The 48627-nt window shown below is 74.6% G+C and carries 41 protein-coding genes and 6 pseudogenes; 25 read left to right on the forward strand and 22 right to left on the reverse strand.

Annotated features, from left to right (window positions below):
* Positions 1–263: 263 nt before the first annotated feature.
* The 5 genes from KPL57_RS18490 to KPL57_RS18510 form a co-directional block, all read right to left on the reverse strand.
* Complete coding sequence (locus KPL57_RS18490) at positions 264–788, reverse strand: arabinosyltransferase C-terminal domain-containing protein (protein WP_226352547.1); 525 nt, start codon at positions 786–788, stop codon at positions 264–266.
* A 97-nt stretch (positions 789–885) separates the two neighbouring features.
* Entirely contained in the window at positions 886–1143 is a 258-nt protein-coding gene (locus KPL57_RS18495) for a hypothetical protein (protein WP_226352548.1), read from the reverse strand.
* 58 nt (positions 1144–1201) lie between these two features.
* Complete coding sequence (locus KPL57_RS18500) at positions 1202–2638, reverse strand: arabinosyltransferase domain-containing protein (RefSeq protein ID WP_308252928.1); 1437 nt, start codon at positions 2636–2638, stop codon at positions 1202–1204.
* Between the two features lie 2 nt (positions 2639–2640).
* Positions 2641–3141 (reverse strand): hypothetical protein, encoded by a 501-nt coding sequence (locus KPL57_RS18505; RefSeq protein WP_226352579.1) that lies wholly within the window; start codon positions 3139–3141, stop codon positions 2641–2643.
* Positions 3142–3187: 46 nt separating this feature from the next.
* Complete coding sequence (locus KPL57_RS18510) at positions 3188–5191, reverse strand: glycosyltransferase (RefSeq protein ID WP_226352549.1); 2004 nt, start codon at positions 5189–5191, stop codon at positions 3188–3190.
* A 186-nt stretch (positions 5192–5377) separates the two neighbouring features.
* On the opposite strand from KPL57_RS18510, the gene KPL57_RS18515 reads away from it, so the two are divergent.
* Positions 5378–5521 carry a hypothetical protein gene (locus KPL57_RS18515; RefSeq protein WP_020623732.1) on the forward strand — a complete coding sequence of 48 codons (144 nt, stop codon included), beginning with the start codon at positions 5378–5380 and terminating at the stop codon, positions 5519–5521.
* Position 5522: 1 nt separating this feature from the next.
* On the opposite strand, the pseudogene KPL57_RS18520 reads toward KPL57_RS18515, so the two are convergent.
* Positions 5523–6432: pseudogene (locus tag KPL57_RS18520) on the reverse strand (IS5 family transposase); the annotation flags it as partial.
* Between the two features lie 18 nt (positions 6433–6450).
* Positions 6451–7554, reverse strand: coding sequence for an iron-containing alcohol dehydrogenase family protein (locus KPL57_RS18525; protein WP_226352550.1), 1104 nt, complete (start codon positions 7552–7554; stop codon positions 6451–6453).
* A gap of 169 nt (positions 7555–7723) precedes the next feature.
* Here KPL57_RS18525 and KPL57_RS18530 point away from each other — a divergent pair, with 169 nt between their 5' ends.
* Positions 7724–8515, forward strand: a complete 792-nt coding sequence (locus tag KPL57_RS18530) for an IclR family transcriptional regulator (protein ID WP_226352551.1) — start codon at positions 7724–7726, stop codon at positions 8513–8515.
* A 4-nt stretch (positions 8516–8519) separates the two neighbouring features.
* Here the strand turns inward: KPL57_RS18530 and KPL57_RS18535 are convergent, their stop codons facing one another.
* Positions 8520–9581, reverse strand: coding sequence for a LacI family DNA-binding transcriptional regulator (locus tag KPL57_RS18535; RefSeq protein ID WP_226352552.1), 1062 nt, complete (start codon positions 9579–9581; stop codon positions 8520–8522).
* A gap of 129 nt (positions 9582–9710) precedes the next feature.
* On the opposite strand from KPL57_RS18535, the gene KPL57_RS18540 reads away from it, so the two are divergent.
* The gene (locus tag KPL57_RS18540; RefSeq protein WP_226352553.1) at positions 9711–9986 is read left to right on the forward strand and encodes a hypothetical protein; all 276 of its coding nucleotides are present in this window, start codon (positions 9711–9713) and stop codon (positions 9984–9986) included.
* 25 nt (positions 9987–10011) lie between these two features.
* Here KPL57_RS18540 and glf read toward each other — a convergent pair whose 3' ends face one another.
* Positions 10012–11241 (reverse strand): UDP-galactopyranose mutase, encoded by a 1230-nt coding sequence (gene glf / locus KPL57_RS18545; protein ID WP_226352554.1) that lies wholly within the window; start codon positions 11239–11241, stop codon positions 10012–10014.
* Positions 11242–11350: 109 nt separating this feature from the next.
* Here glf and KPL57_RS18550 point away from each other — a divergent pair, with 109 nt between their 5' ends.
* The 5 genes from KPL57_RS18550 to KPL57_RS18570 all read left to right on the forward strand — a co-directional run bounded on the left by KPL57_RS18550 (position 11351) and on the right by KPL57_RS18570 (position 20145).
* Positions 11351–13435 carry a DUF6541 family protein gene (locus KPL57_RS18550; protein WP_226352555.1) on the forward strand — a complete coding sequence of 695 codons (2085 nt, stop codon included), beginning with the start codon at positions 11351–11353 and terminating at the stop codon, positions 13433–13435.
* Between the two features lie 134 nt (positions 13436–13569).
* Positions 13570–15786 carry a DUF6541 family protein gene (locus KPL57_RS18555; protein ID WP_226352556.1) on the forward strand — a complete coding sequence of 739 codons (2217 nt, stop codon included), beginning with the start codon at positions 13570–13572 and terminating at the stop codon, positions 15784–15786.
* Between the two features lie 27 nt (positions 15787–15813).
* A complete protein-coding gene (locus KPL57_RS18560) occupies positions 15814–16581 on the forward strand; it encodes a class I SAM-dependent methyltransferase (RefSeq protein ID WP_226352557.1) in 768 nt (255 codons plus the stop codon).
* A gap of 2 nt (positions 16582–16583) precedes the next feature.
* Positions 16584–18425 carry an arabinofuranosyltransferase gene (locus tag KPL57_RS18565; RefSeq protein WP_226352558.1) on the forward strand — a complete coding sequence of 614 codons (1842 nt, stop codon included), beginning with the start codon at positions 16584–16586 and terminating at the stop codon, positions 18423–18425.
* A gap of 157 nt (positions 18426–18582) precedes the next feature.
* Positions 18583–20145 carry a hypothetical protein gene (locus tag KPL57_RS18570; RefSeq protein ID WP_226352559.1) on the forward strand — a complete coding sequence of 521 codons (1563 nt, stop codon included), beginning with the start codon at positions 18583–18585 and terminating at the stop codon, positions 20143–20145.
* On the opposite strand, the gene KPL57_RS18575 is transcribed toward KPL57_RS18570, so the two are convergent.
* A complete protein-coding gene (locus KPL57_RS18575) occupies positions 20138–21022 on the reverse strand; it encodes a glycosyltransferase family 2 protein (protein WP_020626732.1) in 885 nt (294 codons plus the stop codon). The genes KPL57_RS18570 and KPL57_RS18575 overlap by 8 nt on opposite strands.
* An 84-nt stretch (positions 21023–21106) precedes the next feature.
* Between KPL57_RS18575 and KPL57_RS18580 the strand changes: the two genes are divergently transcribed.
* Positions 21107–22174, forward strand: a complete 1068-nt coding sequence (locus KPL57_RS18580) for a hypothetical protein (RefSeq protein WP_226352560.1) — start codon at positions 21107–21109, stop codon at positions 22172–22174.
* A 64-nt stretch (positions 22175–22238) separates the two neighbouring features.
* On the opposite strand, the gene KPL57_RS18585 is transcribed toward KPL57_RS18580, so the two are convergent.
* Genes KPL57_RS18585 through pseB form a run of 3 tightly spaced genes read right to left on the reverse strand, consistent with a single transcriptional unit; the run spans position 22239 to position 25783 of the window.
* Complete coding sequence (locus tag KPL57_RS18585) at positions 22239–23639, reverse strand: lipopolysaccharide biosynthesis protein (RefSeq protein ID WP_226352561.1); 1401 nt, start codon at positions 23637–23639, stop codon at positions 22239–22241.
* Between the two features lie 16 nt (positions 23640–23655).
* Positions 23656–24786, reverse strand: coding sequence for a DegT/DnrJ/EryC1/StrS aminotransferase family protein (locus KPL57_RS18590; protein ID WP_226352562.1), 1131 nt, complete (start codon positions 24784–24786; stop codon positions 23656–23658).
* Positions 24787–24799: 13 nt separating this feature from the next.
* On the reverse strand, positions 24800–25783 hold the full coding sequence (gene pseB / locus KPL57_RS18595) for a UDP-N-acetylglucosamine 4,6-dehydratase (inverting) (protein WP_075309157.1): 984 nt from the start codon (positions 25781–25783) through the stop codon (positions 24800–24802).
* A 39-nt stretch (positions 25784–25822) separates the two neighbouring features.
* Here pseB and KPL57_RS18600 point away from each other — a divergent pair.
* The 8 genes and pseudogenes from KPL57_RS18600 to KPL57_RS18635 all read left to right on the forward strand — a co-directional run bounded on the left by KPL57_RS18600 (position 25823) and on the right by KPL57_RS18635 (position 33363).
* Positions 25823–26587 (forward strand): annotated as a pseudogene (locus tag KPL57_RS18600) (cytidylyltransferase domain-containing protein).
* A 5-nt stretch (positions 26588–26592) separates the two neighbouring features.
* A complete protein-coding gene (locus tag KPL57_RS18605; protein WP_226352563.1) occupies positions 26593–28116 on the forward strand; it encodes a bifunctional UDP-2,4-diacetamido-2,4,6-trideoxy-beta-L-altropyranose hydrolase/GNAT family N-acetyltransferase in 1524 nt (507 codons plus the stop codon).
* 68 nt (positions 28117–28184) lie between these two features.
* Positions 28185–28763, forward strand: coding sequence for a biotin transporter BioY (locus KPL57_RS18610; protein ID WP_226352564.1), 579 nt, complete (start codon positions 28185–28187; stop codon positions 28761–28763).
* The gene (locus KPL57_RS18615; protein WP_226352565.1) at positions 28760–30088 is read left to right on the forward strand and encodes a class I adenylate-forming enzyme family protein; all 1329 of its coding nucleotides are present in this window, start codon (positions 28760–28762) and stop codon (positions 30086–30088) included. The genes KPL57_RS18610 and KPL57_RS18615 overlap by 4 nt, the downstream gene beginning before the upstream one ends.
* The gene (locus tag KPL57_RS18620) at positions 30085–31224 is read left to right on the forward strand and encodes a thiolase family protein (protein WP_226352566.1); all 1140 of its coding nucleotides are present in this window, start codon (positions 30085–30087) and stop codon (positions 31222–31224) included. Before KPL57_RS18615 ends, KPL57_RS18620 begins: the two co-directional genes overlap by 4 nt.
* Positions 31221–31898, forward strand: a complete 678-nt coding sequence (locus KPL57_RS18625) for an energy-coupling factor ABC transporter ATP-binding protein (protein ID WP_226352567.1) — start codon at positions 31221–31223, stop codon at positions 31896–31898. Before KPL57_RS18620 ends, KPL57_RS18625 begins: the two co-directional genes overlap by 4 nt.
* Positions 31895–32512, forward strand: a complete 618-nt coding sequence (locus KPL57_RS18630) for an energy-coupling factor transporter transmembrane protein EcfT (RefSeq protein WP_226352568.1) — start codon at positions 31895–31897, stop codon at positions 32510–32512. Before KPL57_RS18625 ends, KPL57_RS18630 begins: the two co-directional genes overlap by 4 nt.
* Positions 32509–33363, forward strand: coding sequence for an alpha/beta fold hydrolase (locus KPL57_RS18635; protein WP_226352569.1), 855 nt, complete (start codon positions 32509–32511; stop codon positions 33361–33363). Before KPL57_RS18630 ends, KPL57_RS18635 begins: the two co-directional genes overlap by 4 nt.
* 30 nt (positions 33364–33393) lie before the next feature.
* Here the strand turns inward: KPL57_RS18635 and KPL57_RS18640 are convergent, their stop codons facing one another.
* A complete protein-coding gene (locus KPL57_RS18640; RefSeq protein ID WP_226352570.1) occupies positions 33394–34047 on the reverse strand; it encodes a GntR family transcriptional regulator in 654 nt (217 codons plus the stop codon).
* A gap of 198 nt (positions 34048–34245) precedes the next feature.
* On the opposite strand from KPL57_RS18640, the gene KPL57_RS18645 reads away from it, so the two are divergent.
* The 3 genes from KPL57_RS18645 to KPL57_RS18655 are packed head-to-tail and all read left to right on the forward strand — an operon-like array spanning position 34246 to position 37858.
* Positions 34246–35466: a CaiB/BaiF CoA-transferase family protein gene (locus tag KPL57_RS18645; protein WP_226352571.1), complete on the forward strand. Its 1221-nt coding sequence runs from the start codon at positions 34246–34248 to the stop codon at positions 35464–35466.
* Positions 35463–36365 (forward strand): hydroxymethylglutaryl-CoA lyase, encoded by a 903-nt coding sequence (locus tag KPL57_RS18650; RefSeq protein ID WP_226352572.1) that lies wholly within the window; start codon positions 35463–35465, stop codon positions 36363–36365. The genes KPL57_RS18645 and KPL57_RS18650 overlap by 4 nt, the downstream gene beginning before the upstream one ends.
* Before the next feature lie 44 nt (positions 36366–36409).
* Positions 36410–37858 (forward strand): GntP family permease, encoded by a 1449-nt coding sequence (locus KPL57_RS18655; protein ID WP_226352573.1) that lies wholly within the window; start codon positions 36410–36412, stop codon positions 37856–37858.
* Here KPL57_RS18655 and KPL57_RS18660 read toward each other — a convergent pair.
* On the reverse strand, positions 37855–38313 hold the full coding sequence (locus KPL57_RS18660; RefSeq protein ID WP_226352574.1) for an Rrf2 family transcriptional regulator: 459 nt from the start codon (positions 38311–38313) through the stop codon (positions 37855–37857). The genes KPL57_RS18655 and KPL57_RS18660 overlap by 4 nt on opposite strands.
* A 164-nt stretch (positions 38314–38477) precedes the next feature.
* Between KPL57_RS18660 and KPL57_RS18665 the strand changes: the two genes are divergently transcribed.
* On the forward strand, positions 38478–39602 hold the full coding sequence (locus KPL57_RS18665) for an NADH:flavin oxidoreductase (protein ID WP_226352575.1): 1125 nt from the start codon (positions 38478–38480) through the stop codon (positions 39600–39602).
* A 9-nt stretch (positions 39603–39611) separates the two neighbouring features.
* Here KPL57_RS18665 and pseI read toward each other — a convergent pair whose 3' ends face one another.
* Both pseI and KPL57_RS18675 read right to left on the reverse strand, forming a co-directional pair.
* The gene (gene pseI / locus KPL57_RS18670; protein ID WP_060714958.1) at positions 39612–40670 is read right to left on the reverse strand and encodes a pseudaminic acid synthase; all 1059 of its coding nucleotides are present in this window, start codon (positions 40668–40670) and stop codon (positions 39612–39614) included.
* Between the two features lie 10 nt (positions 40671–40680).
* A complete protein-coding gene (locus KPL57_RS18675; protein ID WP_226352576.1) occupies positions 40681–41682 on the reverse strand; it encodes a putative sugar O-methyltransferase in 1002 nt (333 codons plus the stop codon).
* A gap of 129 nt (positions 41683–41811) precedes the next feature.
* On the opposite strand from KPL57_RS18675, the gene KPL57_RS18680 reads away from it, so the two are divergent.
* From KPL57_RS18680 to KPL57_RS18695, 4 genes and pseudogenes are all read left to right on the forward strand, one after another.
* Positions 41812–42489, forward strand: coding sequence for a glycosyltransferase family 2 protein (locus tag KPL57_RS18680; RefSeq protein WP_020626830.1), 678 nt, complete (start codon positions 41812–41814; stop codon positions 42487–42489).
* Positions 42486–42965, forward strand: a complete 480-nt coding sequence (locus KPL57_RS18685) for a DUF2304 domain-containing protein (RefSeq protein WP_020626829.1) — start codon at positions 42486–42488, stop codon at positions 42963–42965. The genes KPL57_RS18680 and KPL57_RS18685 overlap by 4 nt, the downstream gene beginning before the upstream one ends.
* Positions 42966–43093: 128 nt before the next feature.
* Complete coding sequence (locus KPL57_RS18690) at positions 43094–45142, forward strand: DUF6541 family protein (protein WP_226352577.1); 2049 nt, start codon at positions 43094–43096, stop codon at positions 45140–45142.
* A 74-nt stretch (positions 45143–45216) separates the two neighbouring features.
* Positions 45217–45948: pseudogene (locus KPL57_RS18695) on the forward strand (NAD-dependent epimerase/dehydratase family protein); the annotation flags it as partial.
* Here the strand turns inward: KPL57_RS18695 and KPL57_RS66800 are convergent.
* From KPL57_RS66800 to KPL57_RS18715, 5 genes and pseudogenes are all read right to left on the reverse strand, one after another.
* Entirely contained in the window at positions 45852–46133 is a 282-nt protein-coding gene (locus tag KPL57_RS66800) for a hypothetical protein (RefSeq protein ID WP_264198287.1), read from the reverse strand. The pseudogene KPL57_RS18695 and the gene KPL57_RS66800 overlap by 97 nt on opposite strands.
* Before the next feature lie 94 nt (positions 46134–46227).
* Positions 46228–47090: pseudogene (locus KPL57_RS18700) on the reverse strand (decaprenyl-phosphate phosphoribosyltransferase).
* A 214-nt stretch (positions 47091–47304) separates the two neighbouring features.
* Positions 47305–47863 (reverse strand): annotated as a pseudogene (locus tag KPL57_RS18705) (phosphatase PAP2 family protein).
* A gap of 177 nt (positions 47864–48040) precedes the next feature.
* Positions 48041–48220 (reverse strand): HAD hydrolase family protein, encoded by a 180-nt coding sequence (locus KPL57_RS18710; RefSeq protein WP_308252930.1) that lies wholly within the window; start codon positions 48218–48220, stop codon positions 48041–48043.
* Positions 48217–48627 (reverse strand): annotated as a pseudogene (locus KPL57_RS18715) (hypothetical protein); the annotation flags it as partial. The gene KPL57_RS18710 and the pseudogene KPL57_RS18715, both read right to left, overlap by 4 nt.

Genomic DNA, 48627 nt, shown 5'->3' on the forward strand with positions numbered 1-48627 from the left:
GGAGCGGCTGCGCGAACTCACCACGCGCGGGGTTGCAGACGGTGCGCCGGCTCTGGAACGAGGGCCCGCAGGCCGCCAGGGAGTGGAAGGCCGCCGAGCCGCGGCTCACCTCGCGGGAGACGTGGGCCCGGCTTCTACGACGCCGGCTGAGCCGGCCCGGCTCTGCGGCATCCACACCCCTCCGCGGGCGTCCACAACGGTCGTGACCGGTGTGGACACCGGAGAACGGGTGTGGACACCGGCGACGGACGGGCGTGCGCCGCTCAGCCCAGGAAGTCCCGGCCGGTGTAGTCGCGGGTGGCCAGGGTCGGCAGCCGCTCCCACCCCACCCCGCTGGGTGGCCCACGGTGAGGTCGTAGCCGTCGGTCGGGTGCTCGTAGCGCACCCGCTCGACGTGCGCCGGCGCGAACATCGCGGCGCCCGGCCGGCGGATCGAGCCGCGAGGGCAGCTCGTCGAAGGTCGCGGTGCGGTCGATGCCGGCGAGCGTCCCGCCGTTCGCCGCGAAGAACGCGGTGGACTCGGTCGCCCCCTCCAGATTGTCGCCGGTGCGCAGCCGCCACTGCGGGGCCTGCGCGATGCCGTGGCGTACCGCGATCTGGTCTTGGCAGGGCCACAGCACCGCCGAGGCCTGGTCGGCGAACACCGGGGCGTCGCCGAGCACCGCGCGGGCGGGCAGCTCGCGGGCCGGCAGCGGGGCGCCGACGGCGAGCCAGGAGTCGGGGCCGTCCGTCCGGTCGTCGACGACGAGCCGGACCCGGTCGGCCGGGCCGGGCAGGTCGACCGCCACGTCCCGCCAGTCGCCGAGCTTCTCCCGGGCAGATCGACCGTGACCGCGCCCGCGCCGGTGTCGATCCGGACGCTCTGGTCGCTCCGCAGGTCCCCGGTCAGCGGCAGGAGCAGCCGCGTGGTCCCGGCCGGGACGGCGAACCAACCGGCGTCGAGGGTGCCGGTGCCGGCGTCCTCGGTGTGCCAGACGGGGCCGGGATCGACGACCGGTCGGGCGGCGGGCCCTCCCGCATCACCCCGGTGAGGCGGGGCGGCGCGCTCGGGGGCGGGGGCGGGGACGTCGCCTCGTCGGGGACGGTGACGGCCAGTGCGTCGGCCAGCCCGCAGCCGTCGCCGGTCAGCATGTCCAGGTTCATCGAGGCCACCGACGCGCCGGGGCCTGCTGCACCGGAGCCACGCCGAACACGACCAGCATCAGCGCGACGCCACCCGCCGTGGCGACGCGCAGCACCGCCCGGTCCGGCCGGGGAGTCCGCCCCCGCCGCCCGGCCCACCACAGCGCGGCGGCGGCCACGAGCAGCCACAGCAGCGGGCTGCGCAGGTACAGCGGCCCGAGGTGCGGGGCCAGGACCTGCTGGTTGATCGGCGCGTCGAGGACCGAGTGGTTGCCGAAGGGCTGGCCCCAGTCGGAGAACGGGCGCCACAGGTTCGGCCCGGCGTAGACCACCGCGGCAACGACGCCGAGCACGGCCGTCCCACCGCGACGAGCCGGAGCGGGGCGTGGCGCGGCAGCGGGCCGCGGGCGAGCGCGATGCCGAGCAGCAGCGTCGCGGGTGCGGCGACGGCACCGAAGTGGTTCACCCACTTGGTCGGGCTGACCGCGACGGCGACGAGGCCGAGCGCGGTCGCCGCGAGCGCGAACCCGAGTGCCCGGCCGAGCGGGCCGCCGGTGCCGCGCCGCGTCGCGAGCCGCACCGCGCCCAGCGCGAGGACGGCGACGGTCAGCAGGACCGGCAGGCGTCGCCCCCAGGTGCCCTGGTCGTCGGGGCCGAGCAGGTTCGCGTAGTGGACGAACTCGGAGTACCACTGGTACTGGAAGTAGTACCAGCGGTGCACGGCGACGGACTCGCGCACGTCGGCGAGGGTCTGGTCGGCCAGCCCGAGCGGTACGACGGCGCTCGCGGCGGCGAACGCGACAGCGACCGTCGCGAGCCGGGTCGCCCACCGCGCGTGCACGAGGTGCCACCACACCAGCGGCAGCGCGAGCAGCAACGGCATCGCGGCGACCAGCGCGGTCGGCGCGGTCGTCATCCCCACCACCGCGACGACGACGGCCGGCGCCAGCAGCCCGACCGCCCCGGTGCGGCACGCGGCGGCGACGAGCAGCAGCACCCCGGCGGCGGCCGCGGTCCCGGCGGGCTCGGGGCGCAGGGAGATGCCGTAGGGCAGGAACCAGGCCAGGTGCGCGACGGCGAGCGCGGCGACCACCCCGGGCCGGACGCCGACCCGACCCGCGAGCGCGGCGAGGGTGTACCGCAGCAGCACCCAGGTCAGCAGGCCCAGCACGACCGGCACCACGCGCAGCGGTCCGAGGCCCCAGCCGGCCAGCGACCCCCACCACTGCAGCAGGTACTGGCTGGTCGTGAACGGTGCCTCGGTGACGTCGAACTGGTAGATCGCATTGCCGATCGTCCCGGTCTCCGCACCCTGTCGGGCCATCAGCGCGTACCAGGAGTCGTCGATGTTGAGCGGCCCGAGCACCGCCCAGGCGCAGCTCACGACGAGCACGACGAGGTCGGCGACCCCCGGGCGGACCGGCGCGTCGAACACCCGGCGGGTGCCGGTCCAGGTCCGCACGGCGACGGCGAGGGTGGCGGCCAGCGCGAGCAGGTGCGCGACCAGCAGCGCCACCTTCAGCGGCGACGGCGACGACGCGTAGCGCGCATCGGTGTGCAGGGTGACCGCGAGCCCGGCGCGGCGGGCCCGGTGACGTCGGTGGCGAGCTCGGCGACCTGCGGCGGAGCGATGTCGAGGCGCTCGGCGAGGACCGCCCCGTCGCGGGTGAGGACGGTGCCGCCGTCGGCGGAGGTCACCTCGAACACACAGCCCGACGCGGCGGGTGCGGTGGCGAGCACCCGGTCGCCGGTGCGCAGCGTGAGCGTCCCGCCGGACACGCTCGCGACGAAGCCCGGCGCGGTCACCGGGTTCTCCTGCGCGGCGGGCATCGTCCGCAGCACGTCGCCCTCGCCGAGAGCGGCCGCCGCGGCGCACGGGACGGTCGCGGAGAACTCCAGCGGCCGGTACGGCGCGAGCGGCAGCACCGTGCTCGCCGGTGCCTGGCCGGCCCGGGGCCAGGTGACGACCGGGTCCTCGGCGTCGACCGGGCGAGCGCGGCGGCGAGGCCGAGCAGGCAGGTGACGACGCCGAGCAGGAGCAGCAGCGGCCCCCGACGGGCGGGGCTCACTCGAAGATCTGCTTCCAACCGTCCTTGCCGGTCAGCACGGGCGCCGACGCCCGGTAACGGGCACGCAGGCCCTCCCAGTCCGCGGCGACGGCGCGGTGCAGCCGGAACGACTCCGCGACCATCTCCTTGAACATCGCCGGGTCACGACGGCGGAAGGTGACCCCGCGGCCGTCCGGTGTGGACACCGTCGCGGAGTCCAGGCCGGCCAGCACGAACCACTGAGCGTTGCGCCACGGCACGTTGCGCTGCGGGCGCTCGCGCAGCGCCGGGTCCGGGGTGCGCAGGTTGCGCAGCACCCCGCGGGCGAGACCGACCGCGGCCTTCGCCCGGCCCACCGGGGGCTTCGGGAACAGCTGCGCGCCGAGCGCGTCGAGCTCGGCCGGCGGCACCTCGGTGGCGGACTCGAGCGGGCGGCCGTCGTCGTACTGCGCGCGCAGCGCCCGGATCTCGTCGAGCACCACGGGCAGCTTCGGGAACAGCGCCTCGGGGCCCGCGAGGAAGTCGGTGAAGCCCTTGATCTGCAGCGCGACCGCCGAGTACTCCATGAGCATCAGGTGGCGCAGGGTGCGCTTGAAGGTCTCCTTCAGCATCGCGCGCGGGTCGTCGGGGCCGTGCAGGGCCGCGGCGACGAGCCGGTTGCGGTAGTGGAAGTAGGCCTGCCAGTCCGAGGAGTCGTCCTTCTCGATGAAGGACATGTGCCAGATCGCGACGCCCGGGACGGTCGCGGTGCGGAACCCGGCGGCGCGGGCGCGCAGGCCGTACTCGGCGTCGTCCCACTTGATGAACAGCGGCAGCGGCAGGCCCAGCTGCTCCGCGGCGCGGCGCGGGATCAGGCACATCCACCAGGCGTTGTAGTCGACGTCGACGCGGCGGTGCAGCCAGCGGGTCTGGCGCAGGGTGCGGGCGGCGAGGTCGTGGTGGGCCTCGGTCTCCGGAGCGGGGCGCCACAGGAACTGGTTGCGGTCGACGACCTCGCCCATCGTGGACAGCTGCGAGCGCGCCTGCAGCGACAGCATCTGCCCGCCGACGAGCATCGGCTCGCGGGCGAACCGGCTGAACGCGACCGCGCGCAGCACCGACTCGGGCTCCAGCAGGATGTCGTCGTCCATGTAGAGGATCTGCTCGCAGTCGATCCCGCCCGCGTGCGGGCCGGTGCCGTGCAGGACCTCGTACATGATCCGGGCGTAGCCGCCGGAGCCGCCCAGGTTGGGCTGGTCGATGATCCGCAGCCGGTCCCCGAGCGCGGCCGCGGCCTGCTCGTAGCCTGCCTCGTCGCGGACCTTGCGGGTGCCCTGGTCCGGGAGGATCACCGCGGTGATCGCGTCCCGCACCTGCGGGTCGGAGCCGAGCGCGGTGAGGGTGGCGACGCAGTCGGCGGGCCGGTTGAACGTCGGCATCCCGACGACGACGGCCGCGCGCCCCGGCGCGTCGTGCGGGGCGTGCCAGCCGCCGCCGTGCAGGGTGAGGTCGGCGTCGTCGGTGGACAGGTCGAACCAGTACCAGCCGCCGTCCTCGAAGGGGCGCAGGTCCAGCTCGAGGGTGACCCGGCGACGGCCCTCGACGACCTCGCCCGCGACGACGATCTGCGACCCGTCGGCCTTGGTCCGGTACACGTCGACGCGGCCCGAGCCCTCCAGGTCCAGCCGCAGCTCGATGCTGGTGAGCGTCGACCAGGCCCGCCAGTAGCCCGCGGCGAAGGCGTTGAAGTAGGCGCCGAAGGAGACCTCGGTGGCCGCGGGGACGGTGGCGCCGGTGCGGTCGAGGATGCGGGTGCGGCGGCCGCCGATGGTCGACACGGTCAGCGAGAGCGGACGCGCCCGCTCGTCGGCGAGCGGCTCGACCGGAGTGAGCGTGGTGCCGGGGCGCTCGTCGAGGTAGAGAGCGCGGACGGCGGTGGGGTCGGCGGGCCTGGGCAGGACCACCCGCTGCAGCAGCGTCTCGCCGCTGGTCGTGGCCGGGGTGGTGGGGGACACCTGACCTCGCTGGTCCGTCGTGGTCATCGCAGGAGCTGCCTCTGTCGTCGCGGGGGCGCTGGGGTCCCGGGCGGCGGCGCTGCCGGTCCGCCCGGGTCCGGGTGGAGTCGTGCGCGAGCGTAGCCGCGCACGGTGCGGGAGCCGGGAGGCGGGCGGGCGCGGCGGGTGAGCGGAGTGGATCGTCCGGGTCACCGACCGTGCCGGACTGGCGACATGGACGAACCGGCCCTGCGCGCGGAGGCCGCAGCCGTGCTGCGCTCCCGCGGTGCGCGGTTCGGGTTTGTCCACGGCAGCCGGGCGGTGGGCGGCCGGGCGCGGGTGGCCCGGTTGCTCCGGTCGGTGGCGGCGCGGCTCTGAGAGCGTGTTTGGAAATTCTAGTGGGTTGAGGGTGTCGTGTGTTTCTGCTGGCGGGTGGCGGGGTATCCACGGGCGATGCGGCGGGTGATGGTGTTGATCGCGGCCCAGCGGATCATGGCTTCGGATGTGGTGGGGTGGCGTTCGTAGTCTCGGGCCAGGCGTCGGTGTGCGGTGAGCCAGGCCAGGGTCCGTTCGACCACCCACCTTCGTGGGAGGACGGTGAATCCGCGCTGCTCGGGTGGCTTGCGGATGATCTCGATCGTTGTCTGCAGGATCGTGGCGGCCCAGTCGAGCAGTCGCCCGGCGAAGCCGGCGTCGGCGTAGACGAACCGCACCCTGGTGCGCAGGTAGAGGTTGAGCAGGATCGGCTTGGCGCCGTCGCGGTCCTGTACCGAGGCCGAGCACACCATCGTGGTCAGCAGCAGACCGAGGGTGTCGGTCACGATGAACCGTTTCCGTCCGCCTGTCTTCTTCCCGGCGTCGTAGCCGCGGGAGTCCTGGCCGACGGTGTCGGCGCCCTTGACCGACTGGGAATCGATGATCCCCGCACTCGGCTCCGGATCACGGCCCTCGGCGATACGTAACTGCCCCCGCACGACCGGGAGGATCTTCTCGGTGACCTTCTGCTGTTCCCACTGGTTGAAGTACCAGTAGACGGTCTGCCAGGGCGGGAAGTCCACCGGCAACGCCCGCCAGGCACACCCGGTCCGCACGACATACAAGATCGCGTCCAGCACGTCCCGACGAGCATGAGCAACAGGCCGCCCCCGCCGCGCGAGCGGCGGTAACAACGGCTCGATCACCACCCACTGGGCATCACTGGTGTCCGAGGGGTACCGGCGCGGTCGTTCCTGCATGCCGACCACGATGGAGCACCCCAGCCGTGTCGACCATCCCGACACACCCACCATTTCCAAACACGCTCTGAGTCACCAGGCCGGGTCGAGGATCTCCCGCACGTCGTCCTCGGTCGGTGTCCGCGGCGCGTTGGCCGTCACCGGGTCCGCGACGGCGGCGGCCGCCAGCACCGGCAGCAGCTCCCGGTCCACGCCGAGCTCGTGCAGCGGGCGCCGGACACCGATGCCCTCGACGAGCGCGGCGATCCCGGCCACGGCGTCGCCGGTCCCCAGCGCGGCTCCGGCCCGGGAGTACGCCTGCGCCGCGGCGTCGGCGCTCCAGCGCATGACCTGCTCGTTCACCGACGCGAGCGCGACCCCGTGCGGGGTGCCCGTGTGCGCGGTGACCGCGTGCGCGATGCCGTGGACCAGGCCGAGCCCGGAGACGGTCAGCGCCTGGCCCGCCAGGTGCGCGCCGAGCAGCAGCTGCGCGCGGGCCTCCAGGTCGGTGCCGTCGTCGACGGCGACGGGCAGCCACCGGCCCACCAGCGCGACGGCCTGCGCCGCGGCGGCGTCGGAGACCGGGTTGGCGCCGCGGGAGGCGAGCGACTCGACGCCGTGGACGAGCGCGTCGAAGCCGGTCGCGGCCGTCGCCACGGGTGGCAGGCCGACGGTCAGCTCCGGGTCGAGGACGGCGACGCGGGGCCGGACCGAGGAGTGGCCCAGGTAGACCTTCCGCCTGGCGCAGGTGTCCTCGACGACGCCGAACCCGTTGGTCTCCGCGCCCGTCCCGGCCGTGGTGGGGACCGCGACCAGCGGCAGCCCGGGGGTCGGGGAGGACCACAGGTCGTCGGTGGCGCGGGCGCCGTGGTGGGTCGCGAGCAGCGCGATGCCCTTGGCCGCGTCGAGCACCGAGCCGCCGCCGATCGCGACGACCACGCAGGAGCCGAACGCGCGCAGCGTCGTCGCGCCGTGCTCGACGGCCGTCGTCGACGGGTCGGTGCCGACGAAGAGGTGCCGATAGGCGTCGAAGCCGTCCATCGTGTCGCCGGAACCGATGCCGACGACACCGTCGTCGGTGTGGACGCGGACGATCGTCGCGTCGAACACGGTGCGGGGATCGGGGTCCCAGGCGGCGCGCAGCGGCGGGTCCAGCGGGAGCCGCACCCGGTCCAGCGTGATGTCGGTGATCTTCATCAGGTCCGGGATCGTGTCGGGAGCTGGTTCCGGCTCGGGGCGCGATCGGGGGCGGTGCGCCCCGAGCCGGTTGAGCGCAGAATCTCCGACGGCCGCGCGGCCGCGCCAGGTCCGGCCGGGAATCGAGATCATCGTTGCGCTCAGGGCAACCGGTACTAGCGTGGCCGGGGTGCACAACGGCTACGGGCTCGGCCGCGACGTCGCGCTGCTGGAGGCACTGGCGTCGGACGAGGCCGTGCGCACCGACGGGCTGGGCGTCACCGCCGTCGCCCGGCTGACCGGGCGGGAGAAGAGCCAGGTCTCGCGCGCGTTGCGGGCCCTCGCCGACGCGGGACTGGTCGAGCGGGACGAGGACACGCTCGTCTACCGGCTGGGGTGGCGGCTGTTCTCCCTGGCCGCGCGGGGGACGGACAGCCGGCTGACGGCCGTCGCCGAACCGGTGCTGCACCGGCTCGCCGCCGCGACCGAGGAGACCGTGCACCTGTGCGTGCTGCGCGACGACGCGCTGCTGACCGCGCGGACGGTGTCCGGGCACTCGTTCCGCACGACCGGCTGGGAGGGCAGGCGCGCGCCGCTGCCGTGCACCTCGGCGGGCCGGGTGCTGCTCTCCGACGCCACCCCCGACGAGCTGTTCGTACGCTTCGGCGCTGTCGAGGACCTGGTGCCGGACTACCCGCGTTCGCGGGTGCGGACGGTCCCGCAGCTGTGGCGCGCGATCCGGGAGGCCGCCGAGCACGGCTGGGCCGAGTCGCACGAGGAGTTCGAGCCGGGCGTGGCCGGGTTGTCGGCACCGGTGCGCGACTTCCGCGGCCGGGTGGTCGCCGCACTCAACGTGTCCGGGCCGGTCACGCGCCTGGACGGCCGGTTCGACGAGGTGGGCCGGGCGACCGCGGCCGCCGCCGCGGCGGTGTCGGCGGAGCTGGGGTGGACACCGGGCTCCCGTCCCGGACACCACCGGTGAACGCTCAGGGCCGGCGGGGCCCGGTCGAGCCCCGGACCACCAGGTCGGTGGGCAGGACCACGGGGTCCTTGCGGACGGGGCCCGGCAGCAGCATCGACGCGGCCGCCCGGCCCTTCTCCCGGTGCGGCTGCCGGACGGTCGTCAGCGCCGGCCGCGCGAGTGCCGCTCCCGGGACGTCGTCGAAACCGACCACCGACAGATCCCCCGGCACGTCCAGCCCGAGCGACAGGGCCGCGTCGAGCACCCCGAGGGCGAGCTCGTCGCTCATGGCCAGCACCGCGGTCGGCCGGGGGTCGCGCGCGAGCAGCGCGTGGGCGGCCCGCCGGCCCGCGTCCCGGCCGTAGGGGCCCGCTCCTCCACGACCGCCGCGTCGTGACCGAGGCCGGCCTCGGCGAGCGCGTCCCGGTACCCGGCCAGCCGTCGACGGGTGCCCAGGAAGTGGGCGTGGCCTCCCGCTCGGGCGACGGCCGACCCTCCCACCCGTCGGGGTGCATCGGCATGGCGACGACGCCGAACCGGCGGTGCCCGAGGTCGAGCAGGTGACGTGCGGCGGCCCGGGCCGCGGTCCGGTCGTCGATGCCCACGTGCCCGGCGCCGTCGTGCGTGGGGCGTCCACGACGACGAACGGGAGCCTGCGCTCCCGGATCGTCTCCAGCGCGGCCCCGTCGGGCAGGTCGCAGTAGCAGATGACCCCGTCCACCAGGGCGACCCGCGCGATCGGCCCGCTCGGGCCGGGGATCAGGACCAGCGCGGAGTCCTGCTGCCCGCAGACCTCGCTGATGCCCTGCAGCAACAGGGAGGCCGCGGGGTCGGCGAAGGCGAACGACATCGGGTCCTCCAGGACGACGCCGATCGCCGCGATCCGCCCCCGCGCGAGGGTCGCCGCGACCGGGTCCGGCCCGGCGTAGCCCAGCTCGTGGGCGGTGCGGAGCACCTGTTCCCGCAACTGGGCGCTGAGCCTGTCCGGCCGGTTGTAGGCGTTCGACACCGTCGCCCGGGAGACACCGAGCGCCTCGGCGATCGTCGCCAGCGTGACCCGGCCGGCCCCCGTCTCGTTCCTGCCCACCCGACCAGTCTCCCGCGTGCGGTCCGCCCGACCCGGACGGGTCCCGTGGGGTGAAGCGGTTCACTTCTTGATTCACCAGCAGGGCCGCGACCTCTTGTGGTCGGCCAGGTTAACCGGTTTAGTAGACGAATGCGATGGTGGCGACGGAGCACGACGACACCGACGGGGACCGTCGCGTCGGACGACGACCGGGAGACCCGGATCCGGCGACGGCTGCACGCGGTCGAGACCGAGCGGCTCGAGATCCTGCTGGACGAACGGATCCCGGGCCGCCGGCACCGGCTCGACGCGCTGGCCCTCGCCCGCGCCGACCTGCTCGACGACCTCACGACACTGGGGGCCGCCCCGCCCCCGGCGGCCGTCCGTCACCGGACCCCGTGTCCGGAGGCGGACAGCTGCCGATGACCCGCCGGTCCACCCGGCCGGGCGATCAGTCCTCGGAGTCGGTCCCCGCCAGCGGGCGTCCCTCGGTGAAGTGCGGGACGAGCCGGTTCTCGTACATCGTCAGCGCCGACCCGATGGCCATGTGCATGTCGAGGTACTTGTAGGTCCCGAGCCTCCCGCCGAACAGCACGTTCCGGTTCGCGGTCTCCTTGCGCGCCAGCTCGCGGTAGCGCTCCAGCTTCGCCCGGTTCTCCGGGGTGTTGATCGGGTAGTACGGCTCGTCCCCGGACTCGGCGAAGCGCGAGTACTCGCGCACGATCACCGTCTTGTCCTTCGGGTAGTAGTCCCGCTCCGGGTGCATGTGCCGGAACTCGAGGATGCGGGTGAAGGGGACCTCGGCGTCGTTGTAGTTGATCACCGAGGTGCCCTGGAAGTCGCCGGTCGGCTCGACCGACATCTCGAAGTCCAGGGTGCGCCAGCCGAGCTCGCCCTCGGCGTGGTCGAAGTAGCGGTCCAGCGGGCCGGTGTAGACGACCGGGACGTCGGCGGGCAGCTGCTCGCGCACCGCGAAGAAGTCGGTGTCGAGGACGACGTCGATGTTGTCGTGCGCCGCCATCCGCTCCAGCCACGCCGCGTAGCCGTCGGTCGGGAGTCCCTCGTGGGTGTCGTTGAAGTAGCGGTTGTCGTAGGTGTAGCGGACCGGGAGCCGGGTGATGATCGAGGCATCCAGGTTCTTGGGGTCCGTCTGCCACTGCTTGGCGTTGTAGCCCTTGATGAACGCCTCGTAGAGCGGGCGCCCGATCAACGAGATCGCCTTCTCCTCGAGGTTCGTCACGTTCGCGGCGTCCACCTCGGCGGACTGCTCGGCGATCAGCGCGCGTGCTTCGTCGGGGGTGTGCGCCTTCCCGAAGAACTGGTTGATCAGCGCGAGGTTCATCGGGAACGCGTAGACCTGCTCGCCGGCCCGGGCGAACACGCGGTGCTGGTAGTTCGTGAAGCTCGTGAACCGGTTGACGTAGGCCCACACGCGCTCGTTCGAGGTGTGGAACAGGTGCGCGCCGTACCGGTGGATCTCGATGCCGGTCTCCGGCTCGGCCTCGGAGTAGGCGTTGCCGCCGATGTGGTTCCGGCGCTCCAGGACCAGGACGCGCTTGCCGAGGCCCTCGGCGACCCGCTCGGCCACCGTGAGTCCGAAGAACCCGGACCCGACGACGATCAGGTCGTAGCTGCTCAGGTCGTAACCGTTCAGGTCGGCACTGTCGACGCTCACGGCCATCGAGGGTAGGGCAGGCGTGATCCGGGGCACCCGGCGGCTTCGGTACCCTCGCAGGCAGGTCGGAGAAGCGGACGTATCCGGCACCGTCGTGGCCCGAGGAGAAGATGGCGTGAGCTGGTCGTCCGCCGTCCCCCTGGTGGTCCTGGCCGCCGCCTGGGTCACGCTCCCGGGTCTGGTGGTCGGCCTCGCCGCCGGTCTGCGCGGGATCGCCGCCTGGGGCGCCGCCCCGATGCTGTCGGTCGGCGTGATCGCCGGTTCCGCGGTCGGCGCGAGCATGCTGGGCGTGCCCTGGAGCGGGGCCGCCCCGGCCATCGCGGCGGCGGCGTTCGCGCTGCTCGTGGTCGGTGTGCGACGGCTGGTGCTCGGCCTCCCGCTGCTGCCGCGACCCCCCGTGGTGCGGGCCGCTGCGCAGGAGTCGGTCCGGACGCTGCTCCGCGGCGGGCCCGACCGGCGCTGGACCGGGCTCGCGGCGCTGACCGGGCTGGTGACCGCCGGCGCGCTGGGGTTCAGCGCGGCCGTCCGCGGGATGGCCCGGCCCGACGCGCTGTCGCAGACGTTCGACGCGAACTTCCACTACAACGCCGTCGCCCGGATCCTCGGGACGCACGACGCCTCGTCGCTCACCGTCGGCGGCCTGGTCAACTCCCCCGGCTTCTACCCCGCGGCCTGGCACGACGTCGTCTCGCTGGTGGCGCCGCTGGCCCCCGGCCCCGGCGAGATCGTCGTCGCGTCCAACGTGGTCGCGCTGGTCACCACGCTGCTGGTCTGGCCGCTGTCGGTGCTGTTCCTCGTGCGGACGCTCGTCGGGCGCTCGGCCGGTGCTGCGCTCGCCGCCCCGGTGCTGGCACTCGGCTTCGTCGCGTTCCCGTGGACGCTGGTCACCTACGGCGCGCTGTGGCCGAACCTGCTGGGCGTCTCGCTGGTCCCGGCCGCGCTGGCGGCGACGGCGCTCGCCGCGCGGCCGGGGCTCGGGCCGGACCCGGTGTCCCCCGCCCGGCCGGGCCCGTTCCCCCCGGGGCGGGTGGCGCGCTGGTTCCCGGCGGTGGCCGCCGTCGTCGCGCTGGGGTTCGCGCACCCGAACGCGTTGTTCGGCGCGGTGGTCGTCGCGGGTCCGCCGATCCTGTGGGGACTCGTGGGCGCGGTGCGCCGCGGGCTGCGCGGCGGCACGTGGCCGACCGTGCGCGCGGCCACGGCGGTGCCGGTCGTACTCGCCGCGCTCGGCGGCGTCGGCTGGTTCATGTTCGCCTCCCCCGCCCTCGACGGGATCCGCGGCTACTACTGGGAACCGGAGTTCTCGGTCACCGACGCCGTGTGGAACGCGGTGCTGCACAGCCCCGAGGACAATGCCCCGGCCTGGTCGATCGCGGTGCTCACGGTGGCCGGCGCGGTGTGGGCGCTGCGCCGGGCCCGGACGTCCTGGCTGGTCCCGGCGCACCTGATGGTCTGCACGCTCTACGTCGTCGGCGCCACCACGTGGTCCTCGGTCTGGACCGGGGTCTGGTACAACGACTCGCCCCGGATCGCCGCGCTCGTCCCGGTCACCGCGGCCCCGCTCGCCGCGCTCGGCCTGGTCGCGCTGTGCTCGCTGGCCCGCAGCCTCGCCTGCCTGGTCCGCGACCGCCTCACCCGGGCCGCACCCGCCGTCGCCGGGCTGCCCCGGCCGCGGGCCGCGGTGCTCGTCGCGATCGGCGTGATCGCGGTCGTCGTCACCTCGGGTGGGCTCTACCAGCGCTCGCACGTCGACTCGCTCGCCGCGATCTACCAGACACCGGAGGAGGTACTGGTCGGCCCGGAGCAGGCGCGGTTCCTGCGCGAGGCGGGTGAGCTGCTGCCCTCGGACGCGGTGGTGGCGCAGAACCCGTGGGCCGGTACCGCGATGCTGTGGCCGCTCACCGACCGGCAGGTGCTGTTCCCGCACCTCACCGGGGTGTGGTCGCCGGACCAGCAGGTCATCGCCGAGCGGCTGCGCGACGCGTCGAACGACCCCGCGGTGTGCGCGGCCGTCGCCGAGACCGGGACCGGGTACGTGATCACGGCGCCGCCGACGTTCTGGCAGCCGGACCCGCTGGCGCTGCAGTGGCCCGGCCTCGACGACCTCGCCGACGCCGACGGGTTCGAGCTGCTCGCCCGCGACGGCGACAACGCGCTCTGGCGCATCACCGCCTGCGACGCCGGGCGGGTCGTCGGTTCCTGATCACCCGGTCGGGCACGGGACCGGCGGGGCCGCACGGCCGCCGGTAGTCTCCGAGACCGGCCAGCGCCGGGAATCGGGTCCGGTGGGTCGTCGACGGCTCCGGGACCGGCGCCGGGAGAGGAGCCGCGACCTCGATGGCCGGACCCACCTGGCTGTCCGCGCTGCCCACCGCGCTCGTCGCGGTGTTCTGGGTGGTCGGGCCCGGTCTGCTCGTGCTGCGGGCGTGCGGGGTCCGGGGCGTCACGGCATGGGGTCTCGCGCCGGTCGTGTCGACCGCGGTGATCTCGTCCACGGCCGTGCTGGGCACCCTCGCCGGGGTGCGCTGGGGGCCGTGGGTGCCGCTGGGCGTCGCGGTCGTGCTCGCACTGCTCGGCGGGCTGTTCCGGGTCTTCGTCGCCCGGCGCCCGCCCGGCAGCGCGCTGCACCGGGGCTGGCGGACGGCGCTGCGGTCGTGGGCCCCGGGCCGGCGGCTCCGGGCCGCGCTGGACCGCGTCCGCACCCCGAGGGGCCAGTTCGCGAAGCGCCCCGAACCGATGACGGCCGCGATGCCCCAGGTGTGGCGGACCTCGGCCCAGCGGGCGGGCACCGACGGCCGCCGGGCGGGGATCGCCGCCGCGGCGGGCGTCGTCGTCGCGGCCGCGCTGGCGTGGTGGACGGTGGTGCTCGGCTTCGGCCCGGTGGACGGCCTGTCCTCGACCTACGACGGCGTCTTCCACTACAACGCCGTCGCCCACATCCTGCAGTCCGGCGACGCGTCGTCGCTGACGCTGGGGTCGCTGACGAACCCGTCGTCGGCGATGGCGCTGTACCCGGCGGGCTGGCACGACCTGGTGTCGCTGGTCGCGATGCTGTCCGGCAGCGGGGTCCCGGTCGCGACCAACCTGACGGCCTGGGTCGTGGCGGGGGTGGTGTTCCCGCTGTCTGTGGCGGCGCTGACCCGTCAGGTCATGGGCCCCTCGTCCGGTGCCGCGCTGGCCGCGCCGGTGCTCGCGACCGGGTTCACCGCGCTGCCGTGGGCGCTCATGTCGTTCGGGGTGCTGTGGCCGAACCTGCTCGGGGTGGCGCTGCTGCCCGGGTACCTGACGCTGCTGCTGGCCGTCGTCGGGGTGGCCGAGCGCAGCGTGATCGGCGCAGGCGGGGCGGCGTTCACCCTGGTCCTGACACTCCCCGCGCTCGGTCTCGCCCACCCGAACGCGTTGTTCAGCCTCGCGGTGCTCGGCCTGTTCCCGGTGCTGTGGGGCATCGGCGTGCTCGCCCGGCGACGGCTGCTCACCCGCCGGTTCTGGCAGCCGGTGCTGGCCGCGGTCGGCGTCGCCGGGATCGTCGCCGCCGTCCTGTGGTTCATGACGGCCTCGCCGCTGACCGCCGGGGTCCGCAGCTTCGACTGGCCCGCGTTCACCGACGTGCCGACGGCGATCGGGCAGGTGCTGTTCAACTCCCCCAACGGCCGTCCCGAGCTCGTCGTGCTGTCGGTGCTGGTCGTCGTCGGCGCGGTGGCCGCGCTGCGGCGCGTCGCGACCTCGTGGCTGGTACCCGCGCACCTCGCCTCCGGCGCGCTCTACGTGCTGGCCGCGGCCGACGACGGGAAGACCTCCGCCGCCCTCACCGGTGCCTGGTACAACGACTCCTACCGGCTGGCGGCGATGGTGCCCGTCACCGGGGCCGTGCTGGCCGTGGTCGGGCTGTGCGCCCTCGCGTCGGTCCTGCGCCACGTGCTGCTGCGTATCCCGCGCACCGCGGCCCTGGCGCGGCGCCGGGTGGTCGCGCCCGCGCTCGCGGCGGCGCTGCTCGCGGTCGTCGTCGCCACGACCGGCGGGATGTCGGTGGCGACGCACGCCGACGTCCTGGCCGGGCCGTACCAGCAGCCCTCCGACCCGCTCCTCGAACCGGGGCAGCGCGAGTTCCTCGACGAGGTCGGCCGGATCGTCGGCCCCGACGACGTCGTGGCCGCGGACCCGTTCACCGGCGACGCACTGCTGTTCCCGCTGACCGGCCGCCGGGTCCTGTTCCCGCACCTCATCGGCAACTGGACCCCGGAGCAGACGCTGCTGGCGACGCGGTTCCGCGACGTCGGGACCGACCCGACCGTCTGCACGGCGGCCGCCGACCTGGGCGTCGACTGGCTGTTGACGGGGCCGATCACGTTCTGGCCGAACCACGGCGGCGCCCGCTGGTACCCGGGTCTGCACGACATCGCACCGGTGCCCGGGTTCGAGCTCGTCGCGACGGGCGGGGGCCAGGAGCTCTGGCGGCTGACGGCCTGCACACCGGGCGCGCCGGCCACCCCGCAGGCCCAGGCGTTCGCCCCGCCCGGTCCCGACGCCCCGTCCCCGTCCCCGTACGGTGGGTGACCCCCCGACGCCCTCGACGGAGCCCACGTGACCGAACTCCCCGAGTACGAACGCTCCCTGCGGATGGTCGAGCGCCGCAGGCTCGCGACCGGCTTCGCGAAGCAGATCGCGATCACCACCGAACCCGCTCTCGACGTGCCGTTCCGTGAGGCACGGGTGGTCGATCTCGGCTGCGGGTACGGCTACACCGCACTCGAGCTCGCGGGCCTGTGCCGGGAGGTCGTCGGCATCGAGCCGAACGGTGCTCTGGCCGCCGAGGCGACTCGGCTGGCCGCCGAGGGCGGCCGCGAGAACTTCACGTTCCGTGTCCAGGGCATCGGCGACTTCGGCCACGGCGACGACGCCGGGGCCTTCGACGTGGCCGTGCTCGACAACGTCCTGGAGCACCTCGACGACCAGCCCGACGCGCTGGAGCGGATCGCGTCCTGCCTGCGCCCCGGCGGCGTCGCCTACATCCTGGTGCCGAACCGGTGGTGGCCGATCGAGGCGCACTACTCGCTGCCGTTCCTCGCGTGGCTGCCGCTGCCGCTGGCGACCCGCTACCTGCGCTGGTCGGGACGCGGCAGCGACTACACCGACGCCAGCTACGCCCCGAGCTACCTGCGGATGCGCCGGCTCCTCGCGCAGCGACCCGACCTCGACGCGCGGTTCACCGTGCCCGGCGACGTGAGCCTCGCCGAGGGCGGCGGATCCCGGCTCTACTCGCTGGGGGTGGCGGCGCTGCGCCGGTTCCCGCCGCTGTGGGCGATCTCGAAGGCGTTCCTCGTCGTCGCCGTGAAGAAGAAGCAGACCTGACCGTGGCGCGACGGCTCCTCGCCGCGGCCGACCTGGTCGTCGGCCCGGTCGTCGCCGTCGGGGTGGTGGCCGTCGGGCTGCTGGTCGCCGACCGGATCACCGTCCCGGCCGGGTCGAACGTGGGCCTGGCGCTCACCGCGACCGGCGGGGCGCTCGTCGCGGCGGTGCTCGCGGCCGCGGCGTGGACCCGGTCCCCGCTGGTCGCCGCGCCGCTGGCGTGGGTGGGGCTGGCGGCGCTGCCCGCGGTGCCGCTGACGCTGTTCCTGGCGAACACCCCGCACTACCTGTTCGGCGTCGGCGGCGACCAGCAGTTCCGGGTCGCGTTCCTGACCCGGTTCGCGGACTCGGCGCGGCTCGCGGACTTCGCCTACGCGGACATGCCGCCGTACTACCCGGCGGCGTGGTTCTGGCTCGGGGGGCGGGCGGCGGCGCTGCTGGGCGTCGACGCCTGGGCGTTCCACAAGCCGTACTCAATCGCGACGCTGGCGGTCACCGCCGTGCTGACCCACGCGTTGTGGGCACTCGTGACGTCCCGGCCGCGGGCGGTCGGGGCCGCCGTCGCCACCACCCTGGCCGGGTTCGTGACACTGGCCGCGTACTCGCCGTACTCGTGGCTGACCGCGGCGCTCGTCCCGCCGCTGGCGGTGCTCGGGCTGCGGCTGGTGCGGCGGCGCGGGGCCTGGGTCCGCACCGCGCTCCTGGTCGGCCTCGTACTCGGCCTGGCCGCCGTCACCCACACCCAGATCCTGGCCTTCGCGGGATTCGTCCTGGCCGTGCTCGCGGTGGACGGCCTCGTCACCCGCACGACCGGTCCGGCCGGGCTCGGCACGACGGTGGCGGTGGTCCTCGCCGCGGCGCTGCCGCCGGCCCTGGTGCACTGGCTGCCCTACCTGCTGGCCTCGGCCGGGCAACCCACCTACAGCGCGGGCCAGCACTTCCTCGCCGAGGCGGGCGCCCGGTGGCCGCTGCCGATGCTGGAGGCGACCCCGGTCGGCGCGCTGTGCCTGCTCGGTACGGTGTGGATCGTGGTCCGCGCCCGCACCTCGACGGTGGCCAGGGCGCTGGCGGTCACCGCGCTCTGCGGCTACGCCTGGTACCTGCTCTCGACGGTCGCGCTCGCCGCCGGGACGACGCTGCTGGCCTTCCGGATCCAGCCGATCCTGACCGCGGCGCTGGCCTGCGGAGCGGTGTGGGCCGTCGCCGAGGTGGCCGAGCGGCTGCGCGCGGGCGGGGCACGGGTGGGGGCCACGGCGACGGTCGTGACCGTGCTGGCCGCGGCGGTCGTCGTCGGGCAGGTGCAGTCGGTCCCGCAGGACTACGCGTGGACCGGGACGGCACAGGACTACCGCCCCGACGGGACGCGGCCCGACGGCTCGCGGGACCCGGCCGACGCGAACGCCTGGCTCGGGGACCTGCGCACGGCGATCGACGGTCTGACCGGTCGCCCGCCGCGGGAGGTCGTCGTCGCGAGCGCGAACGCGACCCTGCTCAGCTACACACCGTACTTCGCGTTCCAGGCCTCGCAGCCGCAGTACGCGAACCCGCTCGCCGACTACCCGGCCCGCACCGACGAGCTCCGCCGGTGGGCGGCCGCGACCGACCCGGGCCGGCTGCTCGCCGCGCTGGACCGCGGCCCGGTGCGGGCGCCGTCGGTGTTCGTGCTGGAACGGGCCGCCGACGGGACGCTGCGGCTGCCGCTGGCGCAGGACCGGTTCCCCGACCCCCGCCAGGGTGCCGACCCCGCGGTGTTCGCACCGCAGCTGTTCGACGACCCGGCCTGGCAGCGGCGCGACGTCGGCCCGTACGCGGTGCTGGTGCGGGCCGGCGTCCCCGCGGTGCCCTGAGGCCTCGGACCTCGGACCTCGGGCATCGGGCCTCGGGCCTCGGGCCTCGGGCCTCGGCCACCGTCGGCGGGTCGAGCGCGAGCCGCGCCCCGTACTCGTCCAGGACTGTGACTGATTCGGTCCACAGGTCACCGCCGTTCGCGGAACACTGGCGGCCATGCTGCGTGCGCGACGACAGGCTGCGGACGACGGCCAGGACACGGGCCGGCGTGCCCCGGACCGCAGGATCCTCCTGGTCGCCGCCCTCACGGCCCTGGCCGTCGGTGTGTGGGCGTGCTGGTCGGTGACCGTCGACGATGCCTACATCACCTACCGCTACAGCGAGAACCTCGCGCACGGGTTCGGGCCGGTCTGGAACCCGGGGCGTGTGCCGGTGGAGGGGTTCACCAACTTCGCGTGGATGGTGTGGCACGCACCGTGGGTGTGGTTGGGTGTGCCCCTTCCGGTGGTCTCGAAGCTGACGGCCGCTGCCTGTGCCGCTGCCACCGTGTGGATCCTGGTCACCGAGCCTCGCACCCGGAGCGGCGCCGTGGTGGCCGCGGGGAGCTTCGTCCTGTTCCTCCCGACCTGGGTCCACGTCGACGCCGGCCTGGAGACAGCGCCCTTCGCTCTGGTCGTGCTGCGGGCCGTCGTCCTCGCTGCGCGGCTGCTGCACGACCGGGACGCCGTGGTCCGGCCCTGGGAGATCCCGGCGTTGCTGCTACTCGCGGGGACCCTCCGCCCCGACGGGGTGCTCGGGGTCGCCCCCGCCCTGCTGGTCTGGCTGTGGCTGCGCAGATCCCGCAGGTCGACCTGGCTGTGGACCGCGGCCGGTGGCGCCGTCGGCGTCGGCTACGTGGTCGCACGATGGGCGTACTACGGCCACCCACTGCCGAACACCTTCTACGTGAAGGTGGGTGTGGAGGCCACGACCGACGGTCGCTGGATCGAGCTGACAGCGGCGACGCTGTTGCCGCTGCTGGCGTTCGCCGTCGCCGCGTTGTTCCGGGTACGCACCGCGGCCTCGGCAGCGCTGGTACTGGCGAGCTGCACGGCTCTGTGGATCATCCCGGCCCTCACCGCGCCGGCGATGGACTATCTGTCGCGGTTCGCGTGGCACGGACTCCCGCTGATGTGCCTGGCCGCGGCGTGGGCGCTCGACACGGTCGAGATGCGCCGGGTCGCGGCCACGGCGGCGGTGGTGGCGGTCGGCTGGACGACGGTCGCCGGCGTCCTCGCACCGGACGGGCCGAGCATGGTCAACTACGGTGACGACCTCCGGCGCGCGCACATCGCCGTCGGCCTCGCGCTGGCCGACACCGACCTTGCGCCGGACCGGCGAACCGTCGCGGTGTCCGATGCGGGCGCCATCCCGTACTTCTCCGGATGGATCGCCACCGACTACATCGGCCTGAACGACGGTCGGATCGCGCACGGCGCGGACCCGACCGACGTCCTGCGGACCGACGACCCGTCCGTCGTCGTCGTCACCAGTTCCTCGCCCAAACCACCGACCGCGTCGTGGCGCACCGACCTCACTCCGGTGCTCGCCGGCCGCGAGCTCGTCGGCGTCGCGCAGATGCGCCCCGAGTACTTCCAGCTCGTGTTCGCGAAGCCGGACGTCGCCCCGCAGGTCAGGGCGGCGCTGGACCGCCGCCTCGCGGAGGGTCGCGCGGTCACCGACGCCCGCCTCGGCCCCGGCTACTCCCGCTGGCTGGAGCGGGTCCTCGGCATCAGCTGAGGCCGAGGGCGTGCCCGGCCAGGGCACGCAGCGCGGCGGCGTCGCGGCGCAGCACCGCCCCGGGCAGCTGGACGGCGGCGTTGAGCCGCGACGACACGTGCGCGCGGGCGGCACGGGCGGCACGGGGCAGCCCCCGGGCCGCCATCCGGTCCGCCTCCGCCGCGAAGTAGCGGCGCTCCTCGGCGAACCGGTTCCCGGCGACCGCACCCGATCCCGAGTCGCTGGAGCGGTGCCGCCGGTAGCGGAAGCAGACGTGGTCGTCGACGACCATCGTCCCGCCGTCGGCGATCACCGCGACCGGCAGCGCCAGGTCGAACACGTCCGCGGACTCCGGAAGCGCGACCTGCGCCACCGCGTCGGTCCGCCAGCACAGCGACGGGTTGTACAGCCAGTTCCCCCGCAGCAGGCTCACCAGCAGGTCCTCGCCGCCGACCGACCGCGGGCCGGATCCGGACGGCGCGAGCAGCGCCTTGACCCGGTCGGCGAGCGGGCGGACCGGACGGTCGTCGGCGTCCATCACGGCCACGCCCGGCTGCACCACCGCGGCGTCCGGCCAGCGCTCGTGCAGCGCCAGGACGGTGTCGAGGTAGTCGGGCTCCATCAGGTCGTCGGCGCCCATCATCACGAAGTACGGCAGCTCGACCGCCTCGATGCAGTACCGGTTGTTCGGCTGGGCGCCGAGCCGCGTCGCGTTGCGGCGGTACCGGATCCGGTCGTCGCCCAGGCCCGCGAACCAGGGCCCGATCGAGTCGTCGGGGTAGCCGTCGTCGACGACGGTGAGCCGCCAGTCGGTGCGGCGCTGGGCCTGCACGCTGCGGACCGCGCGGCGTAGGAGCTCCGGGTCGCCGTAGAAGGGGAGCATCACGTCGACGGGCACGCGCCCGACGGTAGCGAGCCGCCCCCTGGCTAGGATCACCCGGCCTCACCGGCCACGACACCAGCCACGACCCGGAGCACGGCGATGGACATCCAGAACCACTACTACGGCCACTCGGCCGTCCTCGCCGCCTACGCCGGGCTGTCCCGGCCCCGGCACATCGCCGGTCTGCTGCAGCACGGCTGGACCGCGGTCTCCCCCGTCGCCGCGCACTTCGCGGACTTCCCGACGGTCGGCACCGACCCCCGCCGGCGACGGCTGCTGGTGTGGTCGCACGGCTGCCGCGGCTGGTCCCCCGCCGACGAGGACCGCGAGACCACGCCGATCGGTGCCCCGGTGCTCTACCTGGAGGCGCTGCTGCGCGCGCAGGGCTGGACGCCGTCGGACCGGCTCGGGCCGGTGTTCGTCCCGTTCCACGGCACCCGGCTCGTCCGTGTGACCGGCGCGCACGCCGACCTGGCCCGTCAGGTCGCGAAGGTCGACGGTCCGTCGACGGTGTGCCTGCACCACGAGGACATGACCGACCCGGAGATCACCACCGCCTGGCGCGACGCCGGGCACACGCTGGTCACCGCCGGGCGGCGCGACGACCCGCACTTCCTGCTGCGGATCATGCACCTGGTCGGGAACGCGAGCCGGGTCTCGTCGAACCGGCTGTCGACGGCCGTGCTGTACGCGGCCGCCGTCGGCACCCCCGCCGGGGTGTGGGGTGACCCGCTGACGTTCGGGGCGCAGTCGTCGTCGGCGGTGGACGAGCTGCGCGCGACCTGGCCGGAGTTCCACACGGTCGATCCCACCGACGGGACCCGCCCGGAGTCCGGCGACGCGGAGGCCGACGCCGCCGCGACCGCGCTCGCCCGCCGCGAGCTCGGCGCCGAGCACCTGCTCGACCCGGACGCGCTGCGCACCGTGCTCGGCTGGGGCCGCACCCCGAGCGCCGGGCCCGGCCTGCAGCACTACGCGGCGTCGCCGCTGGCGAAGGCCGCGATGGTGCTCGGGCTGACCCAGCGCTCCGCGGCCAGCACGCAGGCCATGTCGGCGGGCAGCTCGAACCCGCTGCTGTGGCTGCGCCACCCGCTGGCCGCGCTGCCGAAGCCGCTGCCGCGCGGACTGCCCACGCCGATCGCGACCGAGGAGCCCCTCGACGCCTGACCATGATCGCCGGGAGTGGAGCGGAGGACGCAGCCGACTACTCTCCGCGCTCCACTCCCGGCGATCATGACGGTCGGAAGATCCGGCGGACCAGCACCAGCAGGGCCACCCCGAGCAGCGCGGCCAGTACGAACCGCACCGACAGCCACAGCACGCCGTCGGACGGCAGCAGCACCCCGGCCCCGCACACGACGACGCCGACGGCCAGCGGCCCGGCCAGCACCGCCTCCCGCCAGCGGGTCGGTGACACCCGCCGACGCAGCAGCGACGTCCCGGCCGCCAGGGCCAGGTAGATCAGCGGGAACCCGGCGGCGACCGCGGTCAGCGACCCGGTCCGGGCGAGCAGCACCGCCGCGACCACCCCGAGCACCAGGCTGACCGGGCTCGCGATGGCGAGCCCGCCGCTGCGGCCGGACGCGAACACCAGGTGCACGTTGGCCAGGTAGACGACGCTGACCACGGCGCCGAGCGTCGCGACCGCGGTGACCGGCACCAGCTGTTCGGGGGCGAACGAGGCCGGGGCGAGGATCCGCAGCAGGAACGGGGCGAGCAGCGCGACCCCGCCGGCCAGTGCGGCGGTGACGACGCCGACGTCGCGGGCGGTGCGTTCCAGCGCGGCGCCGCGGGCCTCGGGAGCGGTCCGGTAGATGACCGGCGCCCAGGCGTTGTTCAGCGCGGAGACGATCATGGCGGGCGCGGAGCCGAGGAGCAGCGCGATCTGCATGCGGCCGCCGTCGGCGACCCCGAAGTACCGACTCACGATCAGCACGAGCGCGTTCTGCACGAGCAGCAGCGCGACCAGGTGCGGGACGGCGGGCAGCCCGATCCGCAGCGCCCGGCCGAAGTCGCCCCGCGCGGTGCGCGGGCGGCCGCCGCGCAGCGCGAGCACGAGCCCGATCACCGCGGCCGCGAGGTAGCCGAGCAGCAGGCCGAACAGGTAGTCGTCGGCGTCGCTCGCCCGCCACGCGACGAGCGCGAGCCCGGCGAGCGGTCCGCCGAGCGTCGCCACCCCGGACATGACGACGAACGGCACCGGCCGGTCCTGCACCCGCAGGAACGCCTGGGCGTTGAGCACCACCACGAAGCCGGCGGCGGCGAGCCCGGCGAACACCAGCCCGGCGCGCCACGGCACCGACAGGACCGGCAGGCTCCACCACGGGCCTGCCAGCACCGCGAGCACGACCACCGCCAGCGACAGGGCGCTGCCCTGCAGCACCAGCGCCCGCGCGCCGTCGGTGCCCGAGCTCTCCAGGATCCCGTGCCGGGTGATCGACGACGCCAGGCCGAACCCGACGACCATCGCACCGACCTGCACCAGGATCAGCCCGACGGCGACGACGCCGTACTCGGCGTCGCCCAGCAGCCGGGTCACGAACGGCGTGACGACGACGTTCGCCAGGATCGGGGCGACGCTGCCCAGCGTGTAGAGCGAGCCGCGCCCGAGCACCTCCCGGCTGGCGTCCACGGCGCTCACCCCGCGCTCACGCCGAGTGCCCGAAGAACTCCCGCACCAGGCCCGCGACCCGGTCGACGTCGGCGTCGGCGAGATCGGGGAACAGCGGCAGCGAGAGCTGCTGGGAGTAGTACTCCTCGGCGTTCGGGCACAGGCCGCGGCGATGGCCGAGGTCGGCGAAGACCGGGTGCCAGTATGCGGGGATGTAGTTGACCTGCACCCCGATGCCGTGCTCGCGCAGGTACTCGAACAGCGCACGGCGGCGGCCGTCGAGCACGCGCAGCGGGTAGAGGTGCCAGGCGGGCTCGGCGCCGTCGCGGCGGACCGGGGTGCGGACCTCGGGCACGTCGGCGAGCGCGGCGTCGTAGCGGGCGTGGATCTCCCTGCGCCGCGCGGTGAACGCCGCCAGCCGGGTGAGCTGGGAGGATCCGAGGGCGGCGAGCAGGTCGGGCAGCCGGTAGTTCAGCCCGAACGCGTGCACCTCCTGGTGCCACGGGCCCTCGTCGGGGAAGCGCTGCGCGTCCTTGTCGCGGACGAGGCCGTGGTTGCGGAACGACCGGGCGCCCGCCACGAGCTCCTCGCGCGGGGACACGACCGCGCCGCCCTCGGCAGTGGTGAGGTTCTTGGTCGGGAAGAAGCTCAGCGTGGTCAGGTCGGCCAGGTCACCGACCGGGCGACCGTGCCAGGTGCCGCCCACGGAGTGCGCGGCGTCCTCCAGCAGCAGGGCGCCGGCGTCGTGTGCCAGCGACCGCAGCGGTGCCGCGTCGATCGGGTGGCCGGCGTAGTCGACCCCGGCCACGACGGTCGTGTTCGGTGTCAGCGCGGCCTTCGCCGCGTCCGGATCGAGGTTCCCGGTGTCCGGGCTGACGTCGGCGAACACGACGTTCGCGCCGAGCAGGGCCGCGGCGCTCGCCGTCGCGACGAAGGTCAGCGGGGCGACCACCACGTCCTGGCCCGGGCCGACCCCGGCCGCGGCGTAGGCGACGTGCAGCGCCGCGGTCCCGCTGGTCACGGCCACCGCCGGGTTCCCGCAGACGGCGGCGAGGTCGTCCTCGAACCGGGCCACCGCGGGGCCGGTGGTCAACCAGTCGGTCCCGAGGACCGCCGTGACCGCCTCGACGTCCTCCGGCGAGATCGACTGCCGGCCGTAGGGGAGCATCAGGCGCCGCCCATCAGTCGAGCGCCTCGACCATCGCGCGCAGCTGCTCGGGCGACAGCCACAGGTCGTTGGTGTCCGACCGGTAGGCCTGCCCGTCCGGGACCGGCTCACCGTCGGCCGGGGAGGTGTAGCCCCAGCCGGCGATGTAGGGCTCGACGACGTAGCGGTCGGCCAGCTTGAGGGTCCGCCGCGAGTCGTCCGCGGCGATCATCTCCTCGTGCAGCTTCTCGCCCGGTCGGATCCCGATCTCGTGGGTCGCGGCGCCGGGGGCGATGGCCTCGGCGAGGTCGGTCATCCGCATCGACGGGATGCGCGGCACGTACAGCTCGCCGCCCTGCATCGCGTCGAAGGAGTCGATGACGAACTGAACCGCGTCCGGCAGGGTGATCCAGAACCGGGTCATCCGCTTGTCGGTGATCGGCAGCGACTGGCCGTCGGCGGCGAGCTTCTTGAACAGCGGGACGACCGACCCGCGGCTGCCGAGCACGTTGCCGTAGCGGACCACGGCGAACCGGGTCTCGTAGGCGGCGGCGTAGTGGTTCGCGCTCACGAACAGCCGGTCGGCGCACAGCTTGGTGGCGCCGTAGAGGTTGATCGGGCTCGACGCCTTGTCCGTGGACAGCGCGACGACCTTCTTCACCCCGGCGTCGATCGCGGCCTCGACGACGTTCTGCGAGCCCTCGACGTTGGTCCGGATGAACTCGAACGGGTTGTACTCGGCCGTGTCCACCTGCTTGAGCGCGGCGGCGTGCACGACGTAGTCGACGCCGTGCATCGCGCGGCGCAGGCGCGGCTGGTCCCGGACGTCACCGAGGAACCAGCGCAGCCGCGGGTCGTTGTCGAACAGCGACCGGCACTCGTACTGCTTGAGCTCGTCGCGCGAGAGGATCACCAGCCGGCGCGGCTCGTAACGGTCGAGCAGGGTGCGGACGAAGGCCTTCCCGAAGGACCCCGTCCCGCCCGTGACCAGGACCGACGAGCCCTTGAGTACCGACATCACGCCTCCAGATCTGCGGAACTTCGTCCGCCCGGCATGATGGCACGCGATCGATCGGACGAATCGAAGCAGGTACGGGTGCGGGTCAACGCGGTCATCCAGGCGCGGACGGGGTCGACGCGGCTCCCGGGCAAGGTGCTCACCGATCTCGGCGGCACACCGGTGCTCGACCGGGTGGTCGCCGCCGCCCGCGCCGCCTCCGGCGTCGACCGGGTCGTGGTCGCGACCTCGACCGCCCCGGGCGACGACGCCGTGGCCGAGCGCGCCGCGACGATCGGCGTCCCGGTGGTACGCGGCTCCGAGGACGACGTGCTGGCCCGCTTCGTGCAGGCCGTCGACGAGCACCCCTGCGACGCCGTGGTGCGCCTGACGGCGGACTGCCCGCTGCTCGACCCGGCCCTGGTGTCGCTGGTCGCCGCGACCTGGCGGTCCGTGCCGGAGCAGGACTACGTCGCCACCACCCTGGTGCGCACCCTGCCGCGCGGCCTGGACGTCGAGCTCGCCCGCGTCGACGCGCTGCGCGCGCTGGCTGGCGCCCGCGACCGGGTACGACCGGATCCACGTGACGTCGGGCCTCTACGGAGACCCGGACCGGTTCCGCTGCCTCGGGCTCGTCGTCGCACCGGCCGCCGACGACCTGCGCGTCACCCTGGACACCGTCGACGACCTGCACGCCCTGACGGGCTGGTCGAGGCCCTGGACGGGCGCACCGGGTGGCGGGCGGTCGTCGACGTGCTGCGGTCGCGGCCGGACCTGGTGGAGCGCAACGCGCACGTCCGTCAGAAGTCCCTCGCCGAGGGGTGAGCGGGATGCGTCTGCTGCTGCGCTGCGACGCCGGACCATCGACGGGGGTGGGGCACGCGGTGCGGTGTGCCGCGGTCGCCGAGGCGGCGCTGCTGTCCGGGCACGAGGTGTTCTGGTCGGGCCGGCTCGACGGGCTGCGCTGGCTGTGGTCCGGGCTGGTCCGGGAGCCCGGCCCCGTCCTGCCCCCGGCCGACACCGCCGGCGGGCTCGCGGCGCTGGCCCGTGAGCACCGGATCGACGCCGTGCACGTCGACCACTACCTGCTCGGCGACGACCTGCGTCCGGCCCTGAACGACGCCGGGGTCGTGCTGTCCACCGTGGAGGACTTCGCGACCGGCCGGCGTCCCGGTGACGTGGTGGTCGACCCGAACATGGGAGCCGAGGACCACCCCCGCCCCGACGACGGCTCCCCCGTCCTGCTCCGCGGCCCCGGCTACGCCCCGCTGCGGCTGACCGTCCGCCGTGCCCGCACCCGGCGGGCCCTGCGGGCCGCCGACGCCCCCGGCACCGGGCCGCCCCGTGTGCTGGTCGTCATGGGCGGGACCGACGCCGCCGGGCTGCTGCCCCGGGCGGTCGCCGCCCTCGCCGCCGCGGACGTCCCCGCCGAGGTCGACGTCGTCGTCCCCGGTGGGCGGCCCCTCGACCTGCCCGCCGATGGGCCGGCGACGTTCCGGGCGGTGCCGCCGCTGCCCGACCTGCCCGCCGCGATGGCCGAGGCCGACCTCGTCGTCAGCGCGGCCGGGACGACGGTGTGGGAGCTGTGCTGCGTGGGTGTCCCGATGGCGCTGGTCCGGGCCGCGGACAACCAGACCGAGGGCTACCGGACCGTCGTCGACGCCGGGGCCGCCGCCGGGCTGGGCGGGACCGCGGACCTCGCCGACCCGGCCGCCGCCGCGGCCGTGCTGCACGCCCTGCTGACCAGGCCGGGCGACCGCGCCGCGCTCGCCGACCGGGCCGCGACCGTCGTCGACGGCGAGGGCGCGGGCCGGGTCGTCGACGCCGTGGCCACCGCGGTGGGCACGTCCGGCGGCCGGGAGGCGCGCGTCGCCGCCGAGGGCCGGGTGCTCGCCCGGGTGGTCCGGTCCCGCCCCGCCCGGCCCGGCGACGCCGAGCTGCTCCTGGCCTGGCGCAACGACCCCGACACCCGTCGCTGGTCACGCAGCCACGACGCGGTCGACCTCGCCACCCACCGCCGCTGGCTCGCCGGCTCGCTGGACCGCGACGACCGGCTGCTCCTCGTCGTCGCCGACGCCAGGGGGCCGGTCGGCACCGTCCGCTGGGACCGGGACGGGAGCGGCTGGGAGGTCTCGATCACCGTCGCCCCGGAGCGCCGTGGCGAGGGGCTGGCCCTGCCCATGCTGCGGGCCGGGGAGGACGCGCTACGGGCCCGGACCGGCGCCGGGACCGCGGTGACCGCCGTCGTGCACACCGGCAACGACGCCTCGGCCCGGCTGTTCGCCCGCGCGGGCTACGGCGAGCCCGGCACCCCCGACGCCGACGGATTCCGGACACTCCATCGCGTGCTGTGAGCGCTTGGCGCCGTGACGCAACCCGCACGACGCACCTCCGGTACGCCGATGTGACCTACCCTTCGCGCGTGTCCGGATCCCGTCCCGCGCTCCCCGCGGCCGATCTCGCCCGCGTGGTCGTGTTCGCCGCGTTCATCGCCGTCCTCGGGCTGTTCCCCGGCTTCGCCGGAGTGGCCGGGGTGCCGATCGTCCTGCAGAACGTCGGCCCGATCCTGGCCGGCGTCATCCTCGGGTGGCGGCTCGGCACGGCATCGGTCGCGCTGCTGCTGGTGCTCACCGCGGTCGGGCTGCCGCTGCTGTCCGGCGGCCGCAACGGCGCCGCGTTCTTCGGACCCAGCGGCGGCTTCCTCGTCGGCTGGCTGCTGTCCGCACTGGTCGCGGGCCTGATCGTGGCGCGGTTCCGGTCGCGGTCGCTGCCCGTGCTGCTGCTCGCCTGCCTGGCGGGGTTGCTCGCCGACTACGTGATCGGCATGCCGTGGCTGGGCGTCTACATCGGCGACGTCACCGGCGGGATCGTGCAGTCCCTCGTCTTCGTGCCCGGTGACCTGATCAAGGTGGTGCTGGCCGCGCTGATCGCGTCGCTGGTGCACCGGGCCCTTCCGGACCTGCTGCCGGTCCGCCCTGCGTCCGAGTCCCGGGTCCGGTGAGCGGGGCCGGCATCGACGCCCCGGACGCCGACGACGACACGGCGCCCGTCGTCCCGGCACCCTGGCTGCCCCGGGGGCTGGCCGACGCCGTCGGAGCGGCCGGGGAACGGCTGTCCCGGCTCGGGGTGCGGAGCGGGCAGCGCGTCGTGCTCGACACCCCCACCCGGGCCCGCTGGGCGGTGCTGCCCTACCTGCTCGCCGCGGACCGGCTGGGCGCGGCGTCGCTGCTCGCCGACGCCGGCTGGACCGGCCGCGAACGCGACGCGGTGCTCGCCGACGCCGCGCCGCACCACGTCGTCGGCACCGACGGGCGGGCCGATACCGCCGACGGCGGACCACGCACACCCGGCCTGTTCCTGCTCCCGACGACCTCGGGCAGCACCGGTGTCCCCTCCGTGCTGGCCCGCGACCGGCGTTCCTGGCGGATCGGGTTCGACATCCTCGGTGCGCTGCCCGGACCGGTCCTCGTGCCGGGGCCGCCGTCGTCGACGCTGTACCTGTTCGGGGCCCTGCACGCCCTGCACCACGGGCTGGGCCTGGTCACCCGCGGTCGGCTCGACCCGACCGACCTGCCCGACGGCGGCTCGGTCCATCTCGTCCCCGCCCAGCTCTCCGCGCTGCTCGACGAGCGCGAGCGCCGCCCGGGCGGCCCGGCACCGCAGGTCGTGGTGTGCGGCGGTGCGCACGTCGCGCCCGGGATACGGGAGCGGTGCGCGCGGCTGCTGCCCGGCACCACACTGCTGGAGTACTACGGCTCGGCCGAGCACTCGCTGATCGCCACCCGCCGCGACGACGGCCCGCTGCGCCCGGTCGAGGGCGTGCACCTCACGGTGCGCGACGGCGAGCTGTGGGTGGACAGCCCGCAGTCGGTGCGCGGCCGGTTCACCCGCGGCGAGCTGGTGCCGGCCGGTCCCGGTCCGACGACCGTCGGGGACCGCGCCGAGCTCACCGCCGACGGCGGCCTGACCGTCCTCGGCCGCGCCGCCACCACCATCTCCTCCGGCGGCACGCTGGTGGCCGCCGAGGAGGTCGAGCAAGTCTTGCGCGGCGTGCCGGGCGTCGGTGACGTCGTCGTCGCCGGGACCCCGCACGCGTCGCTGGGGATGGTGGTCACCGCGGTCGTCGAGGCCGGTGACGGTGTCCCGGACCGGCGGGCGCTGCGCGCCGCGGCGCGGGCCGGGCTGTCCCCGGCGAAGCGGCCGCGCCGGTGGCTGGTCACCCGGGCGCTCCCGCGGCTGGGCTCGGGCAAGCCCGCCCGCGCCGCCGTCGACGCCGCGCTGCGCGACGGGACCCTCGACGCGGTCCCGCTCGGGGGGCCGGAGTGACCGTCCCCGGCAGCGGCACGACGGACGACACCCCGGTCGTCATCGCCGCGCGGCGCACCCCGATCGGCACCGCGGGTGGCGCGCTGCGCGCGATGACCGTCGACGCGCTCGCCGCACCCGTGCTCGCCGCGCTGGCCGGGGCCCTCGGCGGCCCGGTCGACGACGTGCTCCTCGGCAACGTCTTCGGCCCCGGGGGCAACCCGGCCCGGGTCGCGGCGCTCGCCGCCGGGCTCGGCGACGAGGTGCCCGGCATGACCGTGGACCGGCAGTGCGCGAGCGGGCTGGCCGCGATCCTCACCGCGGCCGCGGGGATCCGTGCCGGCGACGGCATCGGCTACCTGGCAGGCGGTGCCGAGTCCCCGTCGACCGCGCCCACCCGGACGTGGGCCGACGGCACCGTCTACACCCGGGCGCCGTTCGCCCCGGCCGGCGACCCGGACCCGGACATGGGCCCGGCCGCCGACGACGTGGCGACCCGGGCGGGCCTGACCCGCACCCGTCTCGACGCGTTCGCCGCCCGCAGCCACGCCCGCGCCGTCGACGCGCAGCGGGCCGGCCGCTTCGACGACGAGCTCGTCCCGGTCGACGGCGTCGGCGGGCTCCTCACCGCCGACGAGCGGCCCCGCGACCGCTTCACCGCCGACCGTCTCGCCCGGTTCCGCCCCGCGTTCACCCCCGACGGCGTCCACACCGCCGCGAACTCCTGCGGGGTGAACGACGGGGCCGCCGCCGTCGCGCTGGTGCCGGAATGGCGACGCCGGGAGCTGGGTGTGCCCGGCCTCGCGCTGGTCTCGGCCGCGACCCGCGGCTCCCCCCCGGCCGACCTCGGACTCGGCGCCGTCCCCGCGCTCGCCACGCTGCGTGACCGGCCGATGGCCCCGGACGCCGTCGAGTTCACCGAGGCGTTCGCCGGGCAGGCGCTGGCCTGCCTCGACGCAGCCGGGATCGACGAGCACCTGGCCGGCCCGGACGGCGGCGCGATCGCGCTCGGTCACCCCTGGGGTGCCTCGGGCGCGGTGCTGGTCGTGCGGCTGTTCCACCGGCTCGTCGTGCAGGGCCGCGGTGAGACCGGGATCGCCGCGCTGTCCTCCGGCGGCGGCCTCGGCGTCGCGACGAGCTGGCGGGTGGTCCGGTGATCGAGTTCACCGACGTCGGGCACCGCTACGGCGAGCGCACCGTCCTCGACGGCGTCACCCTCGCCCTCGGCGAGCCCCGGGTCGCGCTGGTCGGGGCGAACGGCTCCGGCAAGTCCACACTGGCCCGGACCGTGAACGGGCTCGTCGCACCGACCTCGGGGACCGTGCGCGTCGACGGCCGCGACCCGGCCCGCGAGGGCGCGGCCGTCCGCCGCCGGGTCGGGTTCGTCTTCTCCGACCCGGACTCCCAGATCGTCATGCCGACCGCGGGCGAGGACGTCGCGTTCTCGCTGCGCCGCACCGTGCGCGACCGCGCCGAGCGGGCCCGGCTCGCCGCGGAGACCCTCACCGGGTTCGGCCTGGGCGAGCACGTGGAGCACCCCGCGCACCAGCTCTCCGGTGGGCAGAAGCAGCTGCTCGCGCTGGCTTCGGTGCTGGTCCTCGACCCGGACGTGCTGGTCTGCGACGAGCCGACCACCCTGCTCGACCTGCGCAACAAGCGCGCCTTCGCCGAGCGGCTCGCCGGCCTGCGCCAGCAGGTCCTTCTCGCCACGCACGACCTGGACCTGCTCGACGACTTCGACCGCGTCGTCGTCCTCGACGGCGGGCGGGTCGTCGCCGACGACGAGCCCGGACCGGCCGTCGCGTACTACCGCAGGCTCTGCGGGTCGTGACCCCGCTGGGGCTCTACGCACCCGGTGACAGCCTGCTGCACCGGGCGCCCGCCGGGCCGTCGCTGCTGGTGGTGCTGGCCCTCGCGATCGGGGCGGTGCTCACCGGGGACCCGTGGGTGCTCGGCGGGCTGTGCCTGGCCGTCGCCGCCGGCTACGTGGTGGCCCGGATCCCGTGGCACCGGGTCGGGCCGGTGCTGCGCACGCTGGTGCTGCTGGCCGTGCTGCTCGGCGTGGTCCAGTGGTGGCTGCTCGGTCCGGAGCGGACGCTGGTGATCGTGCTCCGGCTGCTCGCCGCGATGGGCGCGGCGACCCTGTTCACCCTCACCACCCGGGTGGACGACCTGGTCAGCGCGGTGGAACGCGGACTCGGCCCGCTGCGCCGGTTCGGCCTCGCACCCGAGCGCCTCGGCCTTCTCGTCGGACTGACAGTGCAGTCGATCGGAACCCTGTCCGGCATCGCGGGGCAGGTCCGGGCCGCGGCGAAGGCACGGGGGGCGGACCGGTCGCCGACGGCGTTCGCGGTGCCCTTCCTGGTGCGCACGCTGCGGCACGCCGACGCACTCGGGGAGGCACTGGCCGCACGCGGGTGGGGCGACGAGGATGACGACCGATGACCGACCTGCGCGACCACGTGATCCCCCGTCCCGAGGGCGACCTGCACGTCCACCTCGCCGGCGACGCCGGCCCGCCGGTGCTGCTGCTCTCCGGCGCCGGTCTGGACAACGCGCTGCTCAGCTGGCGCCACCTCGTCCCCGACCTCGCGCGCGACCACCGCGTCGTCGCCCCCGACTGGCCGAAGCAGGGGCGCAGCCGGCCGTGGCATGGCCGGGCGACCCACGAGGTGCTGCTGCGCACGGTCGTCGACGTGCTGGACGACCTCGGCATCGAGCGGGCCGCCGTCGTCGGGCTGTCCCAGGGCGGCGCCCTCGCGCTGGCGACCGCGATCGAGCACCCCGACCGGGTGGAACGGGTCGTCGCGCTGGCCCCGGCCGGGACGCTGAGCTTCCCGCCCGGGCTGCACCAGCTGCTGTGGCTGACCGCGCGAGTACCCCTGCTGTCGCGGACCCTGCCGAACCTGGCCTTCCGCAGCCGGGCCGCGGTCACCGCGTTCGCCCGCCGCGCCCTGTTCGGCGACGCCGACCGCGTGCCCGACCTGGACGAGATCGTCGACGCCGTCCTCGCCGAGGCCCGGTCCGGGAACGCGGGCAGCTCGGACTGGCAGAACGGCTCGATCGGGTTCCGCCGGATGCGGGTCGACCTGCGCCCCCGGCTGTCGGAGATCCGCTGCCCCGCACTGTTCGTGCAGGGCGACCGGGACGCCGGCGTCCCCGTGGCGACCACGCGCGCGGCCGCCGAGGCCGTCCCCGGCGCCCGGTTCGTGCTGCTGCCCGGGCGGGGCCACTGGTCGAACCGGGAGTCCCCGGACGAGGTGAACGCCCTGGTCAGGGACTTCCTGGATGGCTAGGTGGCTCGGCGTCGCTGCCGGCGGCGCCGGTCACGGATCCGGGGCATCGGCCCGGCCGGCCAGCTCCGCGTGGGCGACCAGGACGTGTGCGCTCATCGTCGCCGCTGCGAGCTCGGGGTTCCGCGCCCGTACGGCGAGCACGAGGTCATGGTGCTGGCGTCTGCTCCGCTCCAGCGCATCGGGTGAGTAGCGCTCGAACGTACGGAGCACCAGCGTCGCATTGACCAGCTGCAGGAGCAGTTCCTCGAGGCGTGGGCTACGCGCGGCCGCGGCGACCGCGGAGTGCAGCTCGTTGTTCAGCCGCGTGCGTTCGGCGGCCGCCTCGGCGTCGCGCCGGTCCCCCAGGCGGTCCATGCCGGCGAGACACTCCTCCATCTGCGCCACCTCGTCCTCGGTGCGCAGGACGGCAGCCCGGTGTGCGGCATGCGCCTCGAGAAGGGCGCGCAGCCGGAAGATCTCGGCCAGGTCGTCCGGTGTCCACTGCGCGACGCGGGCGCCCCGGTTGGGTTCGATCTCGACCAGGCCCTCCTTGGCCAGGTGCCGCAACGCCTCCCGGATCGGGGTGCGGCTGACCTCCAGCCGCTCGCTCAACGCGACCTCTGTGAGCTTCGTACCGGGAACGAACTCCCCGGCGATGATCGCCTCGCGCAGATCGCGGTAGGCGCGCTCGGCGCCGGTCGTCATAGGTACTCCCGACGTCGTGGGCGGTGGCCGACACGAGCAGCGTACGACACACCACTCAGCCCAGATTGTATGCATTCTTGCCGCATCGGTGCGGATCTTCCTGCTAGTTCAGCTCCGGCATTGACAGGATTGTGCACTTTCGGTCACTGTCGATACCGGTCGGGCAGCACCGGCCGCAGTCCGCGTCGAGGAGGCCGCATGACCGTCGCACCACAGCCCGATGCCCCCGTCGCCCCGTTGGCGGGGACCACGGTGATCGAGGCGGGGTCGTTGATCGCCGGCCCGTTCTGCGGGCAGCTACTCGGTGACTTCGGCGCGGAGGTGATCAAGATCGAGGACCCCGCGAGCGGGGACCCGATGCGGTCCTGGGGCCACCCACGACCGGGCGGACACTCGCTGAACTGGCCGATCATCGCGCGGAACAAGAAGTCGGTGACGCTCGACCTGCGGACCTCGGAGGGCCAGGACCTCCTGCGCCGGCTGGCGGCCGGCAGCGATGTGCTGCTCGAGAACTTCCGACCGGGGACCATGGAGCGCTGGGGCTGCGGCTACGCCGAACTGAGTCGGCTCAACCCCGGGCTGGTCATGACCCGGGTCACCGGCTACGGACAGACCGGGCCGTACGCGGGGCGTGCCGGTTTCGGATCGATCGGCGAGGCCATGGGCGGCATCCGTCACCTCACCGGCGAACCCGGACGCCCCACCAGCCGGGTGGGCGTGTCGCTCGGCGACTCGCTGGCCGGGACCTTCGCCGCACTGGGCACCCTGGTCGCGCTGTTGGGTCGGCACCGCACCGGGCGGGGACAGGTCGTCGACTCCGCGATCTACGAGGCGGTGCTCAGCCTGATGGAGGCGTCGCTACCGGAGTGGGAGCTGGCCGGTACACAGCGGGAGCGCAGCGGCGGCACGCTGCCGGGGGTCGCCCCCAGCAACGTCTACCCCACCGCCGACGACGCCGAGGTGCTGATCGCCGGCAACCGGGACACCGTGTTCCGCAGGCTCGCCGAGGCCCTCGGCCACCCCGAGTGGAGCGATGACGAGCGGTTCGCGACGCACGAGGCGCGCGGCCGGCACAGCGCGGAGATCGACGCACTGATCGGCGCCGTCACCGTCACCTACAGGTCCGACGCGCTGCTCGCGCTGCTCCACGACGCCGGCGTGCCAGCCGGACTGACCTACCGGGCCCAGGACATGCTGGGCGATCCGCATTTCGCGGCCCGCAGGGCGATCGTCCGGCTCCTGCACCCGGAGCTGGGCGCCTTCCCCATGCAGAACGTCGCTCCCCAGCTGTCCGAGACCCCGGGGGCGGTGCGCAGCCTCGGCCCGTCGCTCGGCGAGCACACCGAGGAGGTCCTGCGTGAGCGCCTCGGCCTGGACGCCGAGCAGATCACCGACCTGCGCAAGCGCGGGATCGCGTGAGCGCCGCCGTGGTCACGGTCTGCGAGGTCTCCCCCCGCGACGGCCTGCAGAACGATCCCGCGACGCTCACCACCGGACAGAAGATCTCGCTGATCCACCGGGCGGCCGCGGCCGGGGCACGGCGGATCGAGGCGGTGAGCTTCGCCCACCCCGCACGGGTGCCGGCGATGGCCGACGCCGAGGCGGTGATGGCCGGTCTCGACCGGACCCGGGGCGTCGCCTACTCGGGGCTGGTGCTGAACGAGCGCGGCCTGGACCGGGCACAGGCGGCGGGTGTCGACGAGGTCAACGTGGTCGTCGTTGCCACCGACACCTTCGCCCGGCGGAACCAGAACATGACCACCGCCGAGTCGCTCGACGTCGCGGAACGGGTCGTGCGTGCCGCCACGGCCGCCGGTCTGCCGACGACGGTCACACTGGCCGCGGCGTTCGGATGTCCGTTCGAGGGGGAGGTGAGCCGCAGCCGGTTCGACGAGTGCGTCGGGCGGATCGGTGCGCTCGGTCCCACCGAGATCGCCCTGGCCGACACGATCGGGGTGGCCGTCCCGCGACAGGTCCGGGACCGGATCGAGCTGACCCGATCCCAGGTCCCGGAGCTGCCCGTGCGGGTGCACCTGCACGACACACGCAACACGGGGATCGCGAACGCACTGGCGGCGGTCGAGGCCGGCGTGTCCACCCTGGACGCCAGTGTCGGGGGTGTCGGCGGCTGTCCCTTCGCTCCCGCCGCGACCGGCAACGTCGCCACCGAGGACCTCGCCTGGGTCCTGCACCGCTCCGGCATCGCCACCGGGCTCGACGTCGAGCTCCTGCGTAGGACGGCCGCCTGGCTCGCCGATGCGCTGGGCCACGACGTTCCCGGCGCGCTGCTGCGCGCCGGGGTCTTCCCGTCGACCTGACGGGCTCCCCCTCACCGGATGACCCCAGCACGAAGGAGTGCCTGATGGGTGGATCGCTGATCCTCGTCCACATTGCGACGGCCACGATCGGCGTCGTCGTCGCGGTCGTCGCACTGAAGCTCGAACCGGTCATCGCCCTCGTCCTCGGCGCCGCATACCTCGGCCTGGTCACCGGGCAGGGACCGGCCGACACCGTCGCGACGATCGTGCGGGGATTCGCCGACGTCATGGGCGAGATCGGGCTGCTGATCGCGTTCGGTGTCCTGCTCGGTGCGCTGGTGCACGCCCTCGGTGTCCCGCAACGGATAGCCGACGGCCTGCTGCGGGCACTCGGGCGCCGCAACCTGCCGTACGCCTACGGGCTCACCCTCGGCGGGTTGCTGGCCTCGGTGTTCGCCGACGTGCTGATCGTACTGAGCGGACCGCTGACGCGGCACGCATCGGCCCGGATGGGACCGGGCGGGCACGGGCTGCTGTCGGGCACGGCGATCATCGGCATCGTGATCGGGCTGAACTTCGTCGTCCCCGGCACCGGCCTGATGGCCGTCGTCGGTGTGCTGGGGATCCCGCTGCAGTCGGCTCTGCTGTATGCCCTGCCCCTCGGGCTCGCCACGATCGTCGTGTCCGTGTTCGTGTACTCCTGGCTCGTTCGTCGTGGCCTCTGGGACGAGAGGCGCGATCAGCTCTTCACCCCCGAGCCCGTCGCGACCTCCGCCGACAACGGCGGCGACGGCACCGTTCCGGTGACGGGCGGGGTCCGCGCGACGGGCGAACGGTCGGACGACGGCCCCCACCCCGAGGCCGTCGCGACGGGCTCCTCGACGGCGGCGGCGCCCCGACACGGGCACGCCCCCCTGGCACTGCTCGTGAGCCCACTCGCCGTCACGGTGGGACTCCTGCTCGTCAGCGCGATCGCGGGGACCGCGGGTGCGGACAACGTCGCGATCGACATCATCGGGAATCCGAACGTCGCCGTGTTCTCCGGCCTGGTGCTCGCCTACGTGCTGGCGCGCATCCTGCTGCCCTCCGACGCCATGGGCTCCGCGATCGGACGGGGTCTGCAGACCAGCGGTTCCATCCTGGTGCTCACCGGGGTCAGCGGTGGTCTCGCCGCCGTCGTGAAGGCCACCGGTGTGGGCGAGGTGATGGGTGGGTGGTTCACCGCAGGTGGTGCAGCACCGCTGCTGTTGACCTGGGTCATCGCTGCGACCCTGCACATGGCCGTCGGGTCGATCTCGCTCGGCTCGCTGACCGCCGCCGGGATCCTGGCCCCGGTCGCGATGGCGGCCGGACCCGGCACCGCAGTCATGATCGCCCTCGCGGCGCTGTCCGGCGGCTTGTTCGGGGCGCTGCCCAACGCCAACGGGTTCTGGCTGTTCAGGTCCGTGTTCGACCTGTCGACCCGCGGGACCCTGAAGACCTACACGCTCGGCCCGTCCATCGCCTCGGTGGTGTCCCTGGTCCTGCTCCTGCTGCTCGACTCCCTCGTCTAGGTCGATCGGGTCGACGCGGTCGATGAGGTGTCGAGCCCACGCATCTCGCGCAGCGCGTCGGCCAGCGTCCGCCCCTCCAGCGACGCCTGCACCGCCTGCTCCACGTCGGCGGTCAGCCCGGCGAAGTACGCCGCGGCGTGCGGCGTGACCGGGCAGACGTGCTCGGTCTCCGGGCTGCACGCCCAGAGCGGCTTCTCCCCGACCGCGCAGCGGTGGATCTCGGCGAGGGTGATCTCCCCGGCCGGCCGGGCCAGCCGGGCACCACCGCTGCGCCCCCTCGTCGACTCGACCAGGCCCGCGGCCCCGAGCGGCACGAGCAACCTGCGCACGAGGCTCGGGTTCGTCCCGAGGGCCTCGGCGAGCCGCCCGGAGCTGACCGTCGACCCGTCACCCTCCGCGGCCGCGGCGAGGTAGAGCATCGCCTGCAGGGCACGGGAGAACCGGATGTCCAGCACGACGTCACCTCCCCGGTCGGAGCCCCAGACTACCCGCCCGGACGAAAAGGTGATGGTCACTGTTGCAGTTCGCTGGCCCATCTGTATCTTTGACAGGAACCATTTGACGCCTCCGCCCGGACCCGCCGACGTGCCTGGACGGCTCATCCCCCCTGGAGTGCCTCGTGTCCACCCGCGCCGCACGGCTGCTCGGCCGTCCGTACTCGCTCGGCTCCGCGCAGCTGGCCAACCGCATCGTCATGGCCCCGATGACCCGGTACTTCTCCCCCGGTGGTGTCCCCGGCGACGACGTCGCGGCCTACTACGCCCGCCGGGCTGCCGCCGGGACCGGCCTGATCATCACCGAGGGGACCTACATCGACGACCCGTCCGCGGGCGACTCCGCCGACGTCCCGCGTTTCCACGGCGAGGCGTCGCTGGCCGGGTGGGCGACGGTCGTCGAGGCGGTGCACGAGGCGGGCGGCCGGATCATGCCGCAGCTCTGGCACGTCGGCATCACCCGCGAGGCCGGGAGGCCGCCGTTCCCCGAGGCGCCGTCCGTCGGCCCGTCGGGCGTCGCGCTCGACGGCACCGAGGGCGCCGGGCAGGCGCTGGACCTCACCGGGATCGACCGGATCGTCGCCGCGTTCGCCGAGGCCGCGGCGCAGGCCGAGCGGATCGGCTTCGACGGCGTCGAGCTGCACGGCGCGCACGGCTACCTGATCGACGAGTTCCTCTGGGAGCGCACCAACCGCCGCACCGACGGCTACGCGGGCGGCCGGGCCGAGCGCGCCCGCTTCGCCGCCGAGATCGTCGCCGCGGTCCGCGAACGCGTCGCGCCCGACTACCCGGTCGTGTTCCGCTTCTCCCAGTGGAAGGGCAACCACTACGACGCGCGTCTCGCCGCCACCCCCGACGAGCTGACCGAGGTGCTGACCCCGCTCGCCGACGCCGGGGTGACCGCGTTCCACGCGTCCGGGCGCCGCTACTGGGAGCCGGAGTTCCCCGACGCCGACGCCGAGCTCAACATCGCCGGGTGGGCCCGCAAGGTCACCGGGCTGCCGACGATCACCGTCGGCTCGGTCGGCCTGGACCAGGTCTTCGACCCGGCGATGTTCGCCGACGCCGACGCCCGCGCCGACGTGAGCGGTGTCGAGAAGCTCCTCGACCGGCTGGAGGACGACGAGTTCGACCTCGTCGCCGTCGGCCGGGCGCTGCTCGCCGACCCCGAGTGGGGCAGCAAGGTCCTGGAGGGCCGCGAGTCCGAGCTGGTGCCCTTCACCAAGGCGGCGCTGGGCACCCTGCACTGAGCGGTCCGCTCAGATCAGGTCCCAGGTCAGCGGGGTGCCGCGGGCGACGTCGCGGGTGAAGGTCCGGCCCAGGACGGTGCCGATCGTGTCGGTGTGCAGACCACCCGCCGGGCGGATCGACCGGACGTTGTCCGCGGTCACCTTCTCGCCCGCGGCGACGTCGGCGACCACCCACAGCGAGCGGCGCAGCGCGAGGGTGTCGCGCTCGGACTCGCGGGGGCCGAACCGGGCCGGGCCCATCGCGCGGCGCGCCACGTCGGTCTCGGTGACCAGTGACGCCAGCTCGGCGGGCTCCAGGGAGAAGTCGGAGTCGACGCCGCCGTCGTCACGCCGCAGCGTCACGTGCTTCTCGATCGCGACCGCGCCCAGCGCGACGGCGGCGACCGGCACCCCGATGCCCGGGGTGTGGTCGGACAGCCCGATCGGCACGCCGAACGCCTCGCGCAACGCCGGGATCGTCTGCAGGTTCGCGTCGACCGGGTCCGCCGGGTAGGAGGCGGTGCAGGCCAGCAGCACGATCTGCGTCGCACCGCCCTCGCGGGCGGCGGCGACGGCGGCGTCGATCTCGGCCAGCGTCGCCATCCCGGTGGAGATCACCATCGGCTTGCCGGTCGCGGCCATCGCCCGGATCAGCGGCAGGTCGACCAGCTCGGCCGAGGCCACCTTGTACGCCGGCGCGTCGAGGGACTCCAGCAGCTCGATCGCCGTCGGGTCGAACGGGCTGGAGAACGGCACCAGGCCGTGCTCCCGCGCACGGGCGAACAGCGGCTCGTGCCACTCCCAGGGCGTGTGCGCCTGCTCGTAGAGCTGGTAGAGGTTCCGCCCGCCCCACAGACCGTGGTCGTCACGGATCCGGAAGGCCGGGCCGTCGGCGTCGATGGTGATCGTGTCGGCCCGGTAGGTCTGGAACTTCACCGCCTGCGCCCCGGTCCCGGCGATCGCGTCGACGATCTCCAGCGCCCGGTCCAGCGAGCCGTTGTGGTTACCGGAGACCTCCGCGATGACGAACGGCCGTTCGCCGGGTCCCACGAGGTGGCCGCCGATCTCGATCGGGTCCGGGGTGCGCATGCGCGCCACCCTACGAGCGCCGCGCGAGCACCATCACCTCGGACACCGTGCCCTCGCAGTCCTGGCCGTAGAGCCCGGCGTCGGAGTCGACGAGCTCGAACCGGTCGAACATCTCCAGGTAGTGGCGCCGCAGCATGGGCTCGCGCACTCCTGGCTTGCCGGTCGGGGAGTTGCGCAGCAGCAGCCAGCGGGCGCCCAGGTCGGTGACCAGGTTCGCGTAGTTCGCCACCACCTCGGGCTCCATCTCCTGGAAGGAGATGAAGTTGGCGAACAGGTCGACGGTCCCGGTGAGCCGGGGCAGCTGCCAGGAGCACAGCACGGTCGCCGGGTGCTCCAGCTCGTCGATCACGATCTTCTCGCGCTCGCGGGTGGCCGCGTAGTCGCCGACCTTCTCCGGCCCGAGCGCCTCGCGCAGGTAGTGCGTGGCGACGGCGGCGACCGGCGGGATGTCGACGTCGATGTAGCGCAGTCCGGGGTTGCCCGACAGCAGGATCTCCCCGAGCGTGCCGAACCCGCCGCCGATCTCCAGGACGGTCGAGACGTCGAGGTCGGGCACGGCGCGCTTGAGCATGACCAGCCCGCGCAGGTAGTTCAGCGACGACCGGCTGAACCGGCGGCCGTCGAACTCCAGCTGCTCGGCGGGAGCACCGGCGGTCGACTCGCTGAACCCGGCGAGCGACGGCGACCGGTCGGCGGGGTCGAGGGCGGTCACCGTGGCGTGGTGGGCCCGGGCGACGGGAACCTGGTCGATCCGCCCGCGCAGCAGCGCGCCGGGGCCGCCCAGCATCCCGAACGCCCGCGACAGCATCGCCGCCGGCCTGGACACCGGCGCGTACTGCGGGGCGTAGAAGAACGTGGCCGACGGGTGCCTGCGGAACTCCGTGAACCCGCGTTCCCGCAGGTCGGCGACCACCTTCTCCAGCCCGGTCCGCCAGAAGTCCGTCGGCCGGTACAGCTCCGGCGCGCTGTCCAGATCGGCCAGCATCACCTCGAGCAGGGTTCTCGGGTCCATGTCACGAACGGTACGGAACATCACGTTCGCCCCGAACCCTGCCCACCGTCGCACGGCTCGGATACCCGGACCGATAGCCTCTGCGGTGCGGCCGTGAACGGCCGCCGGTCAGTGACGAGGGAGTGGGACGTGGTCGCCGACACCGGCACCTGGGTGGTGGTCCCCGTGTACAACGAGGACACCGTCATCGCCGAGGTCGTCGCGGAGATCCGCACGGCCTTCCCGAACGTCGTGTGTGTCGACGACGGCAGCCGGGACTCCTCCGCCGAACGCATCGCCGGCACCGAGGCGCACCTCGTGCGGCACCCGATCAACCTCGGGCAGGGCGCGTCGCTGCAGACCGGGATCGACTACGCCCTGCTCCGCGGGGCGGAGCGGATCGTCACCTTCGACGCCGACGGCCAGCACGACGTCGCCGACGCCGTCCGGATGGCCGCGATCCTGCGCGGCGGCGAGGCCGACGTCGTCCTCGGGTCGCGCTTCCTCGAGTCGACCGAGCCGGTCCCGCCGCTCAAGCGGCTGGTGCTGCGCACCGTCGCGGCGCTGTCCCCGGCCAGCCGCAAGCTCAAGCTCACCGACGCCCACAACGGGCTGCGGGCCATGAACCGGGCGGTCGCGGAGGACCTGCGGATCACCATGAACGGGATGGCGCACGCGTCGGAGATCGTCGCGTCGCTGGCCCGGTCGTCGTGGCGGATCCGCGAGGTCCCGGTCACGATCCGCTACACCGAGTACTCACGATCCAAGGGCCAGTCGCTGTTCAACGGGGTGAACATCCTGTTCGACCTGTCGGTACGGCAGCGATGACCCAGGAGGCGAACACCGTGATCCTGCAGATCCTGCTCCTGGCCGCCGCGGTCGGCGCGCTCGTCTACTTCGTGCGCAGCGGCCAGAGCGTCGGCGTGCGGGCGAGCAAGCGGATCGCCTTCGGCGCGTTCATCGTGCTGAACATCTACGCGGTCCTGCGCCCGAACGACCTGACCTACCTGGCCCGGGCGGTGGGCATCGGCCGCGGCACGGACCTGCTGGTCTACCTGCTCGTGGTCGCCTTCGTGTTCGGGATGCTGAACACCTACCTGCGGGACCGGGAGATCAGCCAGCACCTGACGAACCTGGCCCGCCAGATCGCCGTCCGGGACGCGGAGCTGACCCGGCGGGAGAGCGAGCTGGAGCAGCGGCTGACCGCCCTGGAGGAGCGCGCTGCGGGGACCAACGGGCACCGGGCGGCCGTCACCGAGCCCGCCGCCGACGAGGTGGGGACGGCCCGCTCCACCAGGAGCTGAGCGGCGATCCGCACGGGACACGATCCGGTCGCGGACGGTGACACGGCGACCGCGCGTCCCGCCGCGCGGCACGACGCTCGTAGGGTGCGCCGGATGCGGCTGCCGATCGACGACGCGCGGAGCCGGGGATGACGTGGGCACAGGCCGTCCCCGTGGCCCTGGTGACCGCGGCCTGGTGCGTCCTGCCCGGGGCGCTCGTCGCCCGCGCCGCGGGACTGCGCGGAGCGGTCTGCTGGGGCGCCGGGCCGCTGGTGTCGGTCGCGCTGATCGCGACCACCGCCGTGCTGGCCGGGCGGGCCGGGGTGCCGTGGGGACCGTGGCCGGTGCTGGGCGTCACCGCCGTGCTCGCGCTCCTGTGCGCCGCGGTGACCGCGACGCTCCGGCGGCGGGCGGGCCGGACCCGGTCCGGACCCGGTGACGACGCGGGCGATCCCGCCGACCGTCCGCCGTTCCTGCTGCGCACGGGACCCGACGGCCCCCTCGGGGGGATCGCGCTGGCGGTCGGCGTGGCCGTCACCGTCGCGATCGGCTGGCTGACCGTGGTGCTCGCGTTCGGCCCCGTCGACGCGGTCTCCCCGACCTACGACGCGATCTACCACTACAGCGCGGTCGCCCGGATCCTGCAGACCGGCGACGCGTCGTCGCTGACGCTGGGCGAGCTGAACAGCCCCGGCGTGCCGTCGGCCTACCCCGCCGCCTGGCACGACGTCGTCTCGCTCGTCGTGGCGAGCACCGGCGCGTCGATCCCGGCCGCGTCGAACCTCGCCGCGATCGCCGCCGCGGCCGTCGTGTGGCCGCTGTCCTGCACGCTGCTCGTCCGCCAGATCGTCGGGCGCCGGGCCGGTGCCCTGCTGGTCACCCCGGTGCTCGCGACGGCGAGCGCCGCGATGCCGTGGCTGCTGATGAACTGGGGCGTCCTGTGGCCCAACCTGCTCGGGCTGGCGCTGGTGCCCGCCGGGCTGGCCGCCGTGGTGACCGTGCTGGGTCTGACCCGGGACAGCGTGGTCGGCCGGGCCCGGGCGCTGCTGCTCGGTGCGACGACCGTCCCGGCGCTGGCGCTCGCCCATCCGAACGCCGCGGTCAGCCTGCTCGTGCTGGGCCTGTCCCCGGTGGCGGTCGCGGCCGGGCTCAGCACGGTGCGGCACGTCCGCGAGCGCCGGTTCGCCACGGCGGCCCTCGCCCCGGCGGGTGCGCTCGCCGCGGTCGCCGCCGTGGTGTGGCTGCTGGCGTGGTCGCCCTTCCTCGCCAGCGTCCGGATGTTCGACTGGCAGGCCTCGATGGGGGCCCGCGAGGCGTTGACCGGTGTGCTGTGGAACGGGACGAACAAGCGGCCCGAGCTGGTCGTGGTGTCGGTACTGGTCGTGGTCGGCGCCGTCCTGGCGCTGCGGCCCGCCCGCACCGCGTGGCTGGTGCCGGCCCACCTGACCTCGGCGCTGCTCTACACCCTCGCCGCCGCCCGGGAGGGCGACCTGGTCACCGCGCTGACCGGGGCCTGGTACAACGACTCGCACCGGCTCGCCGCGATGGTCCCGATCACCGGGGTGCCGCTGGCGACGCTGGGCGTGCTCGGCGCGGCGGGCCTGGTGGTCCGTGCGGTGACCGCGGTGCGGCGGGCGGAGACCACCCCGGAGCGACGACGGCTGACGGCCGTCCCGGTCGTCGCCGTCCTCGCCGCGGCGCTGGTCCTGCTCACCGACGGGTTCCGCATCGGCGTGCACGCCGCCGTGATCGCCGACGCCTACCGCTACGAGACCGGCCGGGTGCTGCAGCCCGGCCAGCGGGAGTTCCTGGAGGCGGCGGGCCGGGCGACCGAACCGGGCGCCGTCGTCGCGGCGAACCCGTGGACCGGCAACGGCCTGCTGTACCCGCTGACCGGGCGCGAGGTGCTCTTCCCGCACCTGTCCGGGACCTGGACGCCCGACCAGGAGCTGATCCGGCTGCGGCTGCACGACGCTGCCCGCGACCCCGTCGTCTGTCCCGCGGTGCAGGCCACCGGCGTCGGCTACGTCATCGACGGCCCGGTCACCTGGTGGCCGTGGGACCCGCGGGCCGACACCTACCCCGGGCTGTCCGGGATCGACCGTGCACCCGGGTTCGAGCCCGTCCTCTCCGGCGGCGGCAGCACGCTCTACCGGATCACCGCCTGCGGTACGGAGCCCGCCCGCGCCACCGGCTGAGGCGCCCCGGGCACCCGCGGTTACCGTGTGCCGCAGCCGGGTGCACACACCGTCCGCCCCGGAGGAAGGCAGGTATGCGCGCGCTCGTCACCGGCGGAGCCGGCTTCATCGGCTCCACCCTGGTCGAGTCCCTGCTCGCCCGCGGCGACGACGTGCTCGTCGTCGACGACCTCTCCGCCGGGACGCGGGACAACCTCGCCCCGGGCGTCACGATGGCCGAGCTCGACATCCGCGACACCGCCGCGCTCACCGCGCTCGGCGCGCAGTACCGCCCGGACGCGGTGTTCCACCTGGCCGCCCAGATCGACGTGCGCCGCTCGATGGAGGACCCGGTGCACGACGCCTCGGTCAACGTCCTCGGCACCCTGAGCGTGCTGCAGGCCGCCCGCGACGCGGGTGCGGGCGCGGTCGTCGTGTGCTCCACCGGCGGAGCCATCTACGGCGACGGCGCCCCCCTGCCGACGACCGAGGCGGAGCCGGCCGAGCCGGAGTCCCCGTACGGCATGAGCAAGCTGGCCGCGGAGCGCTACACCCGGTTCTTCGTCCGGACGCACGGTCTGCCGGCACTGGTGCTGCGGTTCGCGAACGTCTACGGGCCGCGCCAGCACCCGGCCGGCGGCGCCGGTGTGGTCTCGCTGTTCTGCGACCGGGCCCGCACCGGGTCCCGGCCGACCGTGTTCGGCGACGGCGGTCAGACCCGCGACTTCCTCTACGTCGGCGACGTCGCGCGGGCGGCGCTCGCGTCGGCCGACCGGCTCGCGGCCGGGGAGCTGGCCGGTGAGGTGTTCAACGTCGGCACCGGCACCGAGTCCACGATCGTCGAGCTGGCCGCGACGATCGGGACGATCGCCGGCCTCACGCCGGAGAGTTCGCCCCCGAGTTCCTGCCGGCCCGGCCCGGGGAGCTGCGCCGCAGCTGTCTCGACCCGTCGCGCGGGATCGCCGCGCTCGGCCTGCCCGCACCGACCCCGCTGGCCGAGGGCCTCGCGCACACCTGGTCCTGGCACACCGGGCGCCGACACCCCGCGTACTGACGCACCGCGGGCCCGGCCCCGTGCGGGGAACCGGGCCCGGGAGGCGTCGGCGTCAGCTGTAGACGGCCAGGGTGAGCATCGCGATCCAGGCCAGCGCCAGGACCTGCAACGCCCGGTCCGCGAGCGCGATCTCCTCCGGCTCGCCGCCGGTCCCCGGTCGACGTCCACGGAGTAGCGCAACACCGCGACCACGAACGGCACGATCGACAGCACCGACCAGACCGAGTTGTGGTCCTCGCGGATCTCGAACGCCCACAGCCCGTACATCACGATCATGACGGTGGCCGAGAGCGACCAGATGTAGCGCAGGTAGGACGCCGTGTAGTTCTCCAGCGACTTGCGGATCTTCGCGCCGGTGCGCTCGGCGAGGTTGATCTCGGCGTAGCGCTTGCCGGCGACCATGAACAGCGACCCGAACCCGGTGACCAGCAGGAACCACTGCGACAGCGGGATCCCGGTGGCGACACCGCCGGCGATGGACCGCATCAGGAACCCGGAGGCCACGATGCAGATGTCGAGCACCGGCTGGTGCTTGAGCCACAGGCAGTACGACAGCTGCACCGCCACGTAGACGGCGAGCACGATGATCAGCTGCCAGGTGACCGCGAACGACAGCGCGATCGAGCCGGCGAACAGCACGCCAGCCGCCACGAAGGCCAGCGGCACCGGGACGATGCCGGACGCGATCGGGCGGCGGCGCTTGGTCGGGTGCGCGCGGTCGGCCTCGACGTCGAGCGCGTCGTTGACCAGGTACACGCCGGACGCGGCCAGCGAGAACGCGACGAAGGCGATCAGGCAGTCGACGAGGACCGGCACGTCGAAGAGCTGGCCGCTGACGAACGGCGCGGCGAAGACCAGGACGTTCTTCACCCACTGGCGCGGGCGCATCGTCTTCAGCAGGCCGCGGGCGACCATCGCGGTGGTCCGCTCGGACGGGTCCACCGGCACGTGCGGGGCGTGCTCGGCGGCGACGGCGGTCGGGGCCGCCTCGTCCTCGTGACCCTCCGGCGCGCCCGCGTCGTCCGGTGCGTCCGGGACGACGGGGGTCTGCGGGTCTGCGGCCCGGGCGACCTTCTCCTTCTCGGAGTCGTCGTGGTCGACCTTCGTGGGGTCGGTGCTGGTCATGCGCTCACCCTCCGGTGGTGGGGTTGCGTGAGATCACGCGTCGCGCGGTACCGGCGACGGCCGCGCCGAGCGCGGTGCCGGTGGCGACGTCGGTCGGGTAGTGCACGCCGAGGACCAGGCGCGACAGCGCCATCAGCCCACACCCGCCGCGGCCACCGGGCGGGAGCGCCTGCCCAGCAGGCCGCCGTAGAGCACGGCGGCGGCGGTGGTGGACGTGGCGTGCGAGGACGGGAAGCTCAGCCGGCTCGGGGTGCCCACCAGGACCCGGACCGCGGGGTGGTCGGGTCGGCGGCGCCGGACGACGCGCTTGACCCGATCGAGGCGCCGTGCGCGAACGCGACGGCGGCGGCGGAGCCGAGCCACTCGCGACGGCGGGGACGGTCCAGCGCGGCACCCAGGACGCCGATCGCCAGCCAGCCGGCGGCGTGCTCGCCGAACAGCGACATCCCGCGGGCGACCCGCACGGTGGTGTCGTTCGCAAGAACGCCCTGCACGGACGCCAGTACGGCGACCTCGCCGGTGGGCGGGACGTCGGCGGGCGGCTGCGGACCGGACCGGTCCAGGGTGTCTGCCGTGTCAGCCACGGGTGGGGGCCTCCTGGCGCGGGCGCTGGCACCCGGCTCGCGGGCGATGACAGCCGGTGATGGTACGCGCGGGCGGGGTGGTGGGCCGGGCCGGGGCGGGGTGGCGGACCGCGCATGACCGCTCGTCGACGGGCAGGTGAACGCCGCCGGGTGCGCTCAGAACCAGCGCTCCAGGATCTCGGCAAGTCCGTCGTGGGTGTGCGGGGCGGTCACCTCGTCGGCGAGGCCGGCCAGGTCGGGGTGGGCGTTGCCCATCGCGACGCCGAGCCCGGCCCAGCGCAGCATCTCCCGGTCGTTGGGCATGTCGCCGAACGCGACGGTGTCCGCCGCGGTCACGCCGAGCCGGCGGGCGACCTCGGCCAGGCCGGTCGCCTTGGTGACCCCGGGCGCGGGGCCTCGATCAGCCCGGACGGGTGCGAGAACGTCAGGTCGGCCAGCCCGCCCGCCTTCGGCGCGAGTGCGGTCATCATCTGCTCGCTGGTCAGCTCCGGGGAGCGGATCAGCACCTTCGTCGCCGGGTGCCCGAGCAGGTCCTCGCGGCTGGTGGAGCCGCCGTCGTGCTCGCCCCAGGCGTGCACGTAGCCGGGGTCGGTGAGGAACTGGTCGACGACGCCCCGCACGCCGTCGTCACCCTCGGCGTTCGCCACGCGCTCGACGCCGAACCCGCAGCCGGGGAACAGCTCCGCGGCGAGGGCGGCGAGCTCGCCGATCGCCGCCGGATCCAGGGTGTGCGCGCCGAGCAC

It is taken from the genome of Pseudonocardia sp. ICBG601 (assembly GCF_020496245.1).

Excerpts from the sequence above, each read along its gene's own strand:
- pseB (WP_075309157.1), bottom strand. The coding sequence starts at position 25,783 with ATGTCGGTACTCAAGGGCTCGTCGGTCCTGGTCACGGGCGGGACGGGG.
- KPL57_RS18590 (WP_226352562.1), bottom strand. The coding sequence starts at position 24,786 with ATGCTCCCCTACGGCCGGCAGTCGATCTCGCCGGAGGACGTCGAGGCG.
- KPL57_RS18540 (WP_226352553.1), top strand. The coding sequence starts at position 9,711 with ATGCGATGGTGGCGACGGAGCACGACGACACCGACGGGGACCGTCGCG.
- KPL57_RS18515 (WP_020623732.1), top strand. The coding sequence starts at position 5,378 with ATGGACGAACCGGCCCTGCGCGCGGAGGCCGCAGCCGTGCTGCGCTCC.
- KPL57_RS18605 (WP_226352563.1), top strand. The coding sequence starts at position 26,593 with ATGCGTCTGCTGCTGCGCTGCGACGCCGGACCATCGACGGGGGTGGGG.
- KPL57_RS18675 (WP_226352576.1), bottom strand. The coding sequence starts at position 41,682 with ATGGACCCGAGAACCCTGCTCGAGGTGATGCTGGCCGATCTGGACAGC.
- KPL57_RS18495 (WP_226352548.1), bottom strand. The coding sequence starts at position 1,143 with ATGAACCTGGACATGCTGACCGGCGACGGCTGCGGGCTGGCCGACGCA.
- KPL57_RS18640 (WP_226352570.1), bottom strand. The coding sequence starts at position 34,047 with ATGACGACCGGCGCCGAGCGCGCCTACCGCGATCTGCGCGAGGCGATC.
- KPL57_RS18635 (WP_226352569.1), top strand. The coding sequence starts at position 32,509 with ATGACCGACCTGCGCGACCACGTGATCCCCCGTCCCGAGGGCGACCTG.
- KPL57_RS18580 (WP_226352560.1), top strand. The coding sequence starts at position 21,107 with ATGGACATCCAGAACCACTACTACGGCCACTCGGCCGTCCTCGCCGCC.
- KPL57_RS18645 (WP_226352571.1), top strand. The coding sequence starts at position 34,246 with ATGACCGTCGCACCACAGCCCGATGCCCCCGTCGCCCCGTTGGCGGGG.
- KPL57_RS18570 (WP_226352559.1), top strand. The coding sequence starts at position 18,583 with ATGCTGCGTGCGCGACGACAGGCTGCGGACGACGGCCAGGACACGGGC.
- KPL57_RS18685 (WP_020626829.1), top strand. The coding sequence starts at position 42,486 with ATGACCCAGGAGGCGAACACCGTGATCCTGCAGATCCTGCTCCTGGCC.
- KPL57_RS18690 (WP_226352577.1), top strand. The coding sequence starts at position 43,094 with ATGACGTGGGCACAGGCCGTCCCCGTGGCCCTGGTGACCGCGGCCTGG.
- KPL57_RS18655 (WP_226352573.1), top strand. The coding sequence starts at position 36,410 with ATGGGTGGATCGCTGATCCTCGTCCACATTGCGACGGCCACGATCGGC.
- pseI (WP_060714958.1), bottom strand. The coding sequence starts at position 40,670 with ATGCGCACCCCGGACCCGATCGAGATCGGCGGCCACCTCGTGGGACCC.
- KPL57_RS18555 (WP_226352556.1), top strand. The coding sequence starts at position 13,570 with ATGGCCGGACCCACCTGGCTGTCCGCGCTGCCCACCGCGCTCGTCGCG.
- KPL57_RS18510 (WP_226352549.1), bottom strand. The coding sequence starts at position 5,191 with ATGACCACGACGGACCAGCGAGGTCAGGTGTCCCCCACCACCCCGGCC.
- KPL57_RS18525 (WP_226352550.1), bottom strand. The coding sequence starts at position 7,554 with ATGAAGATCACCGACATCACGCTGGACCGGGTGCGGCTCCCGCTGGAC.
- glf (WP_226352554.1), bottom strand. The coding sequence starts at position 11,241 with ATGGCCGTGAGCGTCGACAGTGCCGACCTGAACGGTTACGACCTGAGC.